The organism is Azonexus sp., assembly GCF_030824335.1.
GTDB lineage: Bacteria > Pseudomonadota > Gammaproteobacteria > Burkholderiales > Rhodocyclaceae > Azonexus.
On record NZ_JAVBXX010000035.1, the window covers coordinates 1 to 45,665 of the forward strand.

Genomic DNA, 45,665 nt, shown 5'->3' on the forward strand with positions numbered 1-45,665 from the left:
ACCGTGAAACAGATGAGCGCCAATGATAGTGAGCTTCCGCTCGCGAAAGTAGGTCACCGCCAGGCTCCCACACCAAAAACCCCCCGCAGCATACCGCTACGGGGGGTTTTTACGTCTACCAAATCAATCAATGAAAATTCAATATTAATTTTTCCTTCAAGCCATCCAATGACTTGAAATACATCTGCCTAGACCTCATCTCCTGATTTACGTTTTTCCTTATTTTGATCAGGAGTTTCAAGCATGTCCGAGTCTGCTACCGCGAACAACACGCAAAACCGCGAGACCCTCGGCTTCCAGACGGAAGTCAAGCAACTGCTGCATTTGATGATTCACTCCTTGTACAGCAACAAGGAAATTTTCCTGCGCGAGTTGGTATCGAATGCCTCCGACGCCTGCGATAAATTGCGCTTTGAAGCGCTCAATAACGCTTCTCTCTACGGCGATGATTCGGAACTCAAGATCCGCATCTCTTTTGACAAGGCGGCACGGACGATCACCATTTCTGATAATGGTATTGGTCTTTCGCGTGATGAGGCCGTCGCGCATCTCGGTACGATTGCCAAATCCGGGACCAAGGAGTTTTTCTCCGCCCTGACCGGCGATCAAGCCAAGGATGCTCACCTGATTGGCCAGTTTGGCGTTGGTTTCTATTCGTCCTTCATCGTTGCCGACAAGGTGACTGTCGTTTCTCGCCGGGCCGGTGTTGAAGCTGCCCAGGCCGTCTGCTGGGAGTCCGCCGGGGAAGGCGAATACAGCATCGAGATGGTCGAGAAGGCCTCGCGAGGCACGGATGTCACGTTGCATTTGCGTGAAGGTGAGGATGATTTCCTTAACGCCTGGAAATTGAAATCGATCATCCGCAAGTATTCCGACCACATCACTCTGCCGATCGTGATGAAGAAGGAAGAGTGGAAGGATGGTGAGCAGGTCCTGACCGATGAGGACGAAACGGTCAATCAGGCCAGCGCGCTGTGGGTACGCAGCAAGTCCGAGATCAGCGATGAGCAGTACACCGAGTTCTACAAGCACGTTGCGCATGACTTCGAAGATCCGCTGTGCTGGACGCACGCGCGTGTCGAAGGCAAGCAGGAATATACCCAACTGCTTTACATCCCGGCCCGCGCGCCGTTTGATTTGTGGGATCGCAATGCCCGCCACGGTATCAAGCTCTATGTGCGTCGCGTTTTCATCATGGACGATGCCGAACAACTGATGCCGCTTTACCTGCGTTTCGTGCGCGGGGTGGTCGATTCGGCCAATCTGCCGCTCAACGTGTCACGGGAAATCCTGCAACAGAGCAAGGATATCGACAATATCCGTAGCGGTTGCACGCGCAAGGTGCTGTCCATGCTCGAAGGTCTGGCCAACAGCGATGATGCGGTCGACCGTGAAAAATACGCAAAATTCTGGGAAGCTTTCGGTGCCGTCCTCAAGGAAGGCGTCGGTGAAGACCACGCCAACAAGGACAAGATCGCCGGACTGATCCGTTTTGCTTCGACCTATGGCGAAGGCGACAAGCAAGTCGTTTCGCTGGCTGATTACATTGGCCGCATGAAAGAAGGTCAGGAGAAAATTTACTACGTGACTGCCGATACATTCAACGCCGCGAAGAACAGTCCGCATCTGGAAATCTTCAAGAAGAAGGGTATTGAGGTCCTGTTGCTCTCAGACCGGGTGGATGAGTGGGTGGTGGGGCACCTGACCGAGTTCGAAGGCAAGTCGTTGCAATCTGTTGCTAAGGGCGGTCTGGATCTTGGCAAGCTGGAAGACGAGGAAGAAAAGAAGGAAGCAGAAAAGGCTGCGGATGAGTACAAGGATTTGCTGGAAAAGGTGAAGACTTCGCTGGGCGAGAAGGTCAAGGATGTTCGTGTCACGTATCGTCTGACCGATTCGCCATCCTGCCTGGTTTCCGATGAGCACGATCCTTCCGGTAATCTGGCGCGGATGCTGAAGGCGGCCGGTCAGGCTGCACCTAATGCCAAGCCGATTCTCGAAATCAACCCGAATCATCCGGCAGTGATGCGCCTGAAATATGAAGAAAATCGCTTCGATGACTGGGCTGCCCTGCTGTTTGAGCAGGCTACCCTTGCCGAAGGTGGCCAACTTGATGATCCGGCGGGTTTTGTCAGACGGATCAACGATTTGATGATGGCCCTGACGGGTAAGTAACAGAACAGAAAGTTAATAGGACGGGGCTACGGCCCCGTTTTTCATATGCAACCAGAAGATATTCAATTGCTGCTGATACGCAGCATGCCCTATGGCAAATATAAGGGGCGGCTGATTGCCGATCTTCCTGCGCATTATCTGGGCTGGTTTGCCCGCGAAGGTTTTCCTTCTGGAGAGTTGGGCCGGCTACTCGCGCTGATGTATGAACTGGACCATAATGGACTGCTCGGTTTGCTTGATCCGCTGCGGGCGGGCATCAAGAACCGGAGCACGAACTGAGCAAAAAATAGCGAAAGATTAAATTGCCATGACGAAGGATGGAATCAACGATCATCGCCTGACGCTGCCGGAAGTTCTCGACATGATGCTGGCGGACGGCCTCGTGGAGGCCGATGTGGCGAATGCCCTGAAAATCGAGCGGCGGGTGCATGGCAACAAGACGCATCCGCTGGTGGTCATTGCCGATCAAAAATGGCGTACCACCCAGTTGCCAGTCAAGATGATGACGCTTGAATGGTTGACCGAATGGCTGGCGGGGCATTGTGGGCTCGACTATCTGCATATCGATCCCCTGAAAATTGATTTCACTGGGGTGGCCGATGTCATGTCCAGCGCCTATGCCGCCCGGTTTGGCATTCTGCCTGTCCAGGTGACGACGCGCGAGATCGTCATTGCAACGGCTGAGCCTTTCATGCGCGAATGGGCGGAAGAGTTACGGCAGATTTTGCGTAAGGATATTCGGCGGGTGATGGCTAATCCGGAGGATGTCAGCCGCTATCTGGTCGAGTTCTTTAATCTGGCAAAATCGGTCAAGAAGGCTGCCGCCAAAGGTGATGTTACTGCTGGTTTGTCGAGCTTCGAGCAATTGGTCGAGTTGGGCAAAGGTAATCGTCAGTTCGATGCCAACGATCAGCACATCGTCCATATTGTGGATTGGCTGTGGCAGTACGCTTTCGATCAGCGGGCATCGGACATCCACGTGGAGCCGCGGCGCGATCTGGGTATCGTACGTTTTCGTATTGATGGCGTGCTGCATCAGGTGTACCAGATTCCGATGGCGGTGATGAACGCGATGACCAGTCGCATCAAGTTGCTGGGCCGGATGGATGTGATCGAAAAGCGGCGCCCGCAGGACGGCCGGATCAAGACGCGTACCCCGGCTGGTCAGGAAGTCGAACTGCGTCTGTCGACCTTGCCGACGGCCTTCGGTGAGAAGCTGGTGATGCGTATTTTCGACCCGGAAGTCCTGGTCCGTGATTTCCGCTCGCTCGGTTTTTCCCAGGAAGACCAGGCGCGCTGGCAACAGATGACGGAAGCGCCAAACGGCATTGTGCTGGTTACCGGCCCGACTGGTTCAGGCAAGACGACGACGCTGTATACGACGCTCAAGCAATTGGCGACGCCGGAAGTCAATGTGTGCACCATCGAAGATCCGATTGAAATGGTTGAATCGGCGTTCAATCAGATGCAGGTGAATCACGGCATCGAACTGGGGTTTGCCGATGGGGTGCGGGCCTTGATGCGACAGGATCCGGATATCGTCATGATTGGCGAAATTCGTGATCTCGAAACTGCAGAAATGGCCATTCAGGCGGCGTTGACCGGCCATTTGGTACTGTCGACCCTGCACACCAACGATGCACCGTCGGCGATAACGCGTTTGCTTGATCTCGGCGTACCCGCTTATTTGATCAGTTCGACCTTGTTGGGCATCATGGCGCAACGCTTGGTGCGCACCTTGTGTCCGCATTGCAAGAAGAGTGCGCCGATCACCGATGAAGAGCGCGTTGCCTGGCGTTCGTTGGTGCATCCGTGGAAAGCCGCCGAACCGGCTCAGGTTTTCCACGCAGTCGGTTGCCTGGAGTGCCGGATGACCGGCTACAGCGGGCGTATCGGGGTTTATGAGATTTTGCTCAATACACCTGAGACGCGCCGGATGATCAAGCCGGGAGCCGAGATTCCAAAAATTCGCGAGCAGGCATTCCGTGAAGGCATGCGCCCGCTGCGTGTTTCCGGTGCATTGAAGGTGGCGCAAGGCGTCACGACCCTGGAAGAACTGATCAAGCTGGTCCCACCGGCGGATGACGATAACTAGCGCCGCACCTCAGTGACTGGATCTTAATAATTCCCGTTGTAGCCGGGAATGCCAACAAACGGGGGCAAACGGCCGACCAGGCTTTCCAGCATGATCAATTCATGATCGGTATGGTTGAGCATTGGGGCGGGGAGTATGAGCTGTTGGCCGCCTGCCGTTAGATAGACCGGCATGTCGTGGTGGCGCGTTTCGATGGTTTTCTGATGCTTTTCATCGGCGATTGACGCGATATCGGCCGTGCCATAGCACAGGCAAAAATAAACCTCGTCTGCCGTCGATTCGATATAGCAACCTGTGCCGCGAATGCCGATTGTTGCGGTCGACGTCTCGATTCGCTTGTTTCCCTTGCCAAATACGGTCAGTAGTTTGCCACTCAGAATGCGCAGGCCATTTTTCAGGATGTCGCCAGCCACGGCAACGACCGAGTTATCGCGCTGCAGGTAGGCATCCTGGCCGATCACGTAAATCGCTTCGCTGTCCGGTCCCGTGGTTACGGTATCTCCTGCCTTGACCAGCATGCCTTCGCGCGCAGGCTGGCCATTCAGCTTGACTTCGCCCTTGATTTTGTAAAAGCCGGGGGGCGCCAGTTTCGCTCCCGCAGCCCAAGCCGATTGCAGGCTTGTCAGGCGCTCGGCAATGATCACGGCAGCCATGCTTTTCAACAGATTTCGACGTTGCATTTTCACTCCTGATTGAGGGTCGACCGCAATATTCGTGCGATCAAAGCAAGCTGGCCTTGCGGCGTATCGTATCGACGTAGGCCAGCGCATCCATCGGCTGGCCTTCACGCTGGGCACGCCAGATGGTTTCGCCTAGACATTCGAGCAATACATGCTCCGCGTCATGCGCTTCCATGCGGCTGCGCAATAGTTCGAAAGCTGCCCGTATGCCGGGGGGCTGATCGATGCTGGTCTGTTCATGGATCGCCAGATGCAGGGACAGGTGCAGGAAAGGATTCATCTGGCCACCTTCCGGCGCCCAGTCCTGCTCGACGGCAAGTTCGGGATTATTCAACAGCGCATGGTATTCCGGGTGACGGGCGGCAATATCGGCTGCAGTGACTTCGGCGCCGACCAGCGGTAGACGGTCGACATGTTTTTTCCAGGCCGTACAGAAAAATTGACGGACTTGATCACGGGTGGGATTGAACATCGCTTCTTTCGTAAAGCAGGGTAAAAATGGCATTCTGGAACTGTTGTTTGCCTTTGGCCGCAGGCACGATCCGGCTCAAGTAGTGGAGTATCGGGAAAAAGTTCGGGGAAGGCCAGCAAAGCTGATGCAGTGCTGGGCGAGCAGGCCATTCGCCGGGTAGGGCTCCCGCTTTCACGCACTTTTACCCCGAAAACCGCAGAGGTCGAAAACGACGCAACGCGAACATTCCGGCTTGCGTGCCTTGCAGATATAGCGGCCGTGGAGGATCAGCCAGTGATGGGCATCCTTCATGAACTCAGGGGGAGTAACACGCAGCAGCTTTTTCTCCACGTCGAGCACGGTTTTTCCAGGAGCCAGACCGGTGCGGTTACCGAGCCGGAAGATATGCGTATCCACCGCGATGGTGGGATGGCCGAAGGCTGTATTCAGCACCACATTGGCGGTTTTCCGGCCAACGCCCGGCAGGGCTTCGAGCGCTTCCCGATCATCCGGTACCTCACCACCATGTTGCTCGATCAGCATGCGACAGGTGGCAATGACGTTCTTTGCCTTGGTCCGGAACAGGCCGATGGTCTTGATGTATTCGGTCAGGCCAGCCTCGCCCAGAGCCAGCAGGCTGGCGGCATCGGGGGCAACCGGGAAAAGCCGTGCCGTTGCCTTGTTGACCCCGACATCGGTGGCTTGGGCCGACAGGATGACCGCGATCAATAACTGGAAGGGCGTTGCGTAATGCAGTTCGGTCGTCGGGGCGGGGTTGGCGTCGCGCAGGCGCAAATAGAACTGCTCAATGGTGGCTTTTTTCACGGCAATGTGGATTAGTCGATTGTCAGAATTTAAGGAATCGGCGATATTCGAAGAATAAATATTCTAACTGTAAGACAACCTGTGACTCAGGGATATCTCGGCTAACGGGATATGCTCTGATAAAACAGCGTTGCATACGGGATGCAGCTGTATTGCCGCCGCTTGGTGAAATCTCGTTCTTTGTCAGGTGTACGGATTTCGGGGAAGCAATGAAGAGATTTTTGCTGTTTGCACTGGTGTTTGTCGTGCTGCTTTTTTCTGTATGGATATCCCGTCCGGTTCGCGAAGAGCTGAGCACCACCCAGTCCGTATTCTCAACAGCGTTTGACGATGGCCTGCAGCCGCTGTTGCCCCTGCCGGTGCCGTCCGAACAGCCATTACTGCGTGTTTCGCTGGGGGCGCGGCTTTTTTCGGATACCCGATTGTCGGCCGATTACTCGATTGCCTGCGTTAGCTGCCATCGCTTCGATCTCGGTGGGACCGACGGGCGTCGGGTTTCCATCGGTATTCAAGGAGGGCGGGGTGGAATCAATGCGCCCAGTGTGTTCAATAGTGGCCTTTCGTTTGTCCAGTTCTGGGATGGTCGTGCCGTCAGTTTGCAGGCGCAGGTTGCCGGCCCCATTCATAACCCGCTGGAAATGGGTTCGTCATGGCGCATCGTGCTGGAGCGTCTGGCTGCCGATGAGGCTGTTCACCGGGATTTCGTTGCCGCCTATCCGGATGGCCTTACAGCGGAAAACGTGGCCGATGCGATCGCCAGCTTCGAGCGTTCGCTGCTGACGGTCGACGCACGTTTTGATCGTTATTTGCGCGGGGAGACTAATGCCCTGAACGCACTCGAGATCGAAGGTTATCGACACTTCCGAGAATTTGGCTGCATCAGTTGTCATCAAGGTGTTTTGCTGGGAGGCAACATGTTCCAGAAGTTCGGCGTGCTGGGGGATTACTTTGCCGGACGCAGCATTACCCAGGCCGATCTTGGCCGATATAACGTCACCGGCCGTGACGAAGATCGACATGTCTTCAAGGTGCCCAGCTTGCGCAATGTCGCGCTGACGGCGCCCTATTTTCACGATGGTTCGGCCAATTCGTTGGGGAAGGCCGTGGCGGAGATGGGGCGCTACCAATTGGGGCGGAAGCTTTCGGATGATGCGATCAAGGCAATCGTTGCCTTCCTCGATACGCTGACCGGACAACAGCCGATCCAGAGTGCCGTGCAATGACCGAGCGGATGAAGGCTTACCATCCCTGGCAGATTCTCGTGATCCTGCTCTTGACTGCACTGGTGACCGGCTTGTTTTTCAAGGCTGGCGTGGTGTCGCCGGAGGCGCATTATCGCTATGCCAGAACACTGCGTCAGTTTCAGCAACTGGACGAGCAGCTGAACTCGACCGTTGTCGCAAGTTATGCCGGTCTGGTGCAGAACTACGACGGGATGGCGCGTTATCTCGGGAAGTTGCGCGAAACCGGGGAGAGCATGCGGGATATGCCGGACTGGCTTGAGGAAAGCGAGCGAATAAAAATCGCCCAGCAGATTGATTCGTTGATGGCGGTTTACGAAGAAAAATCCATTGAGGTGGATCGTTTTCAGCGCGCCAATTCGGTGCTGCGCAATTCCATCCTGTACTTGCCGCAAGCCGCCGAAGCCGTACTGGCGCAACAAAGCGTGGCTCAAAAAGATGAATTCGAAGATTTCATCCGGCGCCTGATCGGCTCCAGTCTCGCCCGTAATCTGGACGAAACGGACGCGCAGCGCCTGCACGCCGACCTGGCACGCTTGCGTAAGCTCATTCGGCCGACGGATTATGAATTAAGCATGAATCAGGTGCTCATCCACGCTGAACTCATCATGGAGCGCAGTCCGGAAGTCGAAGGTCTGGTCAACAAGATTGTCCGTATCCCCATAACGCCGTTGCACGAGCAGGTCATGCGGGCTTACCTGGAGGCCTACCAGGCCGCAACCGACCGGGCCGCGCGTTACCGGGTGCTGCTTTACGCCGTTTCATTATTGCTCGTGGGTTATGCGTTGTATGCGCTGTTCCGCATTGACCGCGATCGTCGGGCATTGCGCCGGGCGCATGCAGATCTGGCGGAGCGCTATGAAGCCCAGCGGCGGGCAGAAGATGAATTGCGTCTTTATGGCACGGTGTTCACCCACGCGGCAGAAGGCATGACGATTACCGATGCGCAATCGCGAATTGTTGCGGTCAACCCGGCTTTTTGCGCAATAACCGGTTATTCGCCGGATGAGGTTATCGGGCGTACGCCGGCATTGCTGAATTCCGGGCGGCAGGGGGAAGATTTCTACCGGCACATGTGGGCTGCCTTGCAGGAAACTGGCTTGTGGCAGGGTGAAATATGGAATCGCCGCAAGGATGGCGGAATCTTCCCGGAGTGGCTGTCGATTGCGGCCGTGCGTGATCGGGCTGGTGAATCGAAACATTATATTGGCGTGTTTACGGATATCTCGGAGCGCAAGGAAAGTGAGGCTCAGATCCACCATCTGGCTCACCATGATGCTCTGACCGGTCTGCCCAACCGTTTGCTGCTTGAAGACCGGATCGAGCAGGGCATGCTGATGTCGCGGCGTGCCGGTCGCCAGATGGCAATCATCTTTATCGATCTCGACCGTTTCAAGAACATCAACGATACCCTCGGTCATGAAGTGGGTGACAACCTGCTGATCCAGGCTGCGGAGCGAGGCCGTGCCGTGTTGCGCGACACCGATACGCTGTGCCGCCTTGGCGGTGACGAGTTTGTCGCGGTGTTGCCGCAACTGGAGAATTGCCAGGATGCCGCACACATCTGCCGGAAAATGCTGGCTGCTTTGTGTCAGCCCTACCTGCTTGCCGGTCACGAATTGACGGTCAGCGGCAGTGCCGGCATTGCGCTCTATCCGGATGACGGGGAAAGCGTTTCCGAACTCCTGCGCAAGGCCGATGCGGCGATGTACCGCGCCAAGGAAGACGGTCGAAACACCTTCTGGTATTTCTCGGCGGAAATCAATACGGCGACGCTGGGCGAACTGTTGCTCGAAAATGACTTGTTCGGTGCGCTGGAACGCGATGAATTACTCATGTATTACCAGCCCAAGGTGGATGCTCAGCACGGCAAGATTGTCGCTGCCGAGGCCTTGATGCGTTGGCGTCACCGCGAACGCGGCTTGATCTCACCCACCCAGTTCATTCCGATGGCCGAAGAAAATGGCTTGATCAATGCCTTCGGCGAGTGGGCGATCCGCAAGGTTTGCGCCCAGCAACGGGCCTGGCTGGATGCCGGCTTGCTGGTCGTGCCGGTGGCGGTCAATATTTCTGCACATCAGTTTGCCCAACAGGATCTGCCCAACATGCTGGCCCATGTGCTGGCCGAATATGGTTTGCCGCCCCAACTGATCGAGCTTGAGCTGACTGAATCCTTGCTCATGCGCAATTCGACGCTGGCGGCCAGCGTGCTGCAAACCTTGCACAAGATGCACATTCAAGTCGCGATTGACGACTTCGGCACAGGCTACTCGTCGCTCAGTTACCTGCACCAGTTCCCGGTCCAGCAACTGAAAATTGATCGCAGTTTTGTCAGCCTGATTGACGAACAGGGTGAGAGTGTCCGGCTGGCTTCGGCCATCATCGCCATGGCCCACGAACTCGGTTTGACGGTGATCGCCGAAGGGGTGGAAAACGAAGCGCAGCGTCGTTATCTGGCTGAGCATGGCTGCGATGAGTTTCAGGGGTATCTTTTCGGTCGACCGCAAGTGCCGGATGCTTTCGGCAAACTGCTGGCGCAGCGGGTACTCGGCAACGCCGCCTGAGCCAGCCGGCGGCTATTTCTGCCGGTGAACCTTTATCGGCGAGCCATCCAGGCTGCGCGCCCGTAACTGGCCGCAGCCGCCATCGACATCCTGCCCGGCCGAATTGCGTACCGTGGTGCGGATGCCCTTGCCGTGCAGGTATTTGGTCAGCGCAGTGATTTTTTCGAAGCTGGGACGTTGGTAGGCGAGCGCTGCCGTCACGTTGTACGGAATCAGGTTCATGATCGCGTACTTGCCGGTGAGCAGGCGGACGATGCCATCCATTTCCTGCTGGCTGTCGTTGACCCCGTCGATCAGGGTCCATTGGTACTGGATTGGATAGCCAGTTTGCCGGGCGAAGGTTTCGGCCAGTTCCACCAGGTCGACCGGAGAAATACGCGGTGCCTTGGGCAGCAATTGGGCACGCAGCCCGGCATCGGTGCTGTGCAGTGAAATCGCCAGTGCCGGCACGACGCGCTCCTGCGGCAGCCGCTCGAAAACCCGCAAGTCGCCCACCGTGGAAAACACCAGATTCTTGTGTCCGATGGCGCCAGCCGTTCCCAGCAGGTCGATGGCTTCCAGCACGTTATCGAGATTGTGCGACGGCTCGCCCATGCCCATGAAAACCACCCGTTTGACCGCTCGGCGACTGCGTGCCAGCACGACCTGGGCCACCATCTCGGCGCTGCTGACCTGGCGCAGCAGGCCATCGCGGCCGGTCATGCAGAAGGTACAGCCCACGGCACAGCCGACCTGGGTCGAAATGCACAAGCCATCGCGTGGCAGCAGGACGCTTTCCACCGTCTGCCCATCGGCCAGTTCGACCAGCAGGCGGGCACCGTCATCGCCCGGATGTTCGGAAATCACGCGGGCGAGATCAGCCAGCGTCCGGGTCAGCTCGGGCAAGCCATTGCGCACCGAGAGTGGTAAATAATTTTCCGCGGCCTGGCGTTTTGCCCCGGCGTCGAGCGGTTTCGCCTGCAACCAGGCGCGCAGCACGCGTTCGGCGTGGGCCGGATTGGCGCCGAGCTGAGCCAGTTGTTGACGAAGATCGGCGATTTGCATGCCGGCTTGGGGCTGACTGTCGGCTGAGCGTCGGCTCAACCGAGCGCTTCGGCCGGTGCCGCCGGTGGTGCGACAGGTGGTGCCTGACGCTTGGCGCGTTCGGCAGCGCGGGCATCCATCCAGTTTTTCCAGGCAATCATGCAGCCGAGCAGAATGAAGGCGCCGGGCGGCAGCAGGCCGAGCAGGAAACCCGGATAGCTTTCCGGCAGCACCTGGATCGGGCTGAGTGCCGGGAACACCATGTCGATGCCGCCCAGCAGCGTGCCGCTGCTGATGAATTCCCGCATCGCACCGAGTACGGCCAAGGTCCACAGCATGCCCAGGCCCATGAAAACACCGTCCATCGTCGAGTTGAGCGGCGGATTTTTTGCAGCAAAGGCTTCAACCCGGGCCAGCACGATGCAGTTGGTGACGATCAGCGGAATGAAAATGCCCAGCACCACGTACAACTCGTGCAAATTGGCATTGAACAGCAGGTCGACCACAGTAACCAGCGCGGCAACGATCAGGATGAAGACCGGAATGCGGATTTCGTGCGGAATCAGGTTGCGCAGCGAGGCCACGGCGACGTTGGCCAGTGCCATGACGATGATGGTGGCCAGCGAGAGCATGACCCCGTTGACCATGTTGGTCGTCACGGCGAGCAGCGGGCACAGGCCGAGCACCTGGCCGAGCGAGGTATTTTGTTTCCACAGGCCGTTGCGGGCGATGGTGGCGAGTTCGTCGCGGGTCATTATTCCTTGCCTCCCGAGAACAGGTGGTCACGTTCGCGATCGGCCCAATGCACTGCCTTGAGAACGGCTTTGGCAATGGCGCGCGGGCTGACGGTCGCACCGGCGTAATAATCGATCTGGCCGCCATCTTTCTTGACGCGCCATGCCTTGTCCGGCGTGCTGGCTAGCGCCAGGCCGGTGAATTGGGTAATCCAGGGGCGTTCCTTGTTCTTGTCTTTCTTCGGCTCGATGTAATCGCCCAGCCCCGGTGTTTCCTTGTGCTGCGTCACGCGCACGCCAGCCACCGTGCCATCGTGGCGCACGGCGATCAGGAGTTTGATGCGCCCGGCGTAACCATCGTTGGCAGCGGCTTCGAAGATCATGGCGCTGGGCTGGCCATTTTTGGTTGCCAGGTAAACCGTGCTTGGTTCCTTCAAGCCAAGTTCGGCTGTCGGCGGCAGCATGAGGCTGCTCCCGAGCAATGCGTTGTCGTAGTCGCCAGCGGGTAGAACTTCGTTGAGCAGCTTCATCTTTTCGTCGAGCGCCGAAGCTTCGATAGCCGGCCGGGTCCACAGGTAGGCGCCGGAGAGCAGGGCGGTGAAGACGATGACGAAAATGAACAGGATGGCCGCCGTGCGCGCAGCCATGGCGGGAGCCGTGAATTCGCGGGGCGTGCTGGTCATGGCTGATTACCCTTCATGCCGAAAATGCGCGGCTGGGTCAGCTGATCGATCAGCGGTGCCGACAGGTTCATCAGCAAGACGGCGAAAGCCACACCGTCCGGATAGCCGCCAAAGACACGGATGACGTAAGCCAGCAGACCGGCGCCGAAGCCGAAGATCAACTTGCCGCGCGGTGTCGTACAGCCGGAAACCGGGTCGGTGATGATGAAGAAGGCGCCCAGCATGGTGCCGCCGGAGAACAGGTGGAACAGCGGGTTGGCAAAACTGGCCGGCTGGTACAGCCAGAGCGCACCGGAAAGCAGAACGATGGCGCCCAGGAAGGCGACCGGCGAGTGCCAGGTAATCAATTTACGCTGCCACAGCCATAGTCCGCCGAACAGATAACCCGCGGCGACCCATTCCCAGCCGCGCCCGGCGAAATTGCCATAAATGTCCTGATTGGCTAGCAGGTGGGCAACATCGATCTGGCTGTCGCCCAGTTTCAGTGCCGTCTTCAGCGAGTCGAGCGGGGTTGCGCCGGACAGGGCATCGATGCGCGGCAACTGGCCGAGAATGACGCTCAACTGGTCGGTCAAGGGCATCTGCAGGCCAATGCTGGGCCATTGCGACATCAATGCCGGGAAGGAGACGATGCAGGCAGCAAACGCGACCATTGCCGGGTTGAACGGATTCTGGCCGAGCCCGCCGTAAAGATGCTTGGCGATCAGAATGGCGAACAGGGTGCCGGTTACCACCAGCCACCAAGGCGCAAGCGGCGGGAAAGTCAGGGCAATCAGCCAGGCAGTGACGATGGCCGAACCATCGGACAGGAACATCGCCAGTGGCTTGCCGCGCAGTTTCAGCATGAAGGCTTCGGCGGCGATGGCGGCCAGCGAGGCAATGGCCAGCTGGAACACAATGGCCGGGCCGACCAACCAGATATAGGCGGCAATGCCCGGGATCAGTGCCAGGCAGACTTGGGTCATCACCTGGCTGACACTGGTGTCCTTGAGCAGGAAGGGCGCGGGGGCGAACATCATTCAGTTTTCGCTTCGGTGGGTGTTGCCGGGCTTGCCGCTGCGTCGGCAATGCCGGCCTGTTGGCGACGCGCCTCGATTTCGGCCAGATCGTGCGCTTGTTGCGCGCTCAGTTCGTCGGTATTTTTCGGTTGCGCTGCTTCGCGCTGGGCTTTGGCGCGGGCCATGGCGGCGGCGATAGCGGCCTTTTTGGCCTCTGCGGCAGCGTCGATCGTACGGTCAGCTGTTGCTTCTGTGGTCCTAGGGCCAGCCGTTGTTTCTATGGTCCTGGGGCCAGCCGTTGCCTTTGTGGATGAAACATCTGAGGCTGCGCCGGGTGCATCGCCAGCGGCTGCCGCCGCAGCTTCTGCTGCCTTCTTGGCGGCCTGGGCCGCCGCAGCCTTGGCCAGCTTTTCGGCCTTCTCGGCCTTTTCCCGTTCTTCACGGAACTGCTTGAATTCGAAGCGCGTCTTGGCTTCGTCGGCCGCCTTCTTCTCGCGTTCGCGCGCCCAGATTTCGCTCTTGGCAAAACGGAAATACTGGACCAGCGGAATGCGCGACGGACAGACGTAGGAGCAGCAACCGCATTCGATACAGTCGAAAATCTTGTATTGCTGGGTCTTGCCGAAATCCTTGGCGCGGGCATGCCAGTACAGCTCGAACGGTTGTAGTTCGTGCGGGCAGGCGCGGGCGCAGGCACCGCAGCGGATGCACGGCATTTCCGGCGCCTTGGGCGGGAACAGGCGTTCCGAGCGGGCAATCAGGCAGTTGGTCGCCTTGACGACCGGCGCGTCTGCTTGCGGAATCAGGAAGCCCATCATCGGTCCGCCCATGATGATGCCGTCGGTATCCGGATGTGGTTGTGCCAGTTTGAGCAGTTCGCTCATCGGCGTGCCGATCAGCACCTCGTAATTGCGCGGCGTGTGAACATTGCCGGTGAGGGTGACCAGACGCGACACCACCGGTTCGCCGTGCGCAATGGCCCGCCAAGCCGTGTAAGCAGTGGCGACGTTGAAACACTGCACGCCGAGATCGGTTGAGCGCTTCGCGGCGGGGACTTCCTTGCCGGTCAGGACGCGGATCAATTGTTTGGCACCGCCAGCCGGGTACAACGTCGGTATCTGGATAACCAAAAACGGCTCGCCCAGCGCGTCGACCGCAGCACGCATGGCGGCGGCAGCTTCCGGTTTGTTGTCTTCGATGCCGATCAGGACTTTTTTCGGTTGCAGCAGATCGCGGAAAACGCCGATGCCGCGCACGACTTCCTCGGCGCGCTCGCGCATCAGCAAATCATCGCAGGTGATGAAGGGTTCGCATTCGGCTCCGTTGATCACCAGTTCGTCCATCGGCACGGTCTTTGATGCGGTCAACTTGCCGTGGGTCGGAAAAACGGCGCCGCCCAGGCCAACCACGCCGGCCTGTTGCAGATGTTCCCGCACTGCTTCCGGCGTCAGCGCGGCGTAATCCAGTGGCGTGCGGGCAATCCATTCATCCTTGCCATCCGGTTCGATGACGACGCACAACGAATCAAGGCCCGACGGATGCGGCTGGATATGCATTGCGACTTCGACGACGGTACCCGAGGTCGGTGCATGCACGGCGGCTGACAGCCAGCCGTCGGCCTGGCCGATCAACTGGCCCTTCAATACCTTGTCGCCTGCTTCGACCACCGGGCGCGGCGTGCCACCGATACTCTGGTGCAGCGGAACGACCAGACGCGACGGCAGCGGAGCCGGCGCAATCGGCAGCGTGACTGATTGCGTCTTGTTGGATGGCGGCTTGACGCCACCGTAGAACTTGAACAGCTTGTTCAGCATCACGCGGCTTCCTCCGCGGCTACCGCTTTGAGCGGGGCGGGCTTGATCTCGACGACCGGATATTTCCATTTCCAGTTATCCAGCGTTTCCGGGATGATTTCCATGTGGATGCATTCGACCGGGCAGGGCGGCAGACACAGTTCGCAACCCGTACATTGTTTGGCGATGATCGTGTGCATCTGCTTGGCCGCGCCGACGATGGCGTCGACCGGGCAGGCCTGGATGCACAGCGTGCAGCCGATGCAGGTGTTTTCGTCGATGATGGCGATCTGCTTCGGCTTTTCCTCGGCTTCCAGCGGCTTGACCTCGCGGCCAAGCAGGTCGGCCAGACGTTGCACGCCTTCCATGCCGCCCGGCGGGCACAGGTTGATGTCGCATTCATCCTTGGCGATGGCTTCGGCGTAGGGCTTGCAGCCTGGGTAGCCACATTGGCCACACTGGGTCTGTGGCAGGATGGCTTCGATTTTTTCGACCAGCGGGTCACCTTCGACCTTGAACTTGACCGAGGCAAAACCCAGCGTGGCGCCCAGGACGACGGCGCCGAGGGCCATGATGGCGATGGCGAGCAGGATATCCATTACTGATACTTGTCCAGGCCGGCAAAGCCCATGAAAGCCAGTGCCATCAAGCCGGCGGTCACCATGGCAATGGCTGCGCCGCGGAAATGCACTGGGACGTCGGCGCCCTCGATGCGTTCGCGTATGCCGGCGAAAAGGATCAGCACCAGCGAGAAACCGACCGCACTACCGGCGCCGAACAGCAGCGATTCGACGAAGTTGTAACCGTAGGCGATGTTGATCAGTGGCACACCGAGCACGGCGCAATTGGTGGTGATCAGCGGCAGGTAGATGCCAAGCGTTTGTTGCAAGGTTGGCGAGGTCTTGGCAATGACCATTTCGGTCAATTGGACGATGGCCGCGATGGTGACGATGAAGGACAGCGTGCGGAGGTATTCCAGCCCGAAGGGAATGAGCAGGAAATGGTCGATGATGTAGCTTGAGCCAGTCGCCAGGGTCAGCACGAAGGTCGTCGCGGCGCCCATGCCGTAAGCGGTTTCCAGCTTTTTGGAAACGCCCATGAAGGGGCAAAGACCGAGAATCTTCACCAGCACGACATTGTTGACCAGTACCGCGCCGACGAGGATGAATAGGTAGTGGCTCATGATGGGCTAGGGAGCTAGGGCCGCCATTATCCGGCTTTGCTGCAGCGCGAACAACCGGTCATTTTTTATGGCTTTATGCACTTTTCCGCCGGATTGCGGCAGCGGCAGCATCGGCCATTTCGCCGATCAGTGCCGGGCCGCCGTAAATGAAGCCGCTGTACACCTGGACCAGGCTGGCGCCGGCCTCGATTTTGGTTGCCGCCTGCTCGCCGCGGGTAATCCCGCCGACGCCGATGATCGGTACTTCGCCGGCCAGCGCGCCGGATAATTTGCGCAAAACATCGGTTGACCGCAGAAATACCGGTGCGCCGGACAAACCGCCGGTTTCGTTGCCGTTCGGCAGGTTTTCGACACCATCGCGCGACAGCGTGGTGTTGGTGGCGATGACGCCGTCGAAACGATGCCGGCGCAAGGCATCGGCAATCGCCGTAATCTGCGTGTCGTCGAGATCGGGGGCAATCTTCAGGGTCATCGGCACGTACTTGCCGTGCTGGTCGGCCAGCTTTTGCTGGCGCTGTTTCAGTTGTGCCAGTAGGTCGTCGAGCGCCTCGTCCTTTTGCAGTTCGCGCAGGTTCTTGGTATTCGGCGATGAAATATTGACGGTGATGTAGCTGGCGTCGTTGTACACCTTGTCGAGGCAGATCAGGTAATCGTCGGCCGCTTTTTCCATCGGTGTCGTTGCGTTCTTGCCGATGTTGATACCGAGAATGCCGCCGCGTTTCGGGAATTGCGCCGCGCGCACATTGAACAGCAACTGGTCGACGCCGGCATTGTTGAAACCCATCCGGTTGATGATGCCCTGCGCTTCCGGGATGCGGAACAGGCGCGGTTTCGGATTGCCTTCCTGCGGGCGCGGCGTGATCGTGCCGATCTCGATGAAGCCGAAACCCAGTCCGGCCAGCGCGTCGATGTGCTCGCCGTTCTTGTCCAGACCGGCGGCCAGACCGACCGGATTGGGGAAGGTCAGGCCCATCACCTCGACCGGGCAGGCCGTGACCGGTTTGGCCAGCAGGCCGAGCATACCGGCCGATTCGAGGAAGGACATGCCGGTGAGGCCGATGCCGTGCGCCTTTTCGGCGTCCAGCGCGAAGAAGAATTTGCGGATGAGCGGATAGAGCATAGTGGGCGGCATTTTAGCGCATTGGCGCTGGCTGCGCCCGGCCAAAACGTCGTGTTTATGCGCTAGCCGCCAAGCTGGCGCAGGCCGAGCAAAACCGCCATGCCGGCGATGAACGGCAGCCAGGGATTGCGCGACCACAGGGCTGTGGCGACGGCGGCAATGCCGCCACCCAGCTTGGCATTGAGCACATCGATGGTGTCGTTCACCACCAGCATGTCGGGGGCGACAATCGCCGCCAGCGCGGCAGCCGGTGCGTAGCGCAAGGCGCGCTGCAGTGTCGCCGGCAGCGCAACGCGATTGCCCAGGACGATGAAGCTGGCGCGGGGCAGGGTGGTGGCCAGACCGATCAGCAAAAAGATCAGCCATAAGGACGTATCGTTCATGCCTCGTCTATCCCTGTTTCCTGCGGTGTTCGAGATGTTCGGCGGCAAAACCGGCGGCGATGCCCAGCACAATGGCGACGACCACACCCAAGCGCAAGGGCATGTTGCGCAGCAGCGTGGCGCTGGCGCCGCCGACCAGCGCGGCTATCAGCATCGGCCGGATGCGCGCCATCGGCACCAGCAGGACGATCAGCGCGATGGTCGCCATGAATTCCAGTGACCAGCTTTTCGGCACGATGGCCGCCGTGTAAATGCCGATCAGTGTGAAGCATTGCCAAAGCAGCCAGGACCACAGCGCGGGGGCGAGATAGTAGCCCAGCCGCCAGCGCGGTTCATCGACGTGCAGCATTTTGTCCAGGCAGGTGGCAAACACGCCATCGGTCAGCAGGTGGCCGGACAGCCAGCGGGCCGGCAGGCCGATGCCCCGAAAACCGGCGGCGATGGCGGCACTGAAAATGACGAAACGCAGGTTGAGCGCCAGCGCCGTGACGACGATCAGCCACAGCGGCGCTTCCGCAGCGATCAACGGCAGGGTGCCGAGCTGGGCGGTGCCGGCAAAGACAATGACGTTCATGCCCATCGCTTCCAGCGGTGAAAACCCCGTGCTGCTCATCGCCATGCCCATGACCAGCGCCCAGGGCACAAGGCCGACCGAGAACGGCAGGAAGGTGGCAAAGCCTTCGCGCGCGCCCTTAACGAACGGAGATGAAGTGTTGGTCCCGGTCGACATCGTCAGAAAGATAGATTTGGGTTGGATCCAGCCATGACACGTAAGCCTACCCGGATATACCCGCTACCTTGGCCCGCGCCGTGTGCAATTTTTTGTAACTGTCGATCAGGCGTTGGTGCCGGTCGAGTCCTTCCAGTTTCAGGCTCGTTGGCGTCAAGCCGAAGAAGCGAACGCTGCCGTCCGCCGACCCGAGCACTGCATCCATGCGCGGACCGCCGAACATGCGGCGGAAATTGACCAGGTAATCGTCCAGTTCCAGCTCGTCGTCGAGCAGCACTTCCAGCACCACCTGCAAGGCCTGATAGAACAAGCCGCGCTCGACGGTGTTCTCGTTGTACTGCAGGAAGGTGCCGACCAGTTCGTGCGCCGCTTCGAATTGCTGCAAGGCGAGATTGATCAGCAGCTTCAACTCGAGAATCGTTAGCTGGCCCCAGACCGTGTTCTCGTCAAACTCGACCCCGATCAGGGTGATGATCTCGGTGTAATCGTCGAGTTCGCTGTCTTCCAGACGCTCCAGGAGTGCTTCGAGGCCAGCGTCGTCGAGACTGTGCAGGTTCAGGATGTCGGCGCGGAAGGCCAACGCCTTGTTGGTGTTGTCCCAGATCAGGTCGTCGACCGGGTAGATTTCCGAATAACCCGGCACCAGGATGCGGCAAGCGGTGGCGCCGAGCTGGTCGTAGACCGCCATGTACACTTCCTTGCCCATGTCTTCGAGGATGCCGAACAGCGTGGCGGCCTCATCGGCATTGGAGTTTTCACCCTCGCCCGAGAAATCCCACTCGACGAATTCGTAATCCGCCTTGGCGCTGAAGAAGCGCCACGACACGACGCCGCTGGAGTCGATAAAGTGTTCAACAAAGTTGTTCGGCTCGGTGACGGCGTTGCTCTCGAAAGTGGGTCGCGGCAGATCGTTCAGGCCTTCAAAACTGCGTCCCTGCAGCAGCTCGGTCAGACTGCGTTCCAGCGCCACTTCCAGGCTCGGATGCGCGCCAAACGAAGCGAACACACCGCCGGTACGTGGGTTCATCAGGGTCACGCACATCACCGGGAACTCGCCGCCCAGCGACGCATCCTTGACCAGCACCGGGAAGCCCTGATTTTCCAGTTCGGCAATGCCGGCCAGAATGCCGGGGTACTTCGCCAGCACGTCCTGCGGCACATCGGGCAGCGCGATTTCACCTTCCAGAATTTCGCGTTTGACCGCCCGTTCGAAAATTTCCGACAGGCACTGCACCTGCGCTTCAGCCAGCGTATTGCCGGCGCTCATGCCGTTGCTCAGGAACAGGTTGTCGATCAGGTTGGTCGGGAAATAGACCGTCTCGCCGTCCGACTGGCGCACGTAGGGCAGCGCGCAGATGCCGCGTTCGGTATTGCCGGAGTTGGTGTCGTAGAGATGCGAGGCGCGCAGGTCGCCGTCCGGGTTATAGATTTCCAGGCAGTAGTCGTCGAGCAGGCCCTTGGGCAGCGCATCCTTCTTGCCCGGCTTGAACCAGCGCTCTTCGGGGTAATGCACGAAGGCCGCGTTGGCGATCTCCGGGCCCCAGTAATTGTCGTTGTAGAAGTGATTGCAATTGGCCCGCTCGATGAACTCGCCCAGCGCCGAGGCCAGCGCGCTTTCCTTGGTCGCGCCCTTGCCGTTGGTGAAGCACATCGGCGAATGCGCATCGCGGATATGCAGCGACCAGACGTTGGGCACCAGGTTGCGCCAGGACGCGATCTCGATCTTCATGCCCAGCCCGGCCAGAATGCCGGACATATTGGCGATGGTCTGTTCCAGCGGCAGATCCTTGCCGGCGATATAGGTGCTGGTTTCCGAATCGGGACTTGTACCCCGACCCATCGTCAGCAAGGCCTGCGCATCGGCGTCGAGGTTTTCCACCTCTTCGATGACGAAGTCGGGCCCGGTTTGCACCGCCTTTTTCACGGTGCACCGGTCGATGGAACGCAAAATGCCCTGTCTATCCTTGGCCGAAATATCCGCCGGCAACTCGACCTGAATCTTGAAAGTCTGTTTGTAGCGGTTTTCCGGATCGACGATGTTGTTCTGCGACAGGCGGATGTTCTCGGTCGGAATATTGCGCGTGTCGCAGTACAGCTTCACGAAATAAGCCGCACACAAGGCCGACGAAGCCAGGAAGTAATCGAACGGCCCCGGCGCCGAGCCGTCGCCCTTGTAGCGGATGGGCTGATCGGCGATGACCGTGAAGTCGTCGAACTTGGCCTCGAGACGAAGCTTGTCGAGAAAATTGACCTTGATTTCCATGCGGGAATTCCAGAAAAGGCGTGAAAAAACGAATTGGCCGCCATTATCCGGGTTTCCCGGCGGAGGGGGGCTGGGGGGTGGTGCCGACGCGCCTGCTGTTTTTGCAGGTGCTATGGTGGAATGCATTGCATTATCAGGTTGTAATCGGAGCGGTCGTTCTGGCCGGAAGATGTGGGCAGAATCGCGCTGATCAGGCTACCTAAATCCAAGGCGGAAAATGACGCTCCGAAAAGCGTCCGTTTTTATCGGTCAACCGCAAAAAAACGTTAATTTCCCTATGGTTCGAGGTAAGCCGCCAGCACCTACTCATTATTGATCAGTGTCTGGTTCGTGCCGGTAACGATGGTATGGCCGGTTTCGAGGGCTTAGCCGTAGTCGGCAATGGCTAGGGCAGGGAAGGCGTTCCGTTCGTTGAATTGGAGGGTCATGCTTTGTGCTTTAAGGGGCTTGACGGTGTTGAAGCTATCTTTGACAAGGAGTGGCGCCAGGCTGAACCTTAATTCCTGGTGCGATTGACTTACGCATTTTTTATGTTTTAACGGACCAGAATGCCTGGTTTCTGTGTGTTAGAATTCGAATCGGCGGGTCTCCCCGCATTGTAGTGTGGTGAATCTGGTCAGGTCCGGAAGGAAGCAGCCACAGCCACTAACTACAAGTGCCGGGGGTTAGGCTCGCCACTTCCATTTTTGCTTTGGTGTGGGGCGAATGAGTTATCAGGTTCTCGCGCGAAAGTGGCGCCCGCGCAATTTTTCTACCCTTGTCGGACAAGAGCATGTGGTTCGTGCGTTGACTCACGCGCTTTCCGAGCAGCGCTTGCATCATGCCTATTTATTTACTGGCACGCGCGGCGTGGGTAAAACGACGATCGCGCGAATTCTGGCAAAGTCCCTGAACTGTGAAGCAGGAATTACCGCTGCGCCCTGCGGACAATGTTCTGCGTGTCTTGAAATTGACGCCGGAAGATTTGTTGATTTGCTTGAAGTGGATGCTGCGACAAATACGCGCGTCGATGAAATGCGGCAATTGCTTGAGAACGCTGTTTATGCGCCGACAAGGGGGCGGTTCAAGGTTTACGTCATTGATGAAGTCCATATGCTTTCGACTTCCGCATTCAATGCAATGTTGAAAACCTTGGAAGAGCCACCGGAGCATGTGAAATTTATTCTCGCAACGACCGACCCACAGAAAATTCCAGTCACTGTGTTGTCACGATGTCTCCAGTTCAATCTAAAGCAGATGCCAGCGGGCTTGATCTCTTCGCATCTTGCTCAGATTTTGCAAGCGGAAGATGTTCCTTTTGATCATCCTTCACTTGCTTTGATTGCTCGCTCTGCCAATGGCAGCATGCGTGATTCTCTCTCTCTGCTGGACCAGGCTATCGCGCATGGTGCAGGCAGGGTTGACGAAGTCCAGGTTCGCACAATGCTTGGCAATGTCGATCAGGATCATTTGTTTTCGATTCTTGAGGCGTTGCACGAAGGAAATGCTTCGGCGTTATTGCAAATTGCATCACTATTGGCCGTAAGAAGTCTCTCGTTTTCTTCTGCATTGCAAGAACTTGGCACATTGTTAACCCGGCTGCAAATTGCGCAATGTGTACCGTCTTCCGTAGAGGATGATGATCCAGATTACTCTAGGGTCTTCTTTCTTGCAGGGGCTTTGTCGCCAGAGTTTATTCAGTTGGCTTATCAAATCGTTAATGTTGGGCGTGCAGAGTTGGCAAGTGCCCCCGATGAGTACGCTGGTTTTGTTATGACTTTGCTGCGTCTGCACACGTTTCGGCCGCGCAAGGTTAACGAATTAATTGATTCAACACGCTTGTCGATTCCAAGGCCACCGGCCATTCCGGCAAAAACAGACAGCGTGGAGCTCAAGGCGGGCGAATCATTGGCGTCAAAATCGCCATCGCCATCGCCATCGCCATCGCCATCGCCATCGCCATCGCCATCGCCATCGCCATCGCCATCGCCATCGCCATCGCTTGCCAGGCCATTACTGGACGTTTCAAGTGACTGGCCCGGGATTGTGGCCGGGTTGTCCTTGAGTGGCTTTGCCAAGGAGTTGGCGGCTAACTGTGAGTTGCGGGAATTGACTGAGTCGCTTTGCTTGTTGCGTTTGCCGGCAACGCTTTCCCATTTGCAGATGAAGCCCGCCCCTGACAGGTTGCAGCAGGCCTTGGTGGATTATTTTGGGCGGCAGCTAATTCTGAAAATCGAAGTTGGTAATCCCTCGGCAGAAACACCGGCGGCAACACTTGGACGTCAGCGTCAGGAGCGTCAAGTGTCGGCTGTGGAGGCTATCGAACAGGACTCTTTTGTGCAAAGTGCGATAGAGACACTTGGTGCCTCTATCGTTGAGTCTTCCATTAAACCTATTGCTTAACGGAGCAACTAGATGATTAAAGCTGGTTTGGGTGGCTTGATGAAACAGGCCCAGATGATGCAAGAGAACATGAAGAAGGCGCAGGAGCAGCTGGCTCAGATCGAGGTTGAGGGGCAAGCAGGGGCTGGTATGGTCAAGGTATTGATGACCTGCGCGCATGATGTGCGCCGAGTCAGTATTGACCCTTCCGTTATGGATGACAAAGAAATGCTGGAAGATCTCGTTGCTGCAGCATTGAACGATGCTATTCGGCGGGGTGAGGCTCTTAGTCAGGAGAAAATGGCCGGTTTTACGTCAGGGCTCAATTTGCCTCCCGGTTTCAAGCTGCCGTTCTAAGTGAATCCAAGTGGCCTTGATTCGCTGATCGAAGCCTTGCGTTGCTTGCCAGGCGTTGGGCCAAAATCGGCCCAACGCCTGGCGTATCATCTGATGCAGCATGATCGCTCTGGTGCTGCTCGTTTGGGCGAGTCGATACAGCACGCACTAAAAGCGGTTCGCCACTGTCAGCGCTGCAACACCTTCACCGAGTTGGAGGTGTGTGAACGTTGCCTCTCCTCCCGGCGCGATGCCAGTCTTCTATGTGTTGTTGAAACACCGGTTGATATGAACATGATGGAGCAGACCTTGGCTTATCAAGGGCTCTATTACGTACTGATGGGGAAAATCTCACCGCTCGATGGCGTCGGGCCACGGAAACTTGATCTGGATAAGCTCTTGTCTCGCGCTACCGACGGTGTTGTGCGGGAGGTGATATTGGCAACCAATTACACCAACGAAGGTGAAGCGACCGCGCACTACATAACGGCCATGCTAAAAACGAGTGGGGTCGGAATTACTCGAATCGCCCGAGGGGTGCCTGTGGGAGGGGAGCTAGAATATGTCGATAGTGGCACGCTCGCCCAAGCATTGAGAGAGCGCAAAAGCCTCGGAATGACCTAACTAGTCGACAGCGGCTTTTAACGGGGGTTCCGTTGGCGTATAATTTCGTGTTTGTTTTTAAACCCAACCAATTCCTTTAGGGGTCAGCGTTATGAGCAATCAAGGAAAAATGGACTGTGGTCGGCGACGCCTTATCGTCGCGACCGCAGCCGTGGGCGGAGTAGGCGCAGTAGCTGCGCTTGTGCCGTTCGTATCCAGTTTGCTTCCGTCCGAACGTGCCAAGGCAGCAGGCGCTCCGGTCGAAGTCGATATCGGCAAACTGGAGAGCGGTCAGATGATGACCGTTGAATGGCGCGGCAAGCCTGTGTGGATTATTAATCGCACCCAGGCCATGCTTGATACGTTGCCGAAGTTAAATGATCAGGTCGCTGACCCGAAGTCGGAAAAAAATCAGCAGCCTGCTTATGCCCAGAACGAAACCCGCTCGGTCAAGCCGGAATTGCTCGTAGTTGTTGGTATCTGTACCCATCTCGGTTGTTCCCCATCTTCAAAATTCAAGCAGGGAGCCGAAGAGGGAATGACGGCTGACTGGGTAGGCGGCTTCCTTTGCCCTTGCCATGGTTCTACATTTGACTTTGCCGGCCGTGTTTACAAGGCAAAGCCCGCACCGACCAATCTCGAAGTTCCGCCGCACGTGTATCTGACTGATACCCGCATCCTGATCGGCGAAGACAAGAAGGGGGCATAAAATGGCTGGTGGAAATTTCGAAAAGTACAAGTCCGACGGTTCGATAGGCGGCAATGTTCTTGAGTGGGTAGATGCGCGTTTTCCCGCGACCTCAATGTGGAAGGGGCACCTTTCCGAGTACTACGCACCGAAGAATTTCAATTTCTGGTATTTCTTTGGTTCCCTCGCACTGCTGGTTCTGGTGATCCAGATTGTGACCGGTATTTTCCTGGTGATGCACTACAAGCCGGATGCTGCACTTAATGCTGCAGGTGTGCCGGTAGCTTTTGCTTCCGTCGAGTACATCATGCGTGACGTACCTGGGGGCTGGCTGATTCGCTACATGCACTCGACTGGTGCTTCGGCCTTCTTCATCGTGGTGTACATGCACATGTTCCGTGGCCTGATTTACGGTTCCTATCGCAAGCCACGTGAGCTTACCTGGTTGTTCGGTGTCGGTATTTTCCTGGTGCTGATGGGCGAAGCCTTCTTCGGCTATCTGTTGCCTTGGGGCCAGATGTCTTTCTGGGGCGCACAGGTTATTGTTAATCTGTTCGGTGCGATTCCGGTCATCGGCAACGATCTCTCCATCATCATTCGTGGCGATTTCGTGGTCGGTGATGCAACCCTGAACCGTTTCTTCTCCTTCCACGTAATTGCCTTTCCGCTGGTCCTGATCGGTCTGGTGGCGGCGCACGTGCTGGCCTTGCACGAGACCGGTTCGAACAATCCGGATGGTGTCGAGATCAAGGAAAACAAGGACGAAAACGGCATTCCGCGCGACGGCATCCCGTTCCATCCGTATTACACGGTTAAAGATATCGTCGGTGTTGTCGTCTTCCTGATGGTTTTCTCTGCCGTGATGTTCTTCGCGCCGGAAGGTGCCGGTTATTTCCTGGAAACGCCGAATTTTTATCCGGCTGACCCGCTGAAAACGCCAGCACATATTGCTCCTGTCTGGTACTTCACGCCTTACTACTCCATCCTGCGTGCCATGGTCTGGAATTTCTTCGGGCTTGATGCAAAGTTCTGGGGTGTCGTTGCGATGGGGGCTTCGGTGGTGATTTTTGCTGCATTGCCGTGGCTGGATCGTAGCCCGGTGAAATCGATCCGCTATCGCGGTCCGATCACCAAGGCCATGATTACTCTTTTCGTGATCTGTTTCTTCATTCTGGGTTACTTGGGTACTTTGTCTCCTTCGCCGATGGGTGAGTTGGTTTCCCAGGTCTGCACGGTGTTCTATTTCGGCTTCTTCCTCGCCATGCCTTGGTGGTCGCGTATGGACAAGTTCAAGCCGGTTCCTGAACGTGTGACGATGAAGTGAGGATGCACAAAATGAAAAAATTCCTTATCGCATTGCTCTTCGCGCCGGTTCTTGCTTTTGCTGCTGGGGCTGGTATCCATCTTGACAAGTGGCCGGGTTCCGTCAGTGACAAGGCAGCTTTGCAGAATGGCGCCAAGTTGTTTGTCAATTACTGCATGAACTGCCATGGCGCATCGTACATGCGTTATAAAAACCTCATGGATCTGGGGTTGACCGAGCAGCAGGTCAAGGAAAACCTGATGTTCGCTTCGGACAAAATTGGTGATCTGATGTCTGTTGCTGCCCGTCATGATGAGCAGAAAAAGTGGTTTGGTGCGACGCCGCCCGATCTGACCATCGTTGCCCGTGCCCGTGGTGAAGCAGGTAATGCCGGTGCAGGTGCGGACTGGTTGTACACCTATCTGCGTACCTTCTACAAAGACGACAAGCGTCCGACCGGCTGGAATAATCTTGCTTTTGAAGCAGTCGGTATGCCGCACGTCCTGTGGGAGTTGCAAGGTACCCAGGTCATGAATCCGGAAACCCACAAGCTTGAATTGGCGATTCCAGGCAAGATGGGTCAGGCCGAGTACGATAAGTCGATTTCCGATCTGGTCGGCTTCATGGTCTGGATGGGCGAGCCGCAGCAGGAGTTCCGTCGCAAGCTGGGCTTCATCGTTCTGGCTTTCCTGGCATTGCTCTTCGTAGTGGCTTACGCCCTGAAGAAGGAATACTGGAAAGATATTCACTGATCCTTCCCGGATCGGCTGACGGCATCGTGGGTTTGGCTTCGGCCAGCCCCCGGTGCCGAATCTCATTTTGAGGGCTGTTAAACATGATGAACCTCTACTCGGGCACTACCTGCCCATTTAGTCACCGTTGCCGCATTGTCCTGTTCGAAAAAGGCATGGACTTTCAGGTTATCGACGTCGATTTGTTCTCCAAGGCCGACGAAATGGCGGCGATCAATCCGCATGGTCGAGTTCCGGTGCTGGCTGAACGCGACCTCGTCCTGTTCGAGCCGAACATCATCAACGAATACATCGATGAGCGTTTCCCGCATCCGCAATTGATGCCGGCCGATCCGATCATGCGTGCACGGGCGCGTCAGTTGCTGATCGGCATGGAGCGTGAAATTTTTTCGCACATGGAAGTCATCGAAAAGAATAGCAAGGCCGCCGACAAGGCGCGCCAGGAAATCAAGGCGCGCCTGACCGAGATCGTGCCGATTTTCAGCAAGCAGAAATTCATGCTGGGCGATGAGTTCTCCATGCTGGATGTCGCTATCGCTCCGTTGCTCTGGCGTCTCGATCATTACGGTATCGATTTGGGGAAAGCTGCAGCCCCTCTGATGAAATATGCCGAACGCATTTTCAGCCGCCAGGGTTTCATTGATGCGCTGACGCCGTCTGAAAAGGCGATGCGCAAGTAACGATGGAACTTCCGTCCACCAAACCTTATCTCGTGCGGGCCATCTGGGAGTGGTGCTGCGATAACGGCTTCACGCCTTACATCGCAGTACAGGTTGATGCTCGCACCATCGTTCCGCGTGAATTTGTTCGGGATGGTCAGATCGTCCTTAATCTCGGACCTGATGCAACCAACAAGTTGCAGATGGGTAATGATTTTGTAGAGTTTCAGGCCAGATTCGGTGGCGTGGCACGTGAACTATCAGTGCCGATCGCTCAGGTTTCAGCGATCTACGCCCGCGAAAATGGAGCCGGGATGGCCTTCGATATTGATGCTCCTGGCGCACTGTTGAACGATACCGCTAGCCCGGATGCTCCGGCTGGCGTTGATCAGGATGAGCCGCCGCCAACGCGCCCATCCGGCGGGCGGCCGAACCTGCAACGCGTCAAATAGGGACGTCTGCTGCGGTCGACGCACCAAAAAGGGGAGATTCTGTCAAGGAATCTCCCCTTTTTTTATCCAAGTCATTGATTTTCATGGGTGGCATATCTGTTGCTCACCTGCCATTCGGAAGGAAAATCATGAACCAGGAAGTCAAATCCACCTGTTGTTACTGCGGCGTTGGCTGCGGCGTATTGATCCGTACGGACGGCATCACCGTCCAGGGCGTGCGCGGCGATCCGGAACACCCGGCCAACTACGGACGTTTGTGCACCAAGGGCGCATCCCTGCATCTCACGGCGCAGGGCGAGGGGCGCCTGCGCCACCCGGCCTTGCGCCCGGCACGCGATCGCCAGCCCGAACGGCTGGCCTGGGCGCAGGCGCTCGATACTGCCGCTGAGCGTTTTGCCGGCATCATCCGCGAGCATGGGCCGGATTCCGTGGCTTTCTACATCTCCGGCCAGTTGATGACCGAGGACTACTATGTCTTCAACAAGCTGGCCAAGGGTCTGATCGGCACCAATAACGTCGATACCAATTCGCGGCTGTGCATGTCGTCGGCCGTCGCCGGCTACAAGCAGACCCTGGGGGCCGATGCGCCGCCGTGCTGCTACGAGGATATCGGCCAGGCCGGGGTGATCCTGATCGCCGGCGCCAATCCGGCGCTGGCCCATCCGATCGTTTTCCGCTACATCGAGGATGCGCGCGCCGCCAATCCGGCATTGAAGATCATCGTCGTCGATCCGCGCCGTAGCGAAACCGCCGAGATTGCCGATCTGCACCTGCCCATCCTGCCCGGCAGCGACATCGCGCTGTTCAACGGCATGCTCCATGTGATGCTGGCCGAAGGGCTGGTGGATGGCGATTACATCGCTCGCCATACCAGCGGCTTCGATGAGCTGGCTGGTAACCTGGCGGAATACACGCCGCAGCGGGTCGCCGGATTGTGTGGCATCCCCGCTTCCAGCATCGTTCGCGCCGCCCGCTGGTTTGCCACGCAGGGGCCGGCATTGTCGCTGTATTGCCAGGGCCTGAATCAGTCGGCGCACGGCACGCACAACAATGCCGCGTTGATCCATTTGCACCTGGCCACCGGCCAGATCGGCAAGCCTGGCGCCGGGCCGTTTTCGCTGACCGGCCAGCCGAACGCCATGGGCGGTCGGGAAGTGGGCGGTCTGGCCAACCTGCTGTCGGCGCACCGTGATCTCGCCAATCCCGAGCACCGGGCCGAAGTCGCCGCCTTGTGGGGCATCCCCGACGTGCCGGCAAAACCGGGAAAAGCTGCGGTCGACCTGTTCAAGGCACTGGAAAGTGGCGAAATCAAGGCGGTGTGGATCGCCTGCACCAATCCGGCGCAGTCGCTGCCGAACCAGGCCAGCGTCCGCGCCGGGCTGGCGCGGGCCGAATTCGTCGTGCTCCAGGAAACCTTCGCCGACACCGACACCGCCGCTTACGCCGACCTCTTGTTGCCGGCCACCGGCTGGGGCGAGAAGCACGGCACGGTGACCAATTCCGAACGGCGCATCACGCGCGTGCAGCCGGCTGTTGTGCCGCTGGGCGAAGCCCGTCACGACTGGCAGATCGTCGTCGATTTCGCCCGCCGGCTGGGCAGGAAACTGGAGAATCCTGTCCCCCAGGGGGACTTCCTGCGGGGCGCGGTCGACAGGCTGTTTCCGTACGAAACCGTCGAATCCATTTTTGCCGAGCACTGTGTCACGACGCGCGGCCGCGATCTCGATATCAGCGGTCTGTCCTACGCCGTGCTCGAACAGCAAGGGCCGCAGCAATGGCCTTTCCCGGAAGGTGCCAGCCAGGGGCGGCAACGCCTGTACGCCGATGGCCGCTTCCCGACCGCCGATGGTCGGGCGCGCTTCATTGCCGTGACGCATCAGGCAACGGCCGAGGTGCCGGGCAAGGAACATCCGCTCAGCCTGCTGTCGGGGCGCCTGCGCGACCAATGGCACGGCATGAGCCGGACCGGCATCGTGCCGCGCCTGTTCAATCTCGACGACGAGCCGCTGCTGGCCATGCATCCCTGCGACATGCGCCATCGCCAGCTTGACGACGGCGACCTGGTCCGCCTGTTCAACGGTCGCGGCGAGATCGTCGTGCGCGTGGCTTCGCGCCCCGGGCTGGCCCGTGGTCGGGTGTGGATGCCGATGCACTGGGGCAGCCGCTTCATGAACAGCGCCGGCGTCAATGCGCTGGTCGGCGATGCGGTCGATCCGTACTCGCAGCAGCCGGAACTGAAGCACACGGCGGTCGAGGTGGCGAAGAGCGAACTGAACTACCCGCTGGCCGTGATCCGCCGCTGCAGCGACGTTGCCGAAGCGCTGCGCGTGCTCGATGCGGCGCGTAGCCTGCTGCCCGATTTTGCCTACGCCAGCGTTGGACTTTACGGCCGGGCCAGTCCACTGGTCGTCTTCCGCGCGGCCACCGCCGAGCCGGCGACGGCCCCCGCACTGGCGGCGATCGATCGCTGTTTCGGCCTCGATGGCGAGACCGGCGCCATTGTCTATACCGACGCAAAACGCCATATCGCCAAGAAAGCCATCGCCATCGATGGCCAATTGTTCGGCGTTCGCCTGGCCGGCGAAACCGTTGCCCAGGCCTGGCTCAAGCAGGCCATGGCCGAGGGCGAGCTGGACGCCAGCCTGTTGCGCTTCGCCCTGGCGCCGAGTGCTGCAGCACCGACCAGCACTGCGCCGCGCCAGATCGTTTGCAAATGCGCCGATGTCAGCGACAAGCAAATTACCACTGCAATTGATGCCGGTGCCGATCTCACGGCACTACAGGAAAACTTAAAATGTGGCACTTTTTGCGGCGGTTGCATCCCGGACATCAAGCGCCTGCTGCTTCGGCAAGTGCAACAACAACCCGAGGCGGCTTGACGCCCGGACGGAGGTGATTGTGAATTACGCTCAATACATCAAGGAAATCGGTCGCGGCGCCCAAGGGTCGCGCGATTTGTCGATCGAGGAGGCACACCAGCTTTACGCCGCGATGCTTGACGGTGGCGTGCCGGATCTGGAGCAGGGCGCCATCATCATTGCTTTGCGGGTCAAGGGTGAGTCGACCGGTGAAATGCTCGGTTTCCTGTCGGCAGCCGATGATCGCCTGAACCGGCTCGATATGCCGCACGGCCGGGTTCGTCCGGTGGTTTTGCCCAGCTATAACGGAGCGCGCAAGGAAGCCAACCTGACGCCCTTGCTGGCTTTGTTGTTGCAGCGTTTTGGTGTGCCGGTGCTGGTGCATGGGCTGCTCGAAGGCTATGGGCGCGTCAGCAGCGCACAGATTCTGCGTGAATTGGGCGTCATGCCGATGATCTCGGCGCAACAGGCGCAACAAACGCTGGATGAAAAGGGAATTGCCTTCCTGCCGCTAAGCGCGCTTTGTCCTGGCATGCACCATTTGCTCTCCTTGCGCAGTCGGATGGGGGTGCGCAACAGCGCCCACAGCCTGGTCAAACTGCTAAACCCGTTTCATGGCGATGCGGTGCTGGTTGCGCCAGCGACCCACCCCGACTTTATCGATCTGATGCGCAATATCCTGGTTGAACGGGGGCAGCGTGGCTTGCTGTTGCGCGGTACCGAAGGCGAGCCTTACGCCAATCCAAAGCGTCGTCCGCGTCTGGAATATGTACGCAATGCTGCGGTCGACGTCCTTTTTGAAGCAGAACACGACAGTTTGCGCGGTTTGCCGAATTTGCCCGAAACCCTGGATGCGATCACTACCGCCCAATGGACACGGCGGGTCCTGGACAAGCAATTACCCTTGCCCAAACCCATTGCCAACCAGTTGGCCTGTTTGCTTTATGCCAGTGGTTATGTGGACGATCTGAATCAGGCCAAGGCGATTGTTGCTGTCGAAGCCACTGGTCTGGCAGTGGGCGGGAACTGAGTTCGTTGCACCGCGCTGGATACCGATGCCCTTGCTTGGTGCGTCAATATTGCGGTCTACACATGAAAATTCATAAAAATCAATGGTCTGTGCATCTGGCACAGCGATTGCACTAGATCAAACCGAAGCAGCGAATCAACCGCCAACGGGGGCGGTCCGATGGCAACGACGTCATGCGCTGAAAAAGATTGCACCGATTGGTGCGCGCAACGTTGGAGCCTCGAAAATGAGCAATCCCCCCGTCAAGCCTCGTCTCGTTCTGATCGGCAACGGCATGGCCGGTGTCCGGACCATCGAAGAACTGCTGAAAATCGCCCCGGATCACTACGAGATCACGATTTTCGGTGCTGAACCGCATCCCAACTACAATCGCATCCTGCTGTCGCCGGTCCTCGCCGGCGAAATGACGGTGCCGGAAATCGTCCTCAACGAGCTTGAGTGGTATGCCCGCAACGGCATCACGCTGCACACCGGCAAGCAGGTCGTCGCCATCGACCGCGTCCGCCGCAAGGTGATCGCCGACGACGGCAGCGAAGCGCCGTACGACCGCCTGCTCATCGCCACCGGCTCGACGCCCTTCATGCTGCCGGTGCCCGGCAACGACCTGCCCGGCGTCATCGGCTACCGCGACATCAAGGACACCGACGAGATGATCGCCACCGCCAAAGTGCACAAGCACGCGGTTGTCATCGGCGGCGGCCTGCTCGGGCTGGAAGCGGCCAACGGCCTGAAGCTGCGCGGCATGGATGTGACCGTCGTGCACATCGGCCCGTGGCTGCTCGAACGCCAGCTCGACGAGACGGCCGGACGGATGTTGCAGCAGTCGCTGGAAGACAAGGGCCTGAAATTCCTGCTGCAGAAGCACACCGAGATGCTGGTCCAGGGCGAGAGCGGGCGCGTCGCTGCGGTGCGCTTCAAGGATGGCATGCAGATTCCGGCCGACCTCGTCGTCATGGCTGCCGGCATCCGCCCGAACTACGCGCTGGCCGAGAAGTCAGGCATCTATTGCAACCGCGGCATCGTCGTCAACGACACGATGCAGACCTACGACCCGAAGATTTACGCCGTCGGCGAATGCGTCAGCCATCGTGGCATCGCCTACGGACTGGTGGCGCCGCTGTTCGAGCAGGCCAAGGTCGCCGCCAATCATCTGGCCGGTTACGGCATCGGCCGCTATACCGGCTCGGTGACCTCGACCAAATTGAAAGTTACCGGCATCGACCTGTTCTCGGCCGGCGAATTCATGGGTGGCAAGGACACCGAGGAAATTGTCCTCAACGACCCGCACGGCGGCGTCTATAAAAAGCTGGTGATCAAGGACAACAAGCTGGTCGGCGGCGTCATGTATGGCGACACCGCCGATGGCCCGTGGTATTTCCAGTTGCTCAAGGACGCCCGCGACATCCACGACATCCGCGACTCGCTGATCTTCGGCCAGAGCCTGGTCGGCGACGTCGGCCACGCCGGCAACAGCAAGGCTGCCTCGATGGCCGACAGCGCCGAGGTCTGCGGCTGCAACGGCGTGACCAAGGGAACGATCGTCAAGGCGATCAAGGAGCAGGGTTTGTTCACGCTCGACGAGGTCAAGAAGCACACCAAGGCGGCCTCGTCCTGCGGGTCCTGCGCCGGGTTGGTCGAGCAGATCCTGGCTTCGACCATCGGCGGCGCCTACTCGCCGGCGGCGTCCGACAAGAAGCCGATCTGCGGCTGTACCGAACATTCGCACCAGAAAGTGCGCGAGGCGATCCGTGCGGAACACCTGACCAGCAAGGAAGCGGTTTTTGCCGAATTGGGCTGGTTGACCGCAAATGGCTGCGAGAAGTGCCGGCCGGCGATCAACTACTACCTGATCTCGACCTGGCCGCACGAAGCCAAGGACGATCCGCAGTCGCGGCTGATCAACGAGCGCTCGCACGCCAACATCCAGAAGGACGGCACCTATTCGGTGGTGCCGCGGATGTGGGGCGGCCTGACGACGCCCAACGAGTTGCGCGCGATTGCCGATGTCGCCGAGAAGTTCAAGGTGCCGACGGTGAAGGTTACCGGCGGCCAGCGCATCGACCTGCTCGGCATCAAGAAGGAGGATTTGCCCGCCGTCTGGGCCGACCTCAACGCTGCCGGCATGGTTTCCGGCCACGCCTACGGCAAGTCGATCCGCACCGTGAAGACCTGCGTCGGCGCCGAACATTGCCGCTTCGGCACGCAACTGGCGATGGACATGGGCGTCAAGCTGGAGAAGGTGCTGTTCGACATGTACGCCCCGCACAAGGTCAAGCTGGCCGTCTCCGGCTGCCCGCGCAACTGTGCCGAAGCCGGCATCAAGGACGTCGGCGTGATCGGCGTCGATTCGGGTTACGAGCTTTACGTCGGCGGCAACGGCGGGATCAAGACCGAGGTCGCGCAGTTTTTGTGCAAGGTGAAGTCGGATGAGGACGTCATGGAGTATTCCGGCGCCTTCCTCGAACTCTACCGTCAGGAAGGCTGGTACCTGGAGCGCACCTGCCACTGGCTGGAACGCGTCGGCCTCGACTACGTCAAGGGCCGCATTGTCGAGGACGAGGATGGCCGGCGCACGCTGTACGCCGCGCTGGTTGCCGCGCTGAAGGACGCCAAGGACCCGTGGTCGACCTCGCGCGAAGCGCAGCCGATCAAGCAGTTCATCCCGATTGCGGTCGACGCCTGAAAACAAGAGAAAACGAGGATAAGCCAATGAACCACTGGAAACTGATCTGCAAGCTGGAAGACATCCCGCCGCTCGGCTCGCGCATCGTCCGGCCGCAGAAGGGCGGCGATATCGCCATTTTCCGCACCAGCGACGACAAGGTCTTCGCGCTGCACGACAAATGCCCGCACAAGGGCGGGCCACTGTCGCAGGGGCTGGTGCACGGCGAACGCGTGACCTGCCCGCTGCACGGCTGGAACATCGGCCTCGCCGACGGCCAGGCAGTGGCGCCGGACGTCGGTGGCTGCGACCGCTTCGATGTCAAGGTCGAGGCCGGCGAGGTTTTTCTCGCCATTTGATCGCACGAATCACTATCGGGGATGTCAATACCCACTTTGGCGGGCAGTCTTTGCCCGCCCTTTACGCTAGAGTGCATCCCCATGAAAACAGCCATCCTCCTATTTGCCCACGGTGCCCGCGATCCTGAATGGGCCAGCCCGATGCGGCGTGTTCAGGCAGCCATTCAGGCACGAGCGCCCGGCGAGAAGGTCGAACTGGCGTTTCTCGAATTCATGGCTCCCGATCTGCCCGAGTGCGCCGCCCGCCTGATTGCCGAAGGGGCAGAGAAAATCGTCATCCTGCCAATGTTTATCGCGCAGGGTGGGCATTTGAAACGCGAAGTGCCGGAAATGCTGGAAAAATTGCGGTCGACCTGGCCGCAGGTCGAATTTTCGTTGGGGCGGGCAATCGGCGAAGAAGAAGCGGTTGTTCAGGTGATGGCGGAAACCGCATTGCGCAAGGCTGGCTTGGTGCTTGCTTGAAATAACGCATGCTACGCATACTTGTGATCGATGAATCTCGCAGCCGGGCCGGAGAAATCTGCGCCGGGCTGGCGTTGGCCGGCTACCAGGTCGCTGCCATTCTGGCCGACTCGGCCAACCTGACGGCCGAGGTGGAAAAACTGCAGCCGGATGTCATCCTGATCGATACCGAAAGTCCCAGTCGTGACACGCTGGAAAACCTTGCCGTGGTGCACAAGAACATGCCGCGGCCGGTTGTCATCTTTACCCAGGAAGACGGGCAGGGTGCCATCCGCGATGCGGTGAAGGCCGGTGTCTCGGCGTATATCGTCGATGGCCTCGACCCGAAGCGCATCAAGCCCATCGTCGATGTGGCGCGCGTGCGCTTCGAGGATACGCAGGCCATGCGCCGGGAACTGGAAGAGGTTTCCAAGAAGCTTTCGGACCGCAAACTGGTCGACAAGGCCAAGGGCGTGCTGATGAAAGCGCGTGGCCTGGACGAGGAAGCGGCGTATCACGCGATGCGCAAGCTGGCCATGGAACGCGGCCAGAACATGGCCAAAGTGGCGCGCGACGTGATCGACATGGCCCGCGTGCTACTCTGAATCGGCCTCTCGCCTGATTCATTTTCACCCAAGTCTGTGCGAAAAAACTTGCTGCTGCACTGCAACAGTGCGCCGGATTTTGCGGTCGACTGGCCATTTCGCGATGTTTCTATAAAAACCCCATATTTTTCATTGTCTTGAGTCATCTTGTGCAAGCTGGCACGGGGGTTGCATTAAGGAAGGCATAGCACGGTCAAAGGCGGCCGGGCACGAACCGGGTGTTCCGGTTTCAGGACAATGGCGTCCATCCTTGCTGCCCCCGTGCGGCTCGGATGCGACGCCTTTTTTTATTTCTAGCCATCTGGAGTCAATGCAATGGAAGACAAAAAGCCGGCGACCGTAGCCCCTGTGTCCAACAAGCGTCGCGAATTCGTGACCGCAGCCCTCGGAGCATCCCTCATGTCCATGGTTCCCCCCGGAGTTCGTAGCGCAGCCTGGGCTGCCGGCTCGGACGCCCCGGAAAAGAAGGAAGTCCGTATCGGCTTCATTCCCCTGACCGATTGCGCCTCGGTAGTCATGGCCGCGGTCAACAAGTTCGACGAGAAGTACGGCATCAAGATCATTCCGACCAAGGAAGCTTCCTGGGCTGGCGTCCGCGACAAGCTGGTCAATGGCGAGCTGGACATGGCGCACGTGCTGTACGGCTTGATCTACGGTGTGCATATGGGGATCGGCGGGCCGAAGAAGGATATGGCCAACCTGATGACGCTGAACAACAATGGCCAGGCCATCACGCTGTCCAAGGCATTGGCCACCAAGGGCGCGACTGATGTGGGCAGCCTGGCCGCATTGATGAAGAAGGAACCACGCGAATACACCTTCGCCCAGACCTTCCCGACCGGTACGCACGCCATGTGGCTGTACTACTGGCTGGCTTCCGGCGGCGTCAACCCGTTCAAGGATGTCAAGTCCATCGTCGTGCCGCCGCCGCAGATGGTTGCCAACATGCGTGTCGGCAACATGGATGGTTTTTGCGTCGGTGAGCCGTGGAACCACCGTGCCATCATGGACGGCATCGGCATCACTGCCGCGACGACGCAGGACGTCTGGAAGGATCATCCGGAAAAGATTCTCGGCACCACGTCGGAGTTCGTCCAGAAAAACCCGAACACCTGCCGTGCGGTCATCATGGCCGTGCTCGAAGCCAGCCGCTGGATCGACGCCAACATCAGCAACAAGATGAAGATGGCCGAAGTCATCGCGCAGAAGGCTTACGTGAATACCAGCGTCGATGCAATCAACCAGCGCATTCTCGGCCGTTATCAGAACGGCCTGGGCAAGACTTGGGACGATCCGAACCACATGAAGTTCTTCAATGATGGTGCGGTGAATTACCCCTACCTGTCTGACGGCATGTGGTTCCTGACCCAGCACAAGCGTTGGGGCTTGCTCAAGGACCACCCGGATTACCTGGCGGTGGCCAAGAAGATCAACCAGACCGAGTTGTACGCCCAGGCGGCATCCAAGCTGGGGATCAGCGTGCCGAAGAGCCCGTTGCGCTCGTCGAAACTGATCGACGGTGTGGTCTGGGACGGTTCGAACCCGGCCAAGTACGCCGACGGTTTCAAGGTCAAGGTCTGAGCCAGCACGCTGCCGCTTCGGCGGCAGCCATCACCAAGGAGATTGCCATGAGCACCCTGACGATCAGCGGTGATTTGGCCGGCGCTTTGCCGGTCGACCGCAGTACCCAGAATGCCCCCTCGGGGGACTGCACGAGTAACCCGCCTGCCCAAGCGGTGAAGGAAACAATGATGGAAAAAAGTGCCACCCCGTCGGCTGTCGAATCCGGTACGCCGCTAGCCGAACACCTGAATGCCCTCGGTCGCTTGGTCATGCCGCCAGTGCTTGGCCTGCTGCTGCTGATCGGCATCTGGTATGTGGCGACATTGAGCGGCGGTGCCATCCCCGGCCCCGTCAAGGTCTGGGATGCGGCCAGCGTGCTGTTCGCCGACCCGTTCTATAACAACGGGCCGAACGACCTGGGGATCGGCTGGAATGTGCTGGCTTCGCTTGAACGTGTCGGCATCGGCTTTGGTCTGGCGGCTCTGGTTGGTATTCCGCTCGGCTTCATGCTCGGTCGTTTCACCTTCCTGGCGAACATGATCAACCCGATCATCAGCTTGCTGCGCCCGGTATCACCGCTGGCCTGGCTGCCGATTGGTTTGTTGGTCTTCCAGAAGGCCGACCCGGCGGCGACCTGGACGATTTTCATCTGCTCGATCTGGCCGATGATCATGAATACGGCCCAGGGCGTCCAGCGCGTGCCGCAGGACTACCTGAATGTGGCCCGCGTGCTTGATCTGTCGGAGTGGAAGGTCGTTACCAAGATTCTGTTCCCGGCTGTGTTGCCCTATATGTTGACCGGCATCCGCCTGTCCATCGGCACTGCCTGGCTGGTTATCGTCGCCGCAGAAATGCTCACCGGCGGTGTCGGCATCGGCTTCTGGGTGTGGGACGAGTGGAACAACCTGAAGGTCGAACACATCATCATCGCCATCTTCATCATCGGCATCGTCGGTCTGCTGCTCGAACAGGCGCTGATCCTGCTGGCCAAGAAGCTGACCAAAGAATCGTCCTGAGCGGAGTACACATCATGGAAAAATTCGTACAAATTGAAAAAGTCGGTCAGACCTTCGAAACCAAGAAAGGCAAGTTTGTCGCGCTGCGCGATATCGACCTGACTTTGCGTCAGGGCGAGTTCGTCGCCTTGATCGGCCATTCCGGCTGCGGCAAATCGACCTTGCTCAACTTGATCGCCGGCCTGACCACGCCGACCACCGGCGTGCTGCTGTGCGACGGCCGCGAGATTGCCGGCCCCGGTCCGGAGCGGGCAGTGGTCTTCCAGAATCACAGCCTGTTGCCGTGGCTGACTTGTTTCGAGAACGTCTACCTGGCGGTCGAGCGTGTCTTCGGCCAGAAGGAAGGCAAGGCCAAACTGAAGGAACGCACGGCCGCAGCGATCAGTCTGGTCGGTCTCGACCACGCCAGCAGCAAGTACCCGCATGAAATTTCGGGCGGCATGAAGCAGCGCGTCGGTATCGCCCGGGCGCTATCGATGGAACCGAAGGTCTTGCTGATGGACGAACCGTTCGGTGCACTGGATGCACTGACCCGCGCCAAGCTGCAGGATGAGCTGATGAAAATCTGCGAAAAAACGCAGGCCACCGTCGTCATGGTGACGCACGATGTCGACGAGGCTGTGCTGCTCTCCGACCGCATCGTGATGATGACCAACGGCCCGGCGGCAACCATCGGCGAAATTCTCGAAGTCAATCTGCCGCGTCCGCGTGCCCGCCTTGAGTTGGCACACGATGCGGCCTATATCGACTGTCGGGCAGCGGTGCTCAAGTTCCTTTATGAGAAACAGGCACACGTCGAGAAAATAGCCGCCTGATTGCTTCACAGTGCCCTGAAAACAAAGGCCCGCGTTCCTGAAAAGGAGCGCGGGCCTTTTGTTCGGCAGTCAGTGCCTGGTTGGTAGTGGGTGGGTACGTTGCAGATGCTCGTAGGTTTGCATCAATGTCTGCACATGCTCGTTGTGTCCCGTATCGAGTGCATGTTGCATGTTTTCCAGAATCATCCGGTGCAAATGGCATACCCCGTCCGGCGTTGCCAGCAGCATTTCGCTCATTTCTGCAGCGATGGTCATCGGAATGTGTTCATGTTCGGCGATGGCTTCAATTTCGCCCCGCTCGAGGTCGCAATAATCCAGAACATCTTGCATGGACAACATGGGTGGCTCCTCCAATTTTTTTGGCAGAAAAGATCACGGAATTTCGCTATCGTTGTTCTGTCCGCCTTGTCGTTGTTTTTGGTGGAGGATTATTTCAGTTATAAGTCCGAATGGTCGTTAAGTCAAAGTTGCATCTCAGAAAGACAGCCGGCCTTCCGGTGTCGGATGGGCCATTTGCAAGCGGGTGATGGTGGGTAGCAAATCGAGGCGCGTCTGTTTTTTCAGTTCACTTGCTCTTTCGCGCAGCGTCTCCAGCGTTATTTCGACGGGTTGGTTAGCACGGCCGAAAACGATGGTATTGCCGCTGTCGCAAGACGGGAAAACGCTGATTTGCCCGGAAAATGCTTCTTTAATGCGGTCGACGCTCTGTTTGAAGCCTTTTTCACGCAGCAGATTGACGCAGAACAGGCCGCCATCGCTCAGGCGGGCAGCGCAGTTCTGGTAGAACGCCAAGGTATCGAGCATGCCCGGCCGGCCATCGGCGCTAAAGCCGTCTGACAGGATCAGGTCGAACTGGCGGCTGCAGGTTTGCAGGTAATCGGCACCACAAGCGATCTGGACGCTCAGTCGCTGTACATCGTCCGGTAGCTTGAAATACTGCCGGGCGATGAACTCGACCTGCGGGTTGATCTCGACCACGGTGATTCGGCAGTCCGGGAAGTTGCGGTAGATGAACTTGGCCAGCGAACCGGCGCCCAGGCCGATCAGTAGCGCACTGCGCGGCCATTTGTGCGGATCGCGCAGCAGCAATCCGGCCATCATTTCCCGCGTATAGGCCAGCTCCAGCGACCATGGCCGGGCAATGCGCATGGCACCTTGCACCCAGTCGGAGCCGAAATGCAGGTAGCGGACGCCGTCTTCCTCGCTGATGTCGATGGCGTGGCGCGGTGGGGTTTTCGTATTGCGCATCTTGTTTTATGGGTGAATGGTCAGCAATGCTGTGCCGCGCGGCAGAACTTCGCCAATTTCCGTTGCCGCAGCAAAGCCATGGCGCCGAAACAGGGCGAGTACCTCGTCGACGCTTTCGGCGCTGCAGGAAACCAGCAAACCGCCACTGGTCTGCGGATCGGTCAGTAGCGCCTTGTCGGCGTCGGCAAAGTCGGCAGGCAAGGCGATATTTTCGCCATAGCCGGCAAAGTTGCGCCCGGAGGCACCGGTAATGAAGCCTTTTTCGGCCAGCGCCCGCACGCCATCGAGCAGCGGTACTTTTGCCCAGTCGATGGCCAGCGTGCAGTTCGAGCCGCGCGCCAGTTCGAGTCCATGTCCGGCCAGCCCGAACCCGGTGACATCGGTCAGCGCATGCACGCCCGGCAGGTCGGCGAGTTCCGGTCCGGGGGTGTTGAGCTGGGTCGTCGTGGCAATCATTTGGGCGTAACCAGCCGCGTCGACCGCATCTTTTTTCAGTGCTGCCGACAGAATGCCAACCCCCAGCGGTTTGCCGAGGATCAGGCGGTCGCCGGGGCGGGCATCAGCGTTGCGCCGGACCTTGTCCGGATGGACCAGGCCGAGTGCAACCAGGCCGTAGATTGGTTCCACCGAATCGATGGTGTGACCGCCGGCAATCGGTATGCCGGCTGCCCGACAGACCGACTCGCCGCCTTCGAGGATGCGCCGGATGGTTTCCGGCGGCAGCACATTGATCGGCATGCCGACCAGCGCCAGCGCCATGATCGGCTTGCCGCCCATGGCATAGACATCGGAAATGGCATTGGTCGCGGCAATCCGGCCAAAGTCGTAGGGGTCGTCGACGATGGGCATGAAAAAGTCGGTCGTGGCAATCAAGGCCTGTTCGTCGTTGAGCTTGTAGACCGCAGCATCGTCCGAGGTCTCGATGCCGACCAGCAGTTCCGGCGGAATCGGCAGGCGGTTCGTTCCCTTGAGAATGTCGGCGAGGATGCCGGGCGCAATCTTGCAGCCGCAGCCGCCGCCATGGGAGAGTGAGGTCAGGCGCGGAGGTGTCGTGGTCATGGCTGTTTTCCTGAGTTTTTCTTGAATGTCTGCCGTGTTCATTCCCATGATTCCAATGGAATTTTGGCAATAAAAGTTTGCAAATAGTACAAGCTGCGCTGCAAGTCAGCGAGTTTGTTAACTGGTAGCATGGCCATTTTCCACATTGATTTCAGGGTTTATGACAAATTCGATCCGCCTGGGACTGCTGCCTCCTTTGACAGGTCTGGTCGAAATGTACGGTCCTGAAATCGTTCGGGCCGCACGTATCGCCTGTGACGAAATCAATGAACACGGGGGCGTGCTCGGGCGGCCGCTGGAACTGGTCATTGCCGATGATGGCAGTCTGCCGGATAGCGCCGTGCCGGCGGCACAAGGCTTGATCGACGAACATGCTTGCGTGGCGATCATCGGCAATCTGCTGTCCAATTCGCGGATCGCCGTGGTGGCGCAGGTTGCCGAGCCAAGACGGATTCCGCTGCTCAATTTCTCGTTTTACGAAGGCAGTATCAGCAGCCGCTATTTTTTCCATTTTGCTGCGCTGCCCAACCAGCAGATCGACAAGATGATCCCGTTCATGGCGCGGCGCTATGGACTCAAAATGTTCTTTGCCGGCAACAATTACGAGTGGCCGCGTGGCTCGATCGACGCAGCCAAGCGCGCACTGCGCAAGCTCGGTGGCGACATTGTGGGTGAGGAATATTTGCCGATTGGTGCGTCGACCGCAGAAATCGACGCATTGCTCGACCAAGTGGCGCGTTCCGGCGCCGACGTGTTCGTGCCGTATTTTGCCGGTGCCGACCAGATGACCCTGCTCACCCGTTTTGCCGAAAAGGGCTTGAAGCGGCGCATGGCAGTGGTCATGGGGCATTACGACGAAATGATGGTCAGCTTGTTGCCGGCCTCGGTGCGCGAGGGTTTGTATTCGAGCAATACCTATTTCATGTCGCTGGATACGCCGGGGAATCGCCATTACCGGCAGCGCTTGCTGCGTCAACCGGGTGTTGATGGTATCTGGCCGAACGGAAATGGCGTGTTGACCAACTTCGGCGAGGGCGCTTACCTGTGCGTGCATGCCTTTGCCAACGCCGTAGAGGCCGCCGGCACGACCGAGGCCGAGGCGCTGGTCGGCGCGCTGGAAAGGGTGCGAGTGGCCGGCCCGCAAGGCATCGTCCAGATGGATGCGCTGACGCATCATGCCAGCGTCAATACCTACCTGGCGCGCTGTAATGCCGATGGTGCGTTCAGCATCATGGAAAGTTTCGGGCGTATTCCGCCGATCATTCCCGAGCGCTATCTTGAGCCTTTGCCTTCCGGCCGTTTGCACGAGTCGCCGGCATCGCCCGAAGTTGCAGCACGACTGGCGGCAGAGTTTGGCGCGGCACGGCGCAAGCTCGGCGCGGCGTATCAAATACTTTCGATTGCCGACATGGCGATTGTGGCGACCGATAGTCGGGGCATCATTACCGAATCCAACCGCTGTGCCTGCCAGATATTTGGCTATGGCGAGAGTGAATTGCTTGGTTTGTCGGTGCATCTGCTGTTGCCGCCGCATTTCCGCCAGCGCCACGCAGAGTTGCTGGAAGGTTTTGTTCAGGGTGAGGAGACCGAGCGCCGGATGTCGGGGCGGACCGAGGTGATGGGGTATCGCAAGGACGGCAGTTTTTTCCCGCTCGAAGCCTCCATCGCCAAATTCAAGGATGGTGACGAATGGCTGCTTGTGGTCACCATGCGCGACATCAGCGAGCGCAAGAAAGCCGAAGATGAACTGACCCGGCGGGCGACCCACGATACGCTGACTGGCTTGCCCAATCGTGCCCTGATCCGTGAGCGTTTGGCCAATGCCTTGCAGCGTTCGAAACGTACCGGCTTGAGTGTGGCTTTGCTGTTCATTGATCTGGATGGTTTCAAGCTGATCAATGACACGCACGGTCACGAAGCGGGTGATCTGCTGTTGAAAACGGTGGCGGCGCGACTGATTGAACAGGTGCGACCGGGAGATACCGTAGCTCGCCTGGCGGGAGACGAGTTTGTCGTCCTGTGCGAACAGGTCGAGCAGCCAACGACGATGTCGGTGCTGGCCGAGCGGATCAATGACTCCTTGCGTCATCCGGTCGAGTTTTGCGCCTTGCCCTTGTTCGTCACCGCCAGCATCGGGGTGGCGATCGGCAGTGGCAGTACGCATACCGCTGACGATCTGCTGCGCTATGCCGATACGGCAATGTATGCGGTCAAGGAAAAAGGCCGCGACGGCTGGCAGTTTTTCAGCGAAACCCTGCAGGAGCAGGCCCGGCAGCGCTTGAATATTACCAACGGCTTGCGCACTGCAATCGAGCGCAACGAGCTTTCCCCGCGCTTTCAGCCGATTGTGGCAGCCGAGAGCGGTCGTATCGTTGGCGCTGAGTTGTTGCTGCGCTGGAAACCACCTGAAGGGGAGCTTTCCCCGGCTGTTTTTATTCCAATTGCCGAGATGACGGGGACCATCGTGCCGATTGGCGCCTGGGTTTTTCGTCAGGCTTGTCTGGCTGAAGCGGATTGGCGAGCCCGTTGGGGTGAAACTGCGCCCTATGTTTCAGTCAATGTGTCGGCACGACAATTGAATGAAGAGGCGCTGGCCGAAGATTTTGCCGCCATTCTGGCGGAGACTGCAGCCGACCCGACCCGTCTGTTACTGGAAATTACCGAGTCCGCGCTGATGGCCGACGTGGAAACCAACCTGCGGGTTTTGCGTCGGCTGGCCGATCTTGGCTTGCGCGTGGCGGTGGATGATTTTGGTACCGGTTATTCTTCACTCTCCCAATTGACCCGCTTGCCGGTCAATGTCCTGAAAATTGACCGTGCCTTTGTCGACGGTATCGACAAGAGCGAGGAGAGCCGCACCATCATCCGTGCCGTGATCGGTCTCGGTCGAGCCCTTGGCTTGAAGCTGGTTGCTGAAGGTGTCGAGAACGGCGCCCAGCGGCGTGAGCTTTGTGCTTATGGTTGTGATTTGATCCAGGGCTACTATTTCCATCGGCCGCTGGAAGCGGCGGTGTTTGTCGAAACCTTCGCCCGTGAATTGCAGGAAGAGGTGCCGGGAAACGCTTCACCGCTGCATTTCCTGATCTATGTCAGCAAGGCGACACAGGAGATGTCCCGGGAGGCGCTGGAAGAATTGTTGAAAAAGGCGCGCCGCTTCAATCGTTCGGCCGGGATTTCAGGTTGTCTGGTGTATCAGGATGGCTATTTCATGCAGATGCTGGAAGGCAAGCGCGATGTCCTGTTTTCACTGATCGACGGGATCAAGGCTGATTCCCGGCACGACAATCTACGCGTTGTGATCGAAGGTCCGGCCAGGGGCCGGGTGTTCGCTGATTGGGGAATGGTGCTGCGGGATTTGTCGACGCTGCAGGATCAAGCTTTCGTGGAAGCTTTCACGCCATGGCAGCGGCACACACTCAGTTTCTTTGATTTGGCTGAAGATGCCCGCCTCTGCTATGCGTATATCACCGCGTACGCAGGAGAGGCGGGGGGAAGTGTTTAAGCCAGGGTTTGTTTTCTTCGGGTATCAACCCACCGTCCAGTCCGCCACGCCGACCAACGCCAGTTGCGCACTGATCACCGGATCAATGAAATCCGCCACATTGAACCACTGCCCCTGAGTCAGCGCGGGGGCACCGGGTTTGGCCTGACCATAGACCGTATCGCCAAACTGGGCGAGTTCGATTTCCCGCAGCACATGCTGCACTCCGGTATGCCGCTGGAGCAGTACGATCTCCTGAGCCGCATTCAGGCTGACCTGCCAGTCATCGATGCTGCCGAAGAACACCGCGAGGTCGGTCCCCGTCCCGCCATCGATGACATTGTTCCCGCTGCCGGCCACCAGCACATCGTTGCCGGCGCCGCCCAAGAGTTGGTCGTTACCGCCATCGCCCGACCAGCCGGTTTCCTTCAGCGTC

Annotated in this window: 40 protein-coding genes, 1 other RNA gene and 1 pseudogene; 24 read left to right on the top strand and 18 right to left on the bottom strand. The window is 58.6% G+C overall.

All coding sequences use genetic code 11. The features are described from left to right. Positions 1-243 precede the first annotated feature (243 nt). From htpG to RCI20_RS15620, 3 genes are read left to right on the top strand one after another with little or no spacing between them, the layout of a single operon-like run. On the top strand, positions 244-2,172 hold the full coding sequence (gene htpG / locus RCI20_RS15610; protein WP_306607116.1) for a molecular chaperone HtpG: 1,929 nt from the start codon (positions 244-246) through the stop codon (positions 2,170-2,172). Positions 2,173-2,217: 45 nt separating this feature from the next. Then, positions 2,218-2,451: a DUF3820 family protein gene (locus RCI20_RS15615; protein ID WP_306607118.1), complete on the top strand. Its 234-nt coding sequence runs from the start codon at positions 2,218-2,220 to the stop codon at positions 2,449-2,451. Between the two features lie 28 nt (positions 2,452-2,479). Further along, complete coding sequence (locus RCI20_RS15620) at positions 2,480-4,267, top strand: GspE/PulE family protein (protein ID WP_306607120.1); 1,788 nt, start codon at positions 2,480-2,482, stop codon at positions 4,265-4,267. Positions 4,268-4,290: 23 nt separating this feature from the next. Here RCI20_RS15620 and RCI20_RS15625 read toward each other — a convergent pair whose 3' ends face one another. The 3 genes from RCI20_RS15625 to nth form a co-directional block, all read right to left on the bottom strand. Then, a complete protein-coding gene (locus RCI20_RS15625; RefSeq protein ID WP_306607122.1) occupies positions 4,291-4,947 on the bottom strand; it encodes a hypothetical protein in 657 nt (218 codons plus the stop codon). Positions 4,948-4,987: 40 nt separating this feature from the next. Then, positions 4,988-5,419 carry a DUF1841 family protein gene (locus tag RCI20_RS15630; RefSeq protein ID WP_306607125.1) on the bottom strand — a complete coding sequence of 144 codons (432 nt, stop codon included), beginning with the start codon at positions 5,417-5,419 and terminating at the stop codon, positions 4,988-4,990. 171 nt (positions 5,420-5,590) lie between these two features. Then, positions 5,591-6,223, bottom strand: coding sequence for an endonuclease III (gene nth / locus RCI20_RS15635; protein ID WP_306607127.1), 633 nt, complete (start codon positions 6,221-6,223; stop codon positions 5,591-5,593). A gap of 209 nt (positions 6,224-6,432) precedes the next feature. Between nth and RCI20_RS15640 the strand changes: the two genes are divergently transcribed. Further along, positions 6,433-7,446 carry a cytochrome-c peroxidase gene (locus tag RCI20_RS15640; RefSeq protein WP_306607129.1) on the top strand — a complete coding sequence of 338 codons (1,014 nt, stop codon included), beginning with the start codon at positions 6,433-6,435 and terminating at the stop codon, positions 7,444-7,446. After that, a complete protein-coding gene (locus RCI20_RS15645; protein WP_306607130.1) occupies positions 7,443-10,028 on the top strand; it encodes an EAL domain-containing protein in 2,586 nt (861 codons plus the stop codon). The genes RCI20_RS15640 and RCI20_RS15645 overlap by 4 nt, the downstream gene beginning before the upstream one ends. Positions 10,029-10,040: 12 nt before the next feature. On the opposite strand, the gene RCI20_RS15650 is transcribed toward RCI20_RS15645, so the two are convergent. The 11 genes from RCI20_RS15650 to RCI20_RS15700 all read right to left on the bottom strand — a co-directional run bounded on the left by RCI20_RS15650 (position 10,041) and on the right by RCI20_RS15700 (position 20,938). After that, positions 10,041-11,072 (bottom strand): RNA methyltransferase, encoded by a 1,032-nt coding sequence (locus RCI20_RS15650; RefSeq protein WP_306607184.1) that lies wholly within the window; start codon positions 11,070-11,072, stop codon positions 10,041-10,043. Positions 11,073-11,107: 35 nt separating this feature from the next. Continuing rightward, the gene (gene rsxE / locus RCI20_RS15655; protein ID WP_306607132.1) at positions 11,108-11,806 is read right to left on the bottom strand and encodes an electron transport complex subunit RsxE; all 699 of its coding nucleotides are present in this window, start codon (positions 11,804-11,806) and stop codon (positions 11,108-11,110) included. Next, the gene (gene rsxG / locus RCI20_RS15660; protein ID WP_306607134.1) at positions 11,806-12,468 is read right to left on the bottom strand and encodes an electron transport complex subunit RsxG; all 663 of its coding nucleotides are present in this window, start codon (positions 12,466-12,468) and stop codon (positions 11,806-11,808) included. Before rsxG ends, rsxE begins: the two co-directional genes overlap by 1 nt. Next, on the bottom strand, positions 12,465-13,487 hold the full coding sequence (locus tag RCI20_RS15665; protein ID WP_306607136.1) for an RnfABCDGE type electron transport complex subunit D: 1,023 nt from the start codon (positions 13,485-13,487) through the stop codon (positions 12,465-12,467). Before RCI20_RS15665 ends, rsxG begins: the two co-directional genes overlap by 4 nt. Beyond that, on the bottom strand, positions 13,484-15,280 hold the full coding sequence (gene rsxC / locus RCI20_RS15670) for an electron transport complex subunit RsxC (protein WP_306607185.1): 1,797 nt from the start codon (positions 15,278-15,280) through the stop codon (positions 13,484-13,486). The genes RCI20_RS15665 and rsxC overlap by 4 nt, the downstream gene beginning before the upstream one ends. Beyond that, the gene (gene rsxB / locus RCI20_RS15675; RefSeq protein WP_373691532.1) at positions 15,280-15,858 is read right to left on the bottom strand and encodes an electron transport complex subunit RsxB; all 579 of its coding nucleotides are present in this window, start codon (positions 15,856-15,858) and stop codon (positions 15,280-15,282) included. The genes rsxC and rsxB overlap by 1 nt, the downstream gene beginning before the upstream one ends. Further along, positions 15,858-16,442, bottom strand: coding sequence for an electron transport complex subunit RsxA (gene rsxA / locus RCI20_RS15680; protein WP_306607137.1), 585 nt, complete (start codon positions 16,440-16,442; stop codon positions 15,858-15,860). The genes rsxB and rsxA overlap by 1 nt, the downstream gene beginning before the upstream one ends. A gap of 73 nt (positions 16,443-16,515) precedes the next feature. After that, on the bottom strand, positions 16,516-17,562 hold the full coding sequence (locus tag RCI20_RS15685) for a quinone-dependent dihydroorotate dehydrogenase (protein ID WP_306607189.1): 1,047 nt from the start codon (positions 17,560-17,562) through the stop codon (positions 16,516-16,518). Positions 17,563-17,624: 62 nt separating this feature from the next. After that, positions 17,625-17,945, bottom strand: coding sequence for an AzlD domain-containing protein (locus RCI20_RS15690; RefSeq protein WP_306607139.1), 321 nt, complete (start codon positions 17,943-17,945; stop codon positions 17,625-17,627). Positions 17,946-17,952: 7 nt separating this feature from the next. Further along, entirely contained in the window at positions 17,953-18,675 is a 723-nt protein-coding gene (locus RCI20_RS15695) for an AzlC family ABC transporter permease (RefSeq protein WP_306607141.1), read from the bottom strand. A 46-nt stretch (positions 18,676-18,721) separates the two neighbouring features. After that, positions 18,722-20,938: an OsmC domain/YcaO domain-containing protein gene (locus tag RCI20_RS15700; RefSeq protein ID WP_306607143.1), complete on the bottom strand. Its 2,217-nt coding sequence runs from the start codon at positions 20,936-20,938 to the stop codon at positions 18,722-18,724. Between the two features lie 580 nt (positions 20,939-21,518). Between RCI20_RS15700 and ffs the strand changes: the two genes are divergently transcribed. From ffs to RCI20_RS15790, 18 genes are all read left to right on the top strand, one after another. Beyond that, positions 21,519-21,617, top strand: an RNA gene (ffs, locus tag RCI20_RS15705) — signal recognition particle sRNA small type. Positions 21,618-21,643: 26 nt separating this feature from the next. Continuing rightward, positions 21,644-23,320, top strand: coding sequence for a DNA polymerase III subunit gamma/tau (gene dnaX, locus RCI20_RS15710; protein WP_306607145.1), 1,677 nt, complete (start codon positions 21,644-21,646; stop codon positions 23,318-23,320). 12 nt (positions 23,321-23,332) lie between these two features. After that, complete coding sequence (locus RCI20_RS15715; protein WP_306607147.1) at positions 23,333-23,656, top strand: YbaB/EbfC family nucleoid-associated protein; 324 nt, start codon at positions 23,333-23,335, stop codon at positions 23,654-23,656. Beyond that, on the top strand, positions 23,657-24,259 hold the full coding sequence (recR, locus tag RCI20_RS15720) for a recombination mediator RecR (RefSeq protein WP_306607149.1): 603 nt from the start codon (positions 23,657-23,659) through the stop codon (positions 24,257-24,259). 91 nt (positions 24,260-24,350) lie between these two features. Beyond that, positions 24,351-24,947, top strand: coding sequence for a ubiquinol-cytochrome c reductase iron-sulfur subunit (gene petA / locus RCI20_RS15725; RefSeq protein ID WP_306607151.1), 597 nt, complete (start codon positions 24,351-24,353; stop codon positions 24,945-24,947). Position 24,948: 1 nt separating this feature from the next. Next, on the top strand, positions 24,949-26,250 hold the full coding sequence (locus RCI20_RS15730) for a cytochrome bc complex cytochrome b subunit (protein WP_306607153.1): 1,302 nt from the start codon (positions 24,949-24,951) through the stop codon (positions 26,248-26,250). A gap of 11 nt (positions 26,251-26,261) precedes the next feature. Further along, positions 26,262-26,981 carry a cytochrome c1 gene (locus tag RCI20_RS15735; RefSeq protein ID WP_306607155.1) on the top strand — a complete coding sequence of 240 codons (720 nt, stop codon included), beginning with the start codon at positions 26,262-26,264 and terminating at the stop codon, positions 26,979-26,981. 83 nt (positions 26,982-27,064) lie between these two features. After that, the gene (locus RCI20_RS15740) at positions 27,065-27,661 is read left to right on the top strand and encodes a glutathione S-transferase N-terminal domain-containing protein (RefSeq protein ID WP_306607157.1); all 597 of its coding nucleotides are present in this window, start codon (positions 27,065-27,067) and stop codon (positions 27,659-27,661) included. Positions 27,662-27,663: 2 nt separating this feature from the next. Further along, the gene (locus RCI20_RS15745) at positions 27,664-28,092 is read left to right on the top strand and encodes a ClpXP protease specificity-enhancing factor (RefSeq protein WP_306607158.1); all 429 of its coding nucleotides are present in this window, start codon (positions 27,664-27,666) and stop codon (positions 28,090-28,092) included. 128 nt (positions 28,093-28,220) lie between these two features. After that, complete coding sequence (locus RCI20_RS15750) at positions 28,221-30,971, top strand: nitrate reductase (protein ID WP_306607160.1); 2,751 nt, start codon at positions 28,221-28,223, stop codon at positions 30,969-30,971. 19 nt (positions 30,972-30,990) lie between these two features. Continuing rightward, entirely contained in the window at positions 30,991-31,980 is a 990-nt protein-coding gene (gene ybiB / locus RCI20_RS15755; protein ID WP_306607162.1) for a DNA-binding protein YbiB, read from the top strand. 226 nt (positions 31,981-32,206) lie between these two features. Continuing rightward, entirely contained in the window at positions 32,207-34,663 is a 2,457-nt protein-coding gene (nirB, locus tag RCI20_RS15760; protein ID WP_306607164.1) for a nitrite reductase large subunit NirB, read from the top strand. Between the two features lie 26 nt (positions 34,664-34,689). Beyond that, a complete protein-coding gene (nirD, locus tag RCI20_RS15765) occupies positions 34,690-35,001 on the top strand; it encodes a nitrite reductase small subunit NirD (RefSeq protein ID WP_306607166.1) in 312 nt (103 codons plus the stop codon). 81 nt (positions 35,002-35,082) lie between these two features. Continuing rightward, positions 35,083-35,463: a sirohydrochlorin chelatase gene (locus RCI20_RS15770; RefSeq protein WP_306607168.1), complete on the top strand. Its 381-nt coding sequence runs from the start codon at positions 35,083-35,085 to the stop codon at positions 35,461-35,463. Positions 35,464-35,471: 8 nt separating this feature from the next. After that, the gene (locus RCI20_RS15775; protein ID WP_306607170.1) at positions 35,472-36,047 is read left to right on the top strand and encodes an ANTAR domain-containing response regulator; all 576 of its coding nucleotides are present in this window, start codon (positions 35,472-35,474) and stop codon (positions 36,045-36,047) included. Between the two features lie 399 nt (positions 36,048-36,446). After that, complete coding sequence (locus RCI20_RS15780; RefSeq protein WP_306607172.1) at positions 36,447-37,628, top strand: CmpA/NrtA family ABC transporter substrate-binding protein; 1,182 nt, start codon at positions 36,447-36,449, stop codon at positions 37,626-37,628. A gap of 47 nt (positions 37,629-37,675) precedes the next feature. Beyond that, positions 37,676-38,626, top strand: a complete 951-nt coding sequence (gene ntrB / locus RCI20_RS15785) for a nitrate ABC transporter permease (RefSeq protein ID WP_306607174.1) — start codon at positions 37,676-37,678, stop codon at positions 38,624-38,626. A 14-nt stretch (positions 38,627-38,640) separates the two neighbouring features. Next, positions 38,641-39,441 (top strand): ABC transporter ATP-binding protein, encoded by an 801-nt coding sequence (locus RCI20_RS15790; protein WP_306607175.1) that lies wholly within the window; start codon positions 38,641-38,643, stop codon positions 39,439-39,441. A gap of 69 nt (positions 39,442-39,510) precedes the next feature. Here the strand turns inward: RCI20_RS15790 and RCI20_RS15795 are convergent, their stop codons facing one another. The 3 genes from RCI20_RS15795 to selD all read right to left on the bottom strand — a co-directional run bounded on the left by RCI20_RS15795 (position 39,511) and on the right by selD (position 41,748). Continuing rightward, the gene (locus tag RCI20_RS15795; protein WP_306607177.1) at positions 39,511-39,780 is read right to left on the bottom strand and encodes a hypothetical protein; all 270 of its coding nucleotides are present in this window, start codon (positions 39,778-39,780) and stop codon (positions 39,511-39,513) included. Positions 39,781-39,915: 135 nt separating this feature from the next. Further along, a complete protein-coding gene (locus RCI20_RS15800) occupies positions 39,916-40,689 on the bottom strand; it encodes a fused MFS/spermidine synthase (RefSeq protein WP_306607178.1) in 774 nt (257 codons plus the stop codon). Positions 40,690-40,695: 6 nt separating this feature from the next. Further along, positions 40,696-41,748 (bottom strand): selenide, water dikinase SelD, encoded by a 1,053-nt coding sequence (gene selD / locus RCI20_RS15805; RefSeq protein ID WP_306607180.1) that lies wholly within the window; start codon positions 41,746-41,748, stop codon positions 40,696-40,698. Between the two features lie 160 nt (positions 41,749-41,908). Here selD and RCI20_RS15810 point away from each other — a divergent pair, with 160 nt between their 5' ends. Next, a complete protein-coding gene (locus RCI20_RS15810) occupies positions 41,909-45,250 on the top strand; it encodes an EAL domain-containing protein (RefSeq protein WP_306607182.1) in 3,342 nt (1,113 codons plus the stop codon). 24 nt (positions 45,251-45,274) lie between these two features. Here the strand turns inward: RCI20_RS15810 and RCI20_RS15815 are convergent. Then, positions 45,275-45,665, bottom strand: a pseudogene (locus RCI20_RS15815) (hypothetical protein); the annotation flags it as partial.

What these genes read in the sequence shown, in the direction of transcription:
- RCI20_RS15730 (WP_306607153.1), top strand. Translation starts at nt 24,949, where the DNA reads ATGGCTGGTGGAAATTTCGAAAAGTACAAGTCCGACGGTTCGATAGGC.
- rsxA (WP_306607137.1), bottom strand. Translation starts at nt 16,442, where the DNA reads ATGAGCCACTACCTATTCATCCTCGTCGGCGCGGTACTGGTCAACAAT.
- RCI20_RS15750 (WP_306607160.1), top strand. Translation starts at nt 28,221, where the DNA reads ATGAACCAGGAAGTCAAATCCACCTGTTGTTACTGCGGCGTTGGCTGC.
- RCI20_RS15625 (WP_306607122.1), bottom strand. Translation starts at nt 4,947, where the DNA reads ATGCAACGTCGAAATCTGTTGAAAAGCATGGCTGCCGTGATCATTGCC.
- rsxE (WP_306607132.1), bottom strand. Translation starts at nt 11,806, where the DNA reads ATGACCCGCGACGAACTCGCCACCATCGCCCGCAACGGCCTGTGGAAA.
- RCI20_RS15620 (WP_306607120.1), top strand. Translation starts at nt 2,480, where the DNA reads ATGACGAAGGATGGAATCAACGATCATCGCCTGACGCTGCCGGAAGTT.
- RCI20_RS15645 (WP_306607130.1), top strand. Translation starts at nt 7,443, where the DNA reads ATGACCGAGCGGATGAAGGCTTACCATCCCTGGCAGATTCTCGTGATC.
- rsxB (WP_373691532.1), bottom strand. Translation starts at nt 15,858, where the DNA reads ATGGATATCCTGCTCGCCATCGCCATCATGGCCCTCGGCGCCGTCGTC.
- RCI20_RS15810 (WP_306607182.1), top strand. Translation starts at nt 41,909, where the DNA reads ATGACAAATTCGATCCGCCTGGGACTGCTGCCTCCTTTGACAGGTCTG.
- RCI20_RS15640 (WP_306607129.1), top strand. Translation starts at nt 6,433, where the DNA reads ATGAAGAGATTTTTGCTGTTTGCACTGGTGTTTGTCGTGCTGCTTTTT.
- RCI20_RS15790 (WP_306607175.1), top strand. Translation starts at nt 38,641, where the DNA reads ATGGAAAAATTCGTACAAATTGAAAAAGTCGGTCAGACCTTCGAAACC.
- RCI20_RS15665 (WP_306607136.1), bottom strand. Translation starts at nt 13,487, where the DNA reads ATGATGTTCGCCCCCGCGCCCTTCCTGCTCAAGGACACCAGTGTCAGC.
- petA (WP_306607151.1), top strand. Translation starts at nt 24,351, where the DNA reads ATGAGCAATCAAGGAAAAATGGACTGTGGTCGGCGACGCCTTATCGTC.
- ntrB (WP_306607174.1), top strand. Translation starts at nt 37,676, where the DNA reads ATGAGCACCCTGACGATCAGCGGTGATTTGGCCGGCGCTTTGCCGGTC.
- nirD (WP_306607166.1), top strand. Translation starts at nt 34,690, where the DNA reads ATGAACCACTGGAAACTGATCTGCAAGCTGGAAGACATCCCGCCGCTC.
- RCI20_RS15780 (WP_306607172.1), top strand. Translation starts at nt 36,447, where the DNA reads ATGTCCATGGTTCCCCCCGGAGTTCGTAGCGCAGCCTGGGCTGCCGGC.
- nirB (WP_306607164.1), top strand. Translation starts at nt 32,207, where the DNA reads ATGAGCAATCCCCCCGTCAAGCCTCGTCTCGTTCTGATCGGCAACGGC.
- RCI20_RS15630 (WP_306607125.1), bottom strand. Translation starts at nt 5,419, where the DNA reads ATGTTCAATCCCACCCGTGATCAAGTCCGTCAATTTTTCTGTACGGCC.
- rsxG (WP_306607134.1), bottom strand. Translation starts at nt 12,468, where the DNA reads ATGACCAGCACGCCCCGCGAATTCACGGCTCCCGCCATGGCTGCGCGC.
- RCI20_RS15685 (WP_306607189.1), bottom strand. Translation starts at nt 17,562, where the DNA reads ATGCTCTATCCGCTCATCCGCAAATTCTTCTTCGCGCTGGACGCCGAA.
- RCI20_RS15650 (WP_306607184.1), bottom strand. Translation starts at nt 11,072, where the DNA reads ATGCAAATCGCCGATCTTCGTCAACAACTGGCTCAGCTCGGCGCCAAT.
- rsxC (WP_306607185.1), bottom strand. Translation starts at nt 15,280, where the DNA reads ATGCTGAACAAGCTGTTCAAGTTCTACGGTGGCGTCAAGCCGCCATCC.
- dnaX (WP_306607145.1), top strand. Translation starts at nt 21,644, where the DNA reads ATGAGTTATCAGGTTCTCGCGCGAAAGTGGCGCCCGCGCAATTTTTCT.
- RCI20_RS15700 (WP_306607143.1), bottom strand. Translation starts at nt 20,938, where the DNA reads ATGGAAATCAAGGTCAATTTTCTCGACAAGCTTCGTCTCGAGGCCAAG.
- RCI20_RS15735 (WP_306607155.1), top strand. Translation starts at nt 26,262, where the DNA reads ATGAAAAAATTCCTTATCGCATTGCTCTTCGCGCCGGTTCTTGCTTTT.
- RCI20_RS15690 (WP_306607139.1), bottom strand. Translation starts at nt 17,945, where the DNA reads ATGAACGATACGTCCTTATGGCTGATCTTTTTGCTGATCGGTCTGGCC.
- htpG (WP_306607116.1), top strand. Translation starts at nt 244, where the DNA reads ATGTCCGAGTCTGCTACCGCGAACAACACGCAAAACCGCGAGACCCTC.
- RCI20_RS15695 (WP_306607141.1), bottom strand. Translation starts at nt 18,675, where the DNA reads ATGTCGACCGGGACCAACACTTCATCTCCGTTCGTTAAGGGCGCGCGC.
- RCI20_RS15800 (WP_306607178.1), bottom strand. Translation starts at nt 40,689, where the DNA reads ATGCGCAATACGAAAACCCCACCGCGCCACGCCATCGACATCAGCGAG.
- RCI20_RS15615 (WP_306607118.1), top strand. Translation starts at nt 2,218, where the DNA reads ATGCAACCAGAAGATATTCAATTGCTGCTGATACGCAGCATGCCCTAT.
- RCI20_RS15745 (WP_306607158.1), top strand. Translation starts at nt 27,664, where the DNA reads ATGGAACTTCCGTCCACCAAACCTTATCTCGTGCGGGCCATCTGGGAG.
- selD (WP_306607180.1), bottom strand. Translation starts at nt 41,748, where the DNA reads ATGACCACGACACCTCCGCGCCTGACCTCACTCTCCCATGGCGGCGGC.
- RCI20_RS15795 (WP_306607177.1), bottom strand. Translation starts at nt 39,780, where the DNA reads ATGTTGTCCATGCAAGATGTTCTGGATTATTGCGACCTCGAGCGGGGC.
- RCI20_RS15770 (WP_306607168.1), top strand. Translation starts at nt 35,083, where the DNA reads ATGAAAACAGCCATCCTCCTATTTGCCCACGGTGCCCGCGATCCTGAA.
- RCI20_RS15775 (WP_306607170.1), top strand. Translation starts at nt 35,472, where the DNA reads ATGCTACGCATACTTGTGATCGATGAATCTCGCAGCCGGGCCGGAGAA.
- RCI20_RS15740 (WP_306607157.1), top strand. Translation starts at nt 27,065, where the DNA reads ATGATGAACCTCTACTCGGGCACTACCTGCCCATTTAGTCACCGTTGC.
- RCI20_RS15715 (WP_306607147.1), top strand. Translation starts at nt 23,333, where the DNA reads ATGATTAAAGCTGGTTTGGGTGGCTTGATGAAACAGGCCCAGATGATG.